Annotated in this window: 48 protein-coding genes and 3 pseudogenes (1 of these 51 running past the window's edge); 24 read left to right on the plus strand and 27 right to left on the minus strand. The window is 70.1% G+C overall.

What is annotated here, in order from left to right; translation table 11 throughout:
• Window positions 1-33: the 5' end (the start) of an ABC transporter ATP-binding protein gene (locus tag J7E91_RS13160; RefSeq protein WP_214902605.1), read on the minus strand. The gene continues 1,875 nt to the left of window position 1, outside the view; only the first 33 of its 1,908 coding nucleotides appear in the window; it begins with the start codon at window positions 31-33; the stop codon falls past the left edge of the window.
• A gap of 199 nt (window positions 34-232) precedes the next feature.
• On the opposite strand from J7E91_RS13160, the gene J7E91_RS13165 reads away from it, so the two are divergent.
• Window positions 233-1,600: a S1 family peptidase gene (locus tag J7E91_RS13165; RefSeq protein WP_251015599.1), complete on the plus strand. Its 1,368-nt coding sequence runs from the start codon at window positions 233-235 to the stop codon at window positions 1,598-1,600.
• A 240-nt stretch (window positions 1,601-1,840) separates the two neighbouring features.
• Here the strand turns inward: J7E91_RS13165 and J7E91_RS13170 are convergent, their stop codons facing one another.
• Window positions 1,841-3,604: a S8 family serine peptidase gene (locus J7E91_RS13170; RefSeq protein ID WP_214902611.1), complete on the minus strand. Its 1,764-nt coding sequence runs from the start codon at window positions 3,602-3,604 to the stop codon at window positions 1,841-1,843.
• Between the two features lie 726 nt (window positions 3,605-4,330).
• Between J7E91_RS13170 and J7E91_RS13175 the strand changes: the two genes are divergently transcribed.
• The 3 genes from J7E91_RS13175 (at window position 4,331) to J7E91_RS13185 (ending at window position 7,152) form a co-directional block, all read left to right on the plus strand.
• The gene (locus tag J7E91_RS13175) at window positions 4,331-4,963 is read left to right on the plus strand and encodes an SDR family oxidoreductase (protein ID WP_214902613.1); all 633 of its coding nucleotides are present in this window, start codon (window positions 4,331-4,333) and stop codon (window positions 4,961-4,963) included.
• Between the two features lie 66 nt (window positions 4,964-5,029).
• A complete protein-coding gene (locus J7E91_RS13180) occupies window positions 5,030-6,358 on the plus strand; it encodes an enolase C-terminal domain-like protein (RefSeq protein ID WP_214903400.1) in 1,329 nt (442 codons plus the stop codon).
• A gap of 194 nt (window positions 6,359-6,552) precedes the next feature.
• Window positions 6,553-7,152 (plus strand): hypothetical protein, encoded by a 600-nt coding sequence (locus tag J7E91_RS13185; protein ID WP_214902616.1) that lies wholly within the window; start codon window positions 6,553-6,555, stop codon window positions 7,150-7,152.
• A 271-nt stretch (window positions 7,153-7,423) separates the two neighbouring features.
• Here J7E91_RS13185 and J7E91_RS37300 read toward each other — a convergent pair whose 3' ends face one another.
• Together J7E91_RS37300 and J7E91_RS37305 are read right to left on the minus strand one after the other, a co-directional pair.
• Entirely contained in the window at window positions 7,424-7,672 is a 249-nt protein-coding gene (locus J7E91_RS37300) for a methyltransferase (protein ID WP_374224699.1), read from the minus strand.
• Window positions 7,567-8,232, minus strand: coding sequence for a methyltransferase (locus J7E91_RS37305; protein ID WP_374224689.1), 666 nt, complete (start codon window positions 8,230-8,232; stop codon window positions 7,567-7,569). Before J7E91_RS37305 ends, J7E91_RS37300 begins: the two co-directional genes overlap by 106 nt.
• A gap of 531 nt (window positions 8,233-8,763) precedes the next feature.
• On the opposite strand from J7E91_RS37305, the gene J7E91_RS13195 reads away from it, so the two are divergent.
• Entirely contained in the window at window positions 8,764-10,347 is a 1,584-nt protein-coding gene (locus tag J7E91_RS13195) for a carbohydrate-binding protein (RefSeq protein ID WP_214902619.1), read from the plus strand.
• Between the two features lie 155 nt (window positions 10,348-10,502).
• On the opposite strand, the gene J7E91_RS13200 is transcribed toward J7E91_RS13195, so the two are convergent.
• A complete protein-coding gene (locus tag J7E91_RS13200) occupies window positions 10,503-11,834 on the minus strand; it encodes a YncE family protein (protein WP_214902622.1) in 1,332 nt (443 codons plus the stop codon).
• A gap of 220 nt (window positions 11,835-12,054) precedes the next feature.
• On the opposite strand from J7E91_RS13200, the gene J7E91_RS13205 reads away from it, so the two are divergent.
• Window positions 12,055-12,699 carry a TetR/AcrR family transcriptional regulator gene (locus J7E91_RS13205; RefSeq protein WP_214902625.1) on the plus strand — a complete coding sequence of 215 codons (645 nt, stop codon included), beginning with the start codon at window positions 12,055-12,057 and terminating at the stop codon, window positions 12,697-12,699.
• Window positions 12,700-13,003: 304 nt separating this feature from the next.
• On the opposite strand, the gene J7E91_RS13210 is transcribed toward J7E91_RS13205, so the two are convergent.
• The 6 genes from J7E91_RS13210 to J7E91_RS13235 form a co-directional block, all read right to left on the minus strand.
• The gene (locus tag J7E91_RS13210; protein WP_214902628.1) at window positions 13,004-14,209 is read right to left on the minus strand and encodes an MFS transporter; all 1,206 of its coding nucleotides are present in this window, start codon (window positions 14,207-14,209) and stop codon (window positions 13,004-13,006) included.
• Window positions 14,206-15,078: an inositol monophosphatase gene (locus J7E91_RS13215; RefSeq protein WP_214902631.1), complete on the minus strand. Its 873-nt coding sequence runs from the start codon at window positions 15,076-15,078 to the stop codon at window positions 14,206-14,208. Before J7E91_RS13215 ends, J7E91_RS13210 begins: the two co-directional genes overlap by 4 nt.
• Window positions 15,075-15,509, minus strand: a complete 435-nt coding sequence (locus J7E91_RS13220; protein WP_251015601.1) for an NUDIX domain-containing protein — start codon at window positions 15,507-15,509, stop codon at window positions 15,075-15,077. Before J7E91_RS13220 ends, J7E91_RS13215 begins: the two co-directional genes overlap by 4 nt.
• A 4-nt stretch (window positions 15,510-15,513) precedes the next feature.
• Window positions 15,514-17,730 (minus strand): aminotransferase class I/II-fold pyridoxal phosphate-dependent enzyme, encoded by a 2,217-nt coding sequence (locus tag J7E91_RS13225; protein ID WP_214902657.1) that lies wholly within the window; start codon window positions 17,728-17,730, stop codon window positions 15,514-15,516.
• A 70-nt stretch (window positions 17,731-17,800) separates the two neighbouring features.
• Complete coding sequence (locus J7E91_RS13230; RefSeq protein WP_214902659.1) at window positions 17,801-18,793, minus strand: Gfo/Idh/MocA family protein; 993 nt, start codon at window positions 18,791-18,793, stop codon at window positions 17,801-17,803.
• Window positions 18,794-18,896: 103 nt separating this feature from the next.
• On the minus strand, window positions 18,897-20,003 hold the full coding sequence (locus tag J7E91_RS13235; protein WP_214902661.1) for a glycosyltransferase family 4 protein: 1,107 nt from the start codon (window positions 20,001-20,003) through the stop codon (window positions 18,897-18,899).
• A gap of 340 nt (window positions 20,004-20,343) precedes the next feature.
• On the opposite strand from J7E91_RS13235, the pseudogene J7E91_RS13240 reads away from it, so the two are divergent.
• A pseudogene (locus tag J7E91_RS13240) lies at window positions 20,344-21,412 on the plus strand (PP2C family protein-serine/threonine phosphatase).
• A 38-nt stretch (window positions 21,413-21,450) separates the two neighbouring features.
• Here the strand turns inward: J7E91_RS13240 and J7E91_RS13245 are convergent.
• Complete coding sequence (locus tag J7E91_RS13245) at window positions 21,451-21,882, minus strand: VOC family protein (RefSeq protein ID WP_214902663.1); 432 nt, start codon at window positions 21,880-21,882, stop codon at window positions 21,451-21,453.
• Between the two features lie 270 nt (window positions 21,883-22,152).
• Between J7E91_RS13245 and J7E91_RS13250 the strand changes: the two genes are divergently transcribed.
• The gene (locus J7E91_RS13250) at window positions 22,153-22,566 is read left to right on the plus strand and encodes an ATP-binding protein (RefSeq protein ID WP_214903405.1); all 414 of its coding nucleotides are present in this window, start codon (window positions 22,153-22,155) and stop codon (window positions 22,564-22,566) included.
• A 71-nt stretch (window positions 22,567-22,637) separates the two neighbouring features.
• Here J7E91_RS13250 and J7E91_RS13255 read toward each other — a convergent pair whose 3' ends face one another.
• Both J7E91_RS13255 and J7E91_RS13260 read right to left on the minus strand, forming a co-directional pair.
• A complete protein-coding gene (locus tag J7E91_RS13255; protein WP_214902678.1) occupies window positions 22,638-24,083 on the minus strand; it encodes an FG-GAP-like repeat-containing protein in 1,446 nt (481 codons plus the stop codon).
• 307 nt (window positions 24,084-24,390) lie between these two features.
• A complete protein-coding gene (locus tag J7E91_RS13260; protein WP_251015602.1) occupies window positions 24,391-27,144 on the minus strand; it encodes a hypothetical protein in 2,754 nt (917 codons plus the stop codon).
• A gap of 320 nt (window positions 27,145-27,464) precedes the next feature.
• On the opposite strand from J7E91_RS13260, the gene J7E91_RS13265 reads away from it, so the two are divergent.
• Together J7E91_RS13265 and J7E91_RS13270 are read left to right on the plus strand one after the other, a co-directional pair.
• Window positions 27,465-28,424 (plus strand): EamA family transporter, encoded by a 960-nt coding sequence (locus J7E91_RS13265; protein WP_214902684.1) that lies wholly within the window; start codon window positions 27,465-27,467, stop codon window positions 28,422-28,424.
• 145 nt (window positions 28,425-28,569) lie between these two features.
• Window positions 28,570-29,511 carry a GNAT family N-acetyltransferase gene (locus J7E91_RS13270; protein ID WP_214902687.1) on the plus strand — a complete coding sequence of 314 codons (942 nt, stop codon included), beginning with the start codon at window positions 28,570-28,572 and terminating at the stop codon, window positions 29,509-29,511.
• Here J7E91_RS13270 and J7E91_RS13275 read toward each other — a convergent pair.
• From J7E91_RS13275 to J7E91_RS13285, 3 genes are all read right to left on the minus strand, one after another.
• A complete protein-coding gene (locus J7E91_RS13275; protein WP_214903408.1) occupies window positions 29,506-29,706 on the minus strand; it encodes a helix-turn-helix transcriptional regulator in 201 nt (66 codons plus the stop codon). The two genes, J7E91_RS13270 and J7E91_RS13275, sit on opposite strands and share 6 nt — an antisense overlap.
• Window positions 29,707-29,791: 85 nt before the next feature.
• The gene (locus J7E91_RS13280) at window positions 29,792-31,408 is read right to left on the minus strand and encodes a phospholipase D family protein (protein ID WP_214902690.1); all 1,617 of its coding nucleotides are present in this window, start codon (window positions 31,406-31,408) and stop codon (window positions 29,792-29,794) included.
• A 358-nt stretch (window positions 31,409-31,766) separates the two neighbouring features.
• A complete protein-coding gene (locus tag J7E91_RS13285) occupies window positions 31,767-32,213 on the minus strand; it encodes a hypothetical protein (RefSeq protein WP_214902693.1) in 447 nt (148 codons plus the stop codon).
• Between the two features lie 149 nt (window positions 32,214-32,362).
• Between J7E91_RS13285 and J7E91_RS13290 the strand changes: the two genes are divergently transcribed.
• Window positions 32,363-33,916: an alpha/beta hydrolase gene (locus tag J7E91_RS13290; RefSeq protein WP_214902696.1), complete on the plus strand. Its 1,554-nt coding sequence runs from the start codon at window positions 32,363-32,365 to the stop codon at window positions 33,914-33,916.
• A 589-nt stretch (window positions 33,917-34,505) separates the two neighbouring features.
• Here J7E91_RS13290 and J7E91_RS13295 read toward each other — a convergent pair.
• The 3 genes and pseudogenes from J7E91_RS13295 to J7E91_RS13305 all read right to left on the minus strand — a co-directional run.
• Window positions 34,506-34,829 (minus strand): annotated as a pseudogene (locus J7E91_RS13295) (plasmid stabilization protein); the annotation flags it as partial.
• Window positions 34,830-34,937: 108 nt separating this feature from the next.
• Entirely contained in the window at window positions 34,938-35,543 is a 606-nt protein-coding gene (locus tag J7E91_RS13300) for a flavodoxin family protein (protein WP_214902699.1), read from the minus strand.
• A 109-nt stretch (window positions 35,544-35,652) separates the two neighbouring features.
• Entirely contained in the window at window positions 35,653-36,594 is a 942-nt protein-coding gene (locus tag J7E91_RS13305; protein ID WP_374224700.1) for a hypothetical protein, read from the minus strand.
• Between the two features lie 1,038 nt (window positions 36,595-37,632).
• Here J7E91_RS13305 and J7E91_RS37310 point away from each other — a divergent pair.
• From J7E91_RS37310 to J7E91_RS13325, 4 genes are all read left to right on the plus strand, one after another.
• Window positions 37,633-37,842 (plus strand): hypothetical protein, encoded by a 210-nt coding sequence (locus J7E91_RS37310; RefSeq protein ID WP_374224701.1) that lies wholly within the window; start codon window positions 37,633-37,635, stop codon window positions 37,840-37,842.
• Window positions 37,843-37,890: 48 nt separating this feature from the next.
• Complete coding sequence (locus tag J7E91_RS13315) at window positions 37,891-38,979, plus strand: DNA glycosylase AlkZ-like family protein (protein ID WP_214902705.1); 1,089 nt, start codon at window positions 37,891-37,893, stop codon at window positions 38,977-38,979.
• A 191-nt stretch (window positions 38,980-39,170) separates the two neighbouring features.
• Window positions 39,171-39,836 (plus strand): lipoprotein, encoded by a 666-nt coding sequence (locus J7E91_RS13320; protein ID WP_214902708.1) that lies wholly within the window; start codon window positions 39,171-39,173, stop codon window positions 39,834-39,836.
• Window positions 39,837-39,906: 70 nt separating this feature from the next.
• Entirely contained in the window at window positions 39,907-40,527 is a 621-nt protein-coding gene (locus J7E91_RS13325; RefSeq protein ID WP_028812748.1) for an L-threonylcarbamoyladenylate synthase, read from the plus strand.
• 64 nt (window positions 40,528-40,591) lie between these two features.
• Here J7E91_RS13325 and J7E91_RS13330 read toward each other — a convergent pair whose 3' ends face one another.
• Together J7E91_RS13330 and J7E91_RS13335 are read right to left on the minus strand one after the other, a co-directional pair.
• Complete coding sequence (locus tag J7E91_RS13330; RefSeq protein WP_028812747.1) at window positions 40,592-40,795, minus strand: cold-shock protein; 204 nt, start codon at window positions 40,793-40,795, stop codon at window positions 40,592-40,594.
• A 286-nt stretch (window positions 40,796-41,081) separates the two neighbouring features.
• Complete coding sequence (locus J7E91_RS13335) at window positions 41,082-41,393, minus strand: hypothetical protein (protein ID WP_214902711.1); 312 nt, start codon at window positions 41,391-41,393, stop codon at window positions 41,082-41,084.
• Window positions 41,394-41,635: 242 nt separating this feature from the next.
• On the opposite strand from J7E91_RS13335, the gene J7E91_RS13340 reads away from it, so the two are divergent.
• Window positions 41,636-42,505, plus strand: coding sequence for a GNAT family N-acetyltransferase (locus J7E91_RS13340; protein ID WP_214902713.1), 870 nt, complete (start codon window positions 41,636-41,638; stop codon window positions 42,503-42,505).
• Here J7E91_RS13340 and J7E91_RS13345 read toward each other — a convergent pair whose 3' ends face one another.
• Entirely contained in the window at window positions 42,506-43,351 is an 846-nt protein-coding gene (locus J7E91_RS13345) for a class I SAM-dependent methyltransferase (protein WP_214902716.1), read from the minus strand.
• A 227-nt stretch (window positions 43,352-43,578) separates the two neighbouring features.
• Here J7E91_RS13345 and J7E91_RS13350 point away from each other — a divergent pair, with 227 nt between their 5' ends.
• The 3 genes from J7E91_RS13350 (at window position 43,579) to J7E91_RS13360 (ending at window position 46,610) form a co-directional block, all read left to right on the plus strand.
• The gene (locus tag J7E91_RS13350) at window positions 43,579-45,129 is read left to right on the plus strand and encodes a hypothetical protein (RefSeq protein WP_214902719.1); all 1,551 of its coding nucleotides are present in this window, start codon (window positions 43,579-43,581) and stop codon (window positions 45,127-45,129) included.
• 118 nt (window positions 45,130-45,247) lie between these two features.
• Window positions 45,248-46,138, plus strand: coding sequence for a D-alanyl-D-alanine carboxypeptidase family protein (locus tag J7E91_RS13355; RefSeq protein WP_214902722.1), 891 nt, complete (start codon window positions 45,248-45,250; stop codon window positions 46,136-46,138).
• A 118-nt stretch (window positions 46,139-46,256) separates the two neighbouring features.
• Entirely contained in the window at window positions 46,257-46,610 is a 354-nt protein-coding gene (locus J7E91_RS13360; protein ID WP_214902725.1) for a hypothetical protein, read from the plus strand.
• Between the two features lie 13 nt (window positions 46,611-46,623).
• Here the strand turns inward: J7E91_RS13360 and J7E91_RS13365 are convergent.
• Both J7E91_RS13365 and J7E91_RS13370 read right to left on the minus strand, forming a co-directional pair.
• Window positions 46,624-46,794, minus strand: a pseudogene (locus J7E91_RS13365) (DUF664 domain-containing protein); the annotation flags it as partial.
• A 106-nt stretch (window positions 46,795-46,900) separates the two neighbouring features.
• Window positions 46,901-47,788 carry a LysR family transcriptional regulator gene (locus J7E91_RS13370; protein ID WP_214902728.1) on the minus strand — a complete coding sequence of 296 codons (888 nt, stop codon included), beginning with the start codon at window positions 47,786-47,788 and terminating at the stop codon, window positions 46,901-46,903.
• A 140-nt stretch (window positions 47,789-47,928) separates the two neighbouring features.
• Here J7E91_RS13370 and J7E91_RS13375 point away from each other — a divergent pair, with 140 nt between their 5' ends.
• Window positions 47,929-48,921, plus strand: coding sequence for an aldo/keto reductase (locus J7E91_RS13375; RefSeq protein WP_308376488.1), 993 nt, complete (start codon window positions 47,929-47,931; stop codon window positions 48,919-48,921).
• A gap of 151 nt (window positions 48,922-49,072) precedes the next feature.
• Complete coding sequence (locus J7E91_RS13380) at window positions 49,073-49,372, plus strand: hypothetical protein (protein ID WP_214902731.1); 300 nt, start codon at window positions 49,073-49,075, stop codon at window positions 49,370-49,372.
• Here J7E91_RS13380 and J7E91_RS13385 read toward each other — a convergent pair.
• Window positions 49,351-50,529: an MFS transporter gene (locus J7E91_RS13385; RefSeq protein ID WP_214902734.1), complete on the minus strand. Its 1,179-nt coding sequence runs from the start codon at window positions 50,527-50,529 to the stop codon at window positions 49,351-49,353. The two genes, J7E91_RS13380 and J7E91_RS13385, sit on opposite strands and share 22 nt — an antisense overlap.
• Before the next feature lie 59 nt (window positions 50,530-50,588).
• On the opposite strand from J7E91_RS13385, the gene J7E91_RS13390 reads away from it, so the two are divergent.
• The 3 genes from J7E91_RS13390 to J7E91_RS13400 all read left to right on the plus strand — a co-directional run bounded on the left by J7E91_RS13390 (window position 50,589) and on the right by J7E91_RS13400 (window position 54,499).
• Window positions 50,589-51,557, plus strand: a complete 969-nt coding sequence (locus J7E91_RS13390) for a winged helix-turn-helix domain-containing protein (protein WP_214902741.1) — start codon at window positions 50,589-50,591, stop codon at window positions 51,555-51,557.
• 144 nt (window positions 51,558-51,701) lie between these two features.
• Window positions 51,702-52,409 (plus strand): carbonic anhydrase, encoded by a 708-nt coding sequence (locus J7E91_RS13395; protein WP_214902745.1) that lies wholly within the window; start codon window positions 51,702-51,704, stop codon window positions 52,407-52,409.
• Between the two features lie 356 nt (window positions 52,410-52,765).
• Window positions 52,766-54,499: a lysyl oxidase family protein gene (locus J7E91_RS13400; RefSeq protein WP_214902750.1), complete on the plus strand. Its 1,734-nt coding sequence runs from the start codon at window positions 52,766-52,768 to the stop codon at window positions 54,497-54,499.
• Between the two features lie 79 nt (window positions 54,500-54,578).
• Here the strand turns inward: J7E91_RS13400 and J7E91_RS13405 are convergent, their stop codons facing one another.
• Window positions 54,579-56,786, minus strand: coding sequence for a SpoIIE family protein phosphatase (locus J7E91_RS13405; protein WP_214902755.1), 2,208 nt, complete (start codon window positions 56,784-56,786; stop codon window positions 54,579-54,581).
• Between the last annotated feature and the right edge of the window lie 66 nt (window positions 56,787-56,852).

A 56,852-nucleotide genomic window follows, 5' to 3' on the forward strand; every position in this document is an offset into this window, starting at 1 on the left:
CAGCGATGTCCAAGCGGTGACTTCTATGTCCATGGGCGTGACGCTAAGACCTCGATCGAACTTGAGGTCAACCCGTCCCGCCGGTCGGTCCCGTCCGCGGTCTGACGGCCCGTCCGCGCAGATATTCACCAGCGCGATGAGAACAACACGCGCCTCATGCGTATCAAGAGGCGGACGCGTCCCCCGGCTGCCCATCGGCAACCGGCTCCGTACCCCTACAGGAGGCGGCGAGTTGAGTCACAGGCGAATAACCAAGCGAAAGGCCGTTCTGGCGGGAGCGGGGGCGGTCGGCATTGCCGCGGCCGCCGTCCTGCTTCCGCAGGCCTACGCCGGGCAGGACGGGGCCCGATCCGACGCGTCGGCCCCCCGGCAGATGAGCGCGGCCTCCGCGGCGGAGCTGCTCCAGCAGCTCGGCAAGCAGCTCGGTGAGTCGTACGGCGGCGCGTATTACGACGCCGGCAAGCAGCAGCTCGTCGTGAACGTCGTGGGCGACAACAACGAGATCGACGTGCGAGTCAAGAAGGCCGGCGCGGTGCCGAGGAGCGTCGACAACAGCGCGAGCGAGCTGAGCGCGGCCAAGAGCGTACTGTCCCGCAAGGCCACCGTTCCGGGCACGTCGTGGGCCATCGACCCGAGAAACAACCAGGTCCTCGTCACGGCCGACCGAACCGTCACCGGTGAGCGCTGGGACAGGCTCGAAGCGGCGGTGAAGAACCTCGGTCCGGGCATGGCCCGGATCCAGAAGTCCGGGGGCGAGTTCAAGACGTTCCTCGAAGGCGGCGACGCCATCTTCGGCGGCGGCGCGCGCTGCTCACTCGGCTTCAACGTGACCGCCCAGGACGGCAGTCCGGGCTTCCTGACCGCCGGACACTGCGGTGTGGCGGCCGAGCAGTGGTCGGAGGAAGCCGGCGGCGGGCCGATAGGCACCGTCCAGGAAGCGGTGTTCCCCGGCGCTGGCGACTTCGCACTCGTGACGTACGACGACCCCGCCACCCAGGCTCCGAGCGAAGTCGACACCGGCGACGGGCGGACGGTGGCGATCGCCCGGGCCGCCGACGCCGCGGTGGGCCACGACGTCATCCGGATGGGCAGTACGACGGGCCTCAGCGACGGCCAGGTCACCGGCCTCGACGCCACGGTGAACTACCCGGAGGGCACGGTGACGGGCCTCATCCAGACCAACGTGTGCGCCGAGCCCGGCGACAGCGGCGGCGCCCTGTTCACAGCCGACGGCAGCGCGATCGGCCTCACGTCGGGCGGCAGCGGGGACTGCACGGCGGGAGGCGAGACGTTCTTCCAGCCGGTCACCACGGCGCTCGAAGCGGTCGGCGCCCGGATCGGTGACGGCGCGGGCGGCGATGCCGGCGACGACGGTGCGGACGGGGCGCAGGAGAACGGCGGAGCCGGGGACAACGCGGGTGCCGATGCCGGGGCCGGTGCCGAGGACAGCGGCGGCGTCGCGAACAACGGCGGCGCGGAGGCGAACGCCGGTGCGGACGGCGGTGCGGACGGCACCGGCGTCGGCGGACCCGACGAGGTCGGCGGCGACGACGCACAGGGCGATGCGGTCGGGGCCGACGACGGCGCGCTGCACAACTGAGGCGATCCGCCCTCTTCGTCAGGACCTCGACCGCGTACGCCCGCGCGGCGAGGGACGAGTAAGCCGCGATTGAGCACTGTCCGGCGCGAGGGCCGGGGACGCCGCGGCGGACAGCCCGGCGCCCCCGGCTGCGGCGTCATTCGGGGGCCGCGATCATCTCGCTGACGTTCACCCGTGGAAGCACCGTTGCGCGCCCCGGGCGTGGGGAGCGCGCAACGGTGCGGTGTGTGGGTGGTGGACTCAGAAGGTCAGGTTCCAGGCGTCGATCCTGCCCGTGTCCTGGGACGCGATGTCGCGGACACGGAGCTTCCACGTGCCGTTGGCGGCTTCGGACGAGGCGTTGACCGTGTACGTCTTGGCCACGTTGTCCGTGCCGTCGCTGTTGGCGAAGTCCTCCAGGAGGTACACCGTCCCGTCCGGCGCGACGAGGGAGACGACGAGATCACCGCGGTAGGTGTGCTTGATGTCCACGCCCACCTTGAGGGTGGCCGGCGCGTTGCCGGTCACGCCCGAGACGGTGAGGGGGCTGTCGACGGTCGCGTTGTCCGCGATCGTGACGTCCGCGGTGTTCTCGAAGTACGGTCCCGGGGTGGGGGGCGTGCTGCCGACGGCCTGGAGCGCGTCGGTCTGTCCCTCGCCGAAGAAGCCGTTCTTGGTGGCCGTACCCGTGCAGCGGCTGTCCGACGGGCAGGCGGTGTCGGTCGCCTGGACACCCAGCTTGGAGCGGAGGTCGGCCGGGGTGGCGGCCGGGTTGACGCTCGCCAGCAGCGCGGCGACACCCGCGACGTGCGGGGAGGCCATCGACGTACCGTTCATGTTGCCGTACTTGCCGCCCGGCAGGGTGGAGTAGACACCTGACGTACCGTCACCGCCCGGAGCGGCGATGTCGATGACACCGTTGCCGAAGTTGGAGTACGACGCCTTCACATTGCCCTTGCCCATCGCGGCGACGGTCACGACGCCCGGCAGCTCGGTCGGGATGTCGAGGCAGGCGTTGGTGATCGTCCGAGTGACGGGAGTGGAGTCGTTCGGGCTCTCGGTGTCGACCGTCTTGTTCGCCAGGTCGAGGTTGGAGTTGCCCGCCGCGGCGACCTGGAGCGAACCCTTCCGCTCCGCGTACTCCTGGGCGCGCTTGACGCCCTCGATGATGGCCGCCTGGTCGGCGTTGTCCGGGCAGTTGAACTGCCAGGGGTCGGTGTAGTAGCTGTTGTTGGTGACCTTGAAGCCGTGGTCACCGGCCCACATGAAGCCGCAGATCGTGTTCTCGGCGAAGAAGAGGCTGCTGCCGGGCTCGGCGATGCGGACCGAGGAGACCTTGACCCCCGGCGCCACCCCGACGACGCCCTTGCTGTTCTTGGCGGCCGCGATCGTGCCGGCGACGTGCGTGCCGTGCGTACCGACGTCACGCCAGGCTCCGGCGCGGGTGTCCGCCTTGCCGTAGGCGCACGAGACGGAGTCGGCGGCGTTGAAGTTGGGGGCGATGTCCTGGTGCTGGTCGTCCACGCCCGTGTCGAGTACACCGACCTTGACCGATGCCGAGCCGGTCGTCACGGCCCAGGCCTGGTCCGCCTTGATCTGGGTCATGTCCCAGCGGGTCAGGCTCTCCGCGAGTGTGGTGGACGACTGGGTCGGGTTCGCCGGCAGCGCGGGGTTGTACGCGTCGGCCGGAACGTCCGAGGTGCGCGTCGCGCCGACCTGCTGCACTCCGGCGACTCCCCGCATGGCCGAGGCGAAGCCGGCCGAGGCCGAGTGCGCGACGATCACGCCGATCGCGTCGTACGAGGCGAAGACCGAGCCGCCGTTGCCGGCGACGGCCGTCCGTACGGCGCTGGTGTCCCCGGGGGCCGTGATCACGAGATGGGCGCGTATACCGGCGGCCCAAGCGGCAGCGGCCTGCGGCTCCGCGGCGACGGCCGCGGCGGGAGCCGCGAGGGCCAGAGTGGCTCCCAGGGCGACGGCGGCGACCGCGGGGGCCTGGAGCCGGCTGAATATGTGACGTCTCAATGCGTCCTCCGAGTCCCGGCACGCCGATGGGGCCGCCGGGGACGAAACGTGTAGGGGGTTGACGCAAGATGTCAGACAGCCCGGCCGCGGAGTAAGAGGGGAATCCCTTGCAGTACGCGGGACGCGAGGCGAGGGTCCCGGCGGGTGGGCCTCAAGTGTCCGCAGCCCGCGGCCAGTCGGTTCCTCGGAGAAGCCGCCTCGCGCCGCACCCTACCGGCGCAGAAGGGAGAGTTCCCGGTTCACCGCGGCGAGGAAGCGGACGACCACCCTCAGCTCGTCGGCGGTGAAACGGCCGCGCGCGGCGTCGGCGCCGGGAGCCAGGGGGGAGGGAGTAATCCCGGGCCACCTTCTTGGCCACCTCGGCGTCGCTGCTTGCGCAGTCTGCCGGGCGTCATGTGCCCGTCGTCGTCGCGATCTCCGTCGAGGACCGCGATCCTACGTGCCTTGAAGCGCCACCCAGGCGTGGCTGCGCCGGCAGGGCCATACACCGCGCTGTCACTTCACCGACCAAGACGACGCACCGGTCGGCTCCGTGGTGGAGATCCGCTCGGCACCTGGATCATCCCGGCATTACGCGCCCGGCGCCTCTCACCGGCGCCGAGCACGCACTCGTCGAGCGCCAGCGCTCCACAGCGCTCCGTTTGATTTTTTGGCTGTGGCGACGGTTTTTCCTCCCGGGGCTGGTCTTGATTGCGACCGAACCCGACCACCACAACGGAGTCTTCGATGTCCGATCCCATCCAGACCGCCGTCGTCACCGGTGCCGGCCGCGGCTTCGGGCGTGCGATCGCCGCCGCGCTCGTCGGCGCGGGCATCAACGTCGTCGGCATCGCCCGCGGCGAGCGGGAGCTGAGCGCCGTACGCGAGGAACTCGGCGAGGGCTTCACGCCCGTCGCCGCCGATGCCACCGACGAAGAGCTCGCCCAGGAGATGATCCGCGAACACCGCCCTGGCCTGCTCGTCCTGAACGCCGGGGCCACGCCGCACATGGCGCCCGTGCACGAGCAGACCTGGGAAACCTTCAGCCGGAACTGGCTCACCGACACCCGCCACGTCTTCACCTGGACCAGGGCAGCCTTGCGGGAGCCGCTGGCGCCCGGCAGCGCGGCCTCGGGTGTGGTGCTGCCTCTGCTCGTCGGCAGCGGTGTCCATCCCGAGATGCTGGTACTCGCCGTCTCCTGCGGCTCCATCGCCTTCTCACACGTCAACGACCCTGGATTCTGGCTGTTCAAGGAGTACTTCAACCTCTCGGTCATCCAAGCCATCAAGGTCCGAACCACCTATACGACGGTGCTGTCGATCCTTGGCCTGGGCGGTGGCCTGGCGGCGGAGGGGGTCCTTGACGTCCTCAGCCTGTGACCACTGGCCCCATCCCCCCTACGCAAGGAACTTGAAGAGAGCATGAACCTGAACCTGAGCATGAGCATGAGCCAGCCGACCATCACCGCGTTCTCCGTCTACCCCGTAGCGGGTCGCGACTGCATGGAGCTGAACCTTTCCGGCGCCCACGGCCCCTACTTCACGCGCAACATCGTCGTCCTGACGGACTCCGAGGGACGCACGGGCCTCGGCGAGGTGCCCGGCGGGGAGAAGATCACGCAGACCCTGCGGGACGCCGAATCCCTCGTGACCGGCGCGAAGGTCGGCGACTGCAAGCGTGTCCTGCGTGAGATCGGATCGGGCTTCGCCGACCGCGACTCCGGCGGACGCGGTGCACAGACCTTCGACCTGCGTACCACCGTCCACGCTGTCACCGCCGTCGAGTCGGCTCTCCTGGACCTCCTGGGCCAGCACCTCGACGTACCGGTCGCGGCGCTCCTCGGAGACGGTCAACAACGCGACTCCGTGCGGGTACTGGGCTACCTCTTCTACGTCGGCGACCCCGGCCGCACCGACCTGGAGTACGTCCGCGAGCCCGATGCGGACATCGACTGGTACCGGATCCGGCACGAGGAGGCCCTGACGCCCGAGGCGATCGTCCGCCAGGCCGAGGCCACCTACGACCTCTACGGTTTCCGCGACTTCAAGCTGAAGGGCGGTGTCCTGGACGGCGCCGAGGAGGTCAAGGCCGTACACGCCCTCAAAGACCGCTTCCCCGAGGCCCGGATCACCCTCGATCCCAACGGCGCCTGGTCGCTGCGTGAGGCCGTCGAGCTCTGCGAACCGCTGGTCGGAACGCTCGCCTACGCCGAAGACCCCTGCGGAGCCGAAGGCGGCTACTCCGGGCGGGAGGTGCTCGCCGAGTTCCGCCGCGCGACCGGTCTGCCCACCGCGACCAACATGATCGCCACCGACTGGCGGCAGCTGACCCATGCTCTGGCCCTGCGGTCGGTCTCCATCCCGCTGGCCGATCCACACTTCTGGACCATGCAGGGCTCCGTGCGCGTAGCACAGTTGTGCAACGCGATGGGACTGACCTGGGGCTGCCACTCCAACAACCACTTCGACATCTCGCTCGCGATGGTCACACACTGCGGAGCCGCGGCGCCCGGCGCGTACAACGCCCTGGACACGCACTGGATATGGCAGGAGGGCCTGGAGCGGCTCACCACCGCCCCGCCCCGTATCGTCGACGGCGAGATCGCCGTCCCCGACGCCCCCGGCCTCGGCGTCCAACTCGACATGGACCGTCTACTTGCCGCCCATGACCTCTACCGGACGAAGGCTCTGGGGGCCCGGGACGACGCCATCGGGATGCAGTACCTCGTCCCCGGCTGGGAGTTCGACGCCAAGCGTCCCTGCCTGGTGCGGTAGGCGTCGGCCGGTGGCCACGGGCCCGCCACCGAGGACGGAAGTCTCTTCAATCCGGCAAAGGTAGGCACGACCAGATACCGATACCGGGGAACAGTGATCCCAACCGCACCGTGCCACGACGTTGCGCTGCGGATCGACGCCGCGCGCCGAGGCGATAACCACCCCGCGTCGTCAGGCTCACCTCGGGGTCGCCGGTGCACGCACGGGAGACGGCCAACTGGGCGCAGCAGCACGGCGCCGAGTACCTCGACGGCGTGATCATGACTACTCCCTCCGGCATCGGCAAGCCGGACTACCTGCTGCTCTACAGCGGCTCGCAAGCCGCCTTCGACGGCAACCGCGGGACACTCTGCGCCCTGGGCGAACCGATGAACCTGGGCACCGACGCCGCGATGGCCTCCGTTTACGACACCGCGCTGCTGGGGCTGATGTGGGGCACGCTGACCGGCTGGCTGCACGGAGTGGCACTCATGGGCGCCGACGGGCCCGGCGGCAACGTAACGGCGACGGCATTCACGGAAGTGGCCAACCGGTGGATGAAGACGGTCGGCGTCTTCATGAATACCTACGCCCCACACGTGGACGCTGGGCACTACCCGGGTGACGAGTTCACTCTTCACCTGCACCACAGGACGATGAACATCCTTGCCCACGCGAGCGAACTGCGTGGGGTGATGTCCGGCCTCCCGGAACTTCTCACGGAACTGACCGGACGGGCGATCACGGCCGGACACGGCAACGACAGCTACGCACGCCTGGTCGAGTTCATCCGCAAGGACGGCAGCCCCACCTGAGTACCGCCGACCAGGATGTGTGGGACGTCGGGGTCGTCGGCAGGGGCGTCGGCGAGGGAAAAACGGGCTTGGTACTGGCGATCGCTGTGCGACGGAACGGCTCCAGGGCCCATGCATGCCCGGCCTCCGGACCTAAGCCGGGCATGAGTCGATCGGCTTGCTGAGGCTTACTGAGCCGAACTCGACGCCCTCGCCCCCGCTGACCACATGAGGAAGAACGCGGGAGAGGACCGGGCCGGGAGTCCCGGCTCAGGCCACCGGCAACAGGCCGTCACTTCCTGGCGATCACCATCGACTCCGGCCCCGCCAGGTACTGCACCCGGCTCTCGCGGAAACCGGCGTCCGCCAGCCACTCGCGGCAGTCCGCGCCGGTGTACTCGAAGCCGCTGGGCGTCTCCAGGAGCATGGTGAGGCTCATGAGCAGTCCGGGAACGTTCTCCCGGCGCTCATCATCGATGAGGGTCTCGTAGATGACCACGATGCCGCCCTCCGGCAGCGCCTCGTGTGCCTTGCGCAGCAGCGTCTTCGCCTTGGGCAGGGCCCAGTTTTGCTCAGGATGTGCCCGAAGACCAGCACATCGGCCTGCGGTAGCGGCTCGGCGAAGAAGTCGCCGGGGCGGAACGCGAGCCGGTCGCCGAGGCCGGACTCCTCGTGTCGACGCTGGAAGCTGGGACGGACGGCGGCCAGGTCGAAGCCGGTGCCGCGCAGATGGGGATGGCGCTCGAGCAGGTGTGTCAGCACGGTGCCCTCGGCGCAGCCGATATCGGCGACGGTGCGGTAGGCAGACCAGTCGATCGCCTCGGCCAGGGCATGTGCGGAGCGCATGGACAGGCCGGTCATGGCCTGCTGGAAGGCGTCGAGGCGGTCGGGGTCGTCGTAGAGGGTCGCATAGTGGACGGCTGGAGGGCGCGTGTCACCGATTCGCTTACGCTCGGCACCGCCCCGGTGGCTGCCGAGGACGACCGGGCGCGGCACGAGCCCGTCGCGCCACGGCTGACGCAGCTGACTGCCGGCGTACGCGTGAACGTGGCTCTGGCAAGATTTTCGTAGCGGGAGATCATTCATCGAGTTCCGGCGCATGTTCGGTCGACCCGACTACTTCGTCCGCGTCGCCGTCCCGACCACACCGACCACGCCGCCTTGAAGCCTTTCTCACCGGCGAGCTCAGCGGCATGCCGTGCGTCCTGCGCCTCGTATCGCACATGACCATGAAGAAGATCAAGGCCGGCCCATGACCGCAGCCCAGGGGGCACCTCGCCGGCGTAAGTCGGCGCGGAGTGGCGGTACTGCTGTACGGCCCAGCCCGAGCCCGGCAGTCCGGCCGCGGCCGTGTGGGTGTCGAGCGAGGCACGGCCTTGCCCGTACGACAGACGCGCGAGCCCGGCGTACGGGCGGCGTCGCGTGGGCTGACGGCCTTGCCGTTCCGTTCCTTGTGCCGACCGCGCGCGAAAGCCTCCGTGGCGGCCATGGGCACGGCTGAGCCTGACGAGCGCTGATGGTAAGCGCCTTCTGGATTACTTCCCGACACGCGTCTATTGACGTGCGCATGGCGCACTCCTAGCGTAGCAAGCGCTTTCCATCTCGTGCGTCCACGGAGAAGAACGGACCCCCATGAAACCGAGATCCCCACTGTCCTTACTGGCATGCGCCGCCCTGGCGGCCGGCACGGTCGTGGCTCTGCCCGGCGGCACGGCCGCCGCTGCCTCGACCCGCTACGAGGCCGAGAGTTCCCCAGCAGTCTGTACCGGCACCATCGACTCCGACTGGGCGGGATACTCCGGCAGCGGATTCTGCAACGGCAACAACGCGGTCGGCGCATACGCGCAGTTCACCGTGAACGCTGCCACCTCGGGCACGGCGACGCTGAAGGTCCGCTTCGCCAGTGGAACCACCACCGCACGACCTGCCGATGTCACGGTGAACGGCTCGGCGGCCCCGTCGGCGTCGTTCGAGAGCACCGGCACGTGGGCGACGTGGGCGACGAAGACGCTCACGGTGCCGGTGAGCTCCGGCAGCAACACCATCCGGCTCAGCCCCACGACCTCCGCCGGCCTGCCCAACGTCGACTACCTCGATGTCGAGGTGGGCGGCACCGCCCCGCCTCCGTCGGGCACCGCGCTGTACGTGGCGCCGAACGGCAGCGACAGCGCGGCCGGTACGCAGTCGGCCCCGACGACACTCACCTCGGCGATCAGCCGTATCACTCCCGGCGGGACGATCTACCTGCGCGGCGGAACGTACCGTTACGCGCAGACGGTCACGATCCCGCAGGGCAACAACGGCACATCGAGTGCCCGCACGAAGCTGTACTCCTACCCGGGTGAGACCCCGGTACTGAACTTCTCCAGCATGACCGAGGACCCGGCGAACCGCGGGCTTGCCGTGAACGGGTCGCTCTGGCACGTCAGGGGCATCGTCGTCGAGCGTGCCGGTGACAACGGCATCTTCGTCGGCGGCAGCAACAACATCTTCGAGCGCACGGTCACGCGCTTCAACCGCGATACGGGGCTTCAGCTCTCGCGGATGGCCTCCAGCACGCCCCGCGACCAGTGGCCCGCCAACAACCTCGTCCTGAGCGCGGAGTCGCACGACAACGCCGACTCCGACGGCGAGGACGCAGACGGCTTCGCCGCCAAGCTCACCGTCGGCTCCGGCAACGTCTTCCGCTACGCCGTGGCCCACAACAACATCGACGACGGCTGGGACCTCTACACCAAGACGGACACCGGACCCATCGGCCCGGTGACCATCGAGGACTCCCTCGCCTACGACAACGGCACCCTCTCCGACGGCACCGTGAACTCCAACGGTGACCGCAACGGCTACAAGCTCGGCGGCGAGGACATCGCGGTCAACCACGTCATCCGGCGCAGCATCGCCTACGACAACGGCAAGCACGGGTTCACGTACAACAGGAACCCCGGCACGATGTCGATGCCGGACAACATCAGCATCGACAACGCCCAGCGCAACTACTCGTTCGACGCCGGGACGTCGGTGTTCCGGAACAACACCTCGTGCCGCAGCGGCAGCGGGACGAATGACAAGGTCGTCGGGAACACCGACAGCTCGAACCAGTTCTGGTCCGGCTCGAACGGCTCCCGGTGCTCCTCCTACACCGGCGCCCTGAACTGGTCCTTCGCCACGGACGGCCGCCTCGCCGTGACCTTCGGCGGCAAGCCCGTAACGACGTAACCAGCCCTGTCGCCCAGCGTGTCACCGCGGCCCTTGTGCCCAGACCGCCGGGGACGCCGGCTCATCCGGTTCGTCCGGGTGGGCCGGATGAGCCGGCCAGGGGTCACAGCCGCGGCCACCCGGCGCGTACGTCGCCCTACTGGCCCCCGCGTTGTTCAGGACGCGGGGAGCGGGCTGGTCCAGCCGGCCGGTACGTGGGCGAGGCGGACGCGCTGTGGGTGGTCGCCGACGGGCACCGAGACGGTTTTCCGGCCCGTCGCGAAGTCGATGGCGGTGACCCGGTCGGCGCCGCTTTCGGAGATCACACAGGACTTGCCGTCGCCGCTGACAGTGGCCCAGTAGGGCTTGGACGCGGTGACCAGAGGGCCTTCCCGCAGGGTGGTGCGGTCGACGATGGTGGCGTAGTCGTCCATGGTTCCGGCGACGCAGAGTTTGTCGCCCTTCGGACTCATCGACATGCCGTGGTGGCGGGAGTCGTTGACCCAGGTGGTGCGGTCCTCGCTGGTGTCCGGGTTCTTGGGCAGTTCCCTGAGCCGGGTGATCTTGTCCCTGGCGACGTCGTACTCGAGGAAGCCGTTGAAGAAGGAGACCTGGAAGTAGAGCCTGGATTCGTCGGGGGTGAAGGCGACGGGCCGTACCGCGTCAGAGAGGTCCTTGCGGCCGAAAGCGTCGAGGCGTTCCCTCATGTCGATGATTTTGACCTGCTTGAAGGTGGCCGCGTCGACGATGGTGATCTTCCGGTCTCCCTTGGTCCAGTCCATGGAGGGGTCGTCGGTGTCCGTGGTGACGTCACCGATGGACATGTTCCACAAGTACTTCCCGCCGTCGGTGTAGACGTTCTCGTGCGGCTTGTCGCCGGTCTTGAACGAGCCCGCTTCCTCGCCCGTGTTGATGTCGAGGACATGCACGGTGTTCGTGAGGGAGGCGGAGACGGCCACCCGTTTCCCGTCGGGGGACACGGCCATGTGGTCGGAACGGAAGCCCGAGACGGGGAACCGCCAGTTGATTTTTCCGGTGGTCACGTCGATGGAGACGACATCGGAGAAGCTGGGACGGGAGGCGACCAGAGCCGTCCCGTCGGGGGTGGAGTACATGTCGTCGACGAGCTGGTCGTGCCCCTCCCCCGGGCCGTTCCTGATCGCGAGGTAGGCGATCAGCTTGACCGGATTGAGGTAGATCTCGCGCAGCCGCTCCTGCTTGTCCGGCACCACGTTGATCCTGCCGAGCTTCGCGAACGTGCCACTGCTCTTGATCACGTCAGCGGTGCCGTCCCAGTTGTTGCCTGCGAACATCACCTCCTGCAGCTCTGTCTGCTCGCCTCCGGCATCGCGCGGCGGTGAGGCGACCGCTGAGGCGCCCGTGACTCCGGCGCCGGCGAGCACGCCCACAGCAATCGCGACCGGCAGCCAGCGCCTGCGGCGTCGGCGCTGCGCCGCGGTGGGTACGTCAACGGCGGCTAATGTCGGGTTCTTTCTGCGTACGGCCATGGATTCCTCCGCGTTGCGGCTCTGCGACGAGGGCGGGTGAGGATGGGGGAACGAGCGGTATACGTCGTCCGAGCAGGCGTATTGGTGCGAGGCGTCCCAGCCGCGCGGTGTGAAAACGCTTCGCTTCACATCTGGCTACTTGAAAGTAACGAGGGGCACACCGTTCTTCAACCCCGCGGACGGGAGAAGATGTCCGGCACACGAGCGAAGGGGGGAAATCGTGGACGGGCGGCTCCGGCAGTCAACCGGCCGTTACGCAGGCAAGTCGGCGGCCGAACGGCACGCCGAGCGGCGTGAGAGGTTTCTTGAGGCGGCGCTGGACCTTTTCGGGGGCGGGCCGGGCTACCGGTCGACGACCGTTGCCGCGCTGTGCGAAGCGGCCGGGCTTTCCACGCGGCAGTTCTACGAAGAGTTCCGCACTCTTGAGGACGTGCTCGCCGCTCTGCACCTGTACGTCAACGACGTGGCGGAGGCCGCGGTCATCAACGCCCTTGCCCAGACGGAGGACTTGTCGTTCGCCGACCGCTACGGGGCTGTCTTTCGTGCGTACGCGGCCAGTGTCACTACGGACCCGCGGCGCATACGGATCGCCTTCACCGAGATCGTGGGGGTCAGCCCGCGCATGGACGAGCAGCGGCTGGCCCGCCGCGCGCAGTGGGTCGACCTGCTGTGTGCCGAAGCGGCAGCCGCCGTCGTGCGCGGCGAGGCCGCCGATCGTGACTACCGCATCGCTGCGGTCGCCTTCATCGGCAGCGTGAACGGTCTTCTGCACGACTGGGCCATGGGCTGGGTGGACGCCTCTTCGGACGAGGTGGTCGAGGAACTCGTCCGGTTGTTGCTGGCTTTGCTGCGCCCCGCATGCTGAGCGTCTGTGCGGCGTGGGACCGGCCGGGGCCACACGTGGATGACGCGGCCATCGGCATCACAGACGAGGGCATGCGGGTTGTCCCCCTCTTGGACGGGAGAGCGCGCACCGGGTCCGGGGTTCGTCAGGTGTGCAGCACGACGGCCGCACGTGAGTCGTCGGCGATGGTTGGTGAATGGAGTTGTACGCAATGTCCAGTCATCGCTGCGGTGCGGCGGGGGACTTGTTTCCAACCGGGTTGGGGAGAAGGACGCGCGCGTGGCCGGTGCCCTTGTCGAGAAGGTGCCAGTGGAACGCTGATTGCTCAATCCGCTTGTCCCGAGGCGTCGCCCGCCGGGGCCTGGAGGCGGCTCAGGCGAGGAGCGAGGGCGGCGGCGCCCAGCCCCGCCACCACGACGACGGACAGGGCCACTTGGAAAGTGGTGACCCCGACCAGGCCTCCCACCAGTAACGGCGCCGCCAGGAAACCCAGGCGTGATACGAGGGACACCGTGGCGATCCCGGCGCCGGGGAGGACTCCGGGCAGCCGGCCGACCATGCTGAATGCCACCGGGAACATCGGGCTCGCGCCGAGGCCCGCCAGAGCGAATCCGGTGATCGTCGCGAGCGGCGAGGCCACGAGGAGACCGACCCCGAAGGCGAGCGCGACGAGCAGTCCTCCGCCCGTCACCACCGCTGACGGGCCGAGGCGTTCGACCAGCCGGTCACCGACGAGGCGGCCTGCGGTCATGAAGACCGAGAAGGCCACGAAGGCCAGGCCGGCCGTTCCGGGGCCCGCCCCGAGGTCGGAGAGATATACGGCGCTCCAGGACTGCGGTACGTCTTCGATCTGGGCGGCGAACACGACCATCAGGCCCAGTAACAGGAGTGCGGGCGCGGGCCGTCCGATCCCACCTCGGCGCTTCGTGCCCGTCGCGACAGTGCCGGCCCTCTCCTCGTCGTCGATCAGTCGCTGTCGTACGACGAGCACCACCGCTCCCAGGACCGCACCGGTCGCGAGGAAGTGCACGGCCGGGGGCACGCGCAGGGCCGCGGCCGCCGTACCCACCAGTCCGCCCGCCACCGCCCCGACGCTCCATGAGGCGTGGAAGCCGTTGAGCAGTGGCCGCCCGGACCGCTGCTCCACCAGGACGCCCTGGGCGTTCATCGAGACGTCCATCGCGGCGTCGGCAGCTCCCAGGACGACCAGCGCGAGGCACAGGGCCCACCATGTCGGGGCCAGGGCGGGCAGTACGAGCCCGGCGCACAGGGCGGCGGTGGAGGCCAGGAGTACGCGTCGGCTTCCGATCCGGTCGACCAGGGTCCCGGCGGTCAAGGTGAAGAGGAGGCCACCCACTCCCAGGCCGGTCAGGGCCACGCCCAGCATCGTGGCGTTGATCGCGAGGCCGTCCTGGACCGAGGGGATGCGGGGTGCCCAGTTGGCGAACAGTGCCCCGTTGGTGAAGAAGAGGGCGAGGACGGCGATGCGGGTACGGGTGAGGTGCGTCGTGGTTTTCGCCGGCGGGTTCACAGGACTTCCCCCGGTGGGCCGGCAGGGGCGCCGCGTTCGCCGCCCATCGCAGCGCGGGCCTGCGCGTGCAAGCTCCGCGATGCTGCCGCGACGACGTCGGCGGAGCGTGAGGTGACCGGCCTGCCCGCGTAATCGGTGAGTGTCCCGCCCGCCTCCTGGGCGATGAGCGCGCCTGCCGCGTAGTCCCACATCTCCCCGTCGACCTCGGCGAATACGTCCGCGGATCCTTCCGCCACCTGGCAAAGGGCGGCCGCGCCGCATCCGGTGATCCGGATGTCCAGGACCGATCCCCACAGCCCGTCGAGGATGCGGCGGGCTGTGTCCTTCCACGGCGGAGGGGAGGCCGAGCAGATGGCCAGGGACTGGGCGAGGTGCGGTGCGGGCCGCACCTGGAGGCGGTGCCCGTCGCGGTGTGCGCCGCCGCCGCGGGTCGCGGTGTACAGGGCGTCCGTGGTCGGGGCGTGGAACACTCCGGTCATCACCGTTCCACGGTAGGCGTAGGCGATACTGACGCCCCAGTCCGGGCGGCCGCGCAGGAAGTTGTGGGTGCCGTCGATTGGGTCGACGATCCACGTGTGGTCCGACTCGGGTCCGGTCGCCCCGGACTCCTCCGCGACGATCCGGTGTCCGGGCAGGGCTGTTCGGATAGTGTCGACGATGTACCGGTCCGCCTCGACGTCGGCCGCGCTGCTGCGTTGGCCGGGGCTCTTGGTGACGGGTCGGATGTCGCCGTCCGTGAAGAGGTGGAGCAGCCGGGCACCGGCCGTCCTGGCCAGGTCGACTGCGAGGGCGAGTGACTCGTCTGAGCAGATGGGGCCGGGTCCGGTACGGGGTGGGTGCCGTTGGGCGGCGGCGCGGGGCCTGTTCATGGCAGGCCTCCGGTGTCGAGGCCGCGGAAGAATTCGCGCAGTACCTCGTGGTCCTCGTACCCCAGTGTCAGTCCCCACAGAGAGGTTCGGGAGTGCAGTCGGACGGCTTTGCCTTCGGTGAGTCTGATCTGTCCGACATCCACGTCCCTGCGGATCCAGAAGGTGTGCTCGAAGCCGTACGTCCGCTGTCGTGAGAACAGGTGCTTCACGTCGCTCGGGGCCATGAACAGCTGCATCTCCTCCTGTAATTCGCGGATGACGCAGTCCCTCGGTTCCTCGCCGGGCTCCAGGTGTCCGCCGGGGATGCACCAGGTGCCGGGGAAGGCGATGAGCGGGTCGTTGTCGCGCAGTTGCAGGAGCACTTCCTCGGCAGGGGTGAGGATGATGATCTGCGCGCCGACGGTGCCGTGCGACCACTGCTGTCCCCCCATCGGATCAGGCCTCCGTCTTCCGCAGGGCGTCGAGGACGTCCTCGACATCGCGGTCGTTCATGGTGGGGAAGAGCGGGAGCGAGAGGATCCGCTGGGAGAGGGAGGTGGCCACGGGGAGGTCTCGGTACACGTGCGGGAGGGTGTCCCGGTAGAACGGCTGGAGGTGCATGCCGCGGAAGTGGACGCCGGTGCCGATGCCTTCGGAGCGAAGATGGGCCAGTAGCCGGTCCCGTTCGGTCTCGGGGGTGCCTTCCGCCAGGGCGACGATGAACAGGTGCCGTGCGTGCCGGTCGTCCGGCCGTATCGTCTCCAGTGGCGTGAGACGGTCAAGGCCGGACAGACCCGCGGAGTAGAGCGCGGAGAGGTGTTGGCGACGGTCGATGTAGCCGTCGAGTTTGGGCAGTTGGTGCAGTCCGAGGGCTGCTTGGACGTCCGTCATGTTGTATTTGAAGCCCGGCATGTGTAACTGCCAGTGCGGTGAGCCCGTTGCGCTGTTCCTCTTCCACGCGTCGCTGGAGATGCCGTGGAGGGTCAGCATCCGTGCGGTGCGGGCGAGTTCGTCGTCGTCCAGTACGAGCATGCCTCCCTCGGCGGTCGTCATGTTCTTCGTCGGGTAGAAGCTGAACGCCGTCGGGTTGCCGCGCGAGCCGATGCGGGTGCCCCGGTGGGTGGCGCCGATCGCATGGGCGGCGTCCTCGACGACGGCCAGGCCGTGCCGGGCCGCGATGCTCTCGATGGCCTCCATGTCGCAGGCCTGCCCCGCCATGTGCACCGGCATGATCGCCTTGGTACGTGGCGTGATGGCCCCCTCGATCAGTGCCGCGTCGATGTTCAGGGTTCCGGGTTCGACGTCGACGAACACCGGGCGTGCGCCCAGGTGCCAGATCACGTTGGCTGTGGAGGGCCAGGAGATCGGGGTGGTGATGACCTCGTCTCCCGTGGTGACGCCGATCGCGGCGAGTGCGACGTGAAGGGCGCCGGTGCAGCTGTTGGTGGCGATGGCGTGCCGGCTTCCGACGTACTCGGCCACCATCGACTCGAACCTGGCTGTTTTCGGGCCGGTGGTGAGCCAGCCCGACCGCAGGGTGTCGAGCACCTCCGCTTCCTCCGCGGGGCCGATGTCGGCCTTCGCCAGAGGCAGGAAGTCGCGACGGACCGGTTCGCCCCCGTGCGCGGCCGGCCTCTTGGCCTGTTCCAGCAGTGTCCGCACGGTGCTGGCGCTTTCGACTTCGTCGGGGGTGAGCCGGCCGGCGACAGCCGAGTCCCGGACCTCGCGTATGCCGTCCGCCGGTTTGCGGTGCGGGGTGATCCCGGTGTCGCGGCCGAGCGCCGAGGGGTCGGCCGCGTAGTCGCGCGCGTCGAGGCCTTTCGCGGTCGTGGCCAGGTCCGCTTCGGGTACAGCGGCCACGACCTCCTCGGCGACGTCGCGGACCGACGCGTTGATGCTGACGAGGTTGTAGACGGCCGACGTCTTCGGCAATCGCTCCGCGTCCGTCACCAGGCGGACGTACGCGTCCGCCGCGTCCGCGACGTGCAGGAGCGGCCGGCGCTGTTGTCCGTCGCCGTCGACGCCGACCTTCTTGTGCAGCACGGCGGAGGCGGTCATGGCATTGACCATCAGGTCGTACCGCATGCGAGGCGAGATGCCGAAGAGTGTGCCCATGCGTAACGACACCGTAGTGAAGCCGGGACCGGACTCGGCGGCCACGGCCCGTTCGGCGGCGACCTTCGAGCGTGCGTAGGCGGTGAGGGGGCGGACCTCGGCGTCCTCCCGCAGTGACTGTTCGTCGCTGGTGCCGTAGACGCTGCAGGACGAGGCGAAGAGGAATGTCCTGGCTCCGGCCTCCTTCGCGATCCGGGCGAAGTGGACCGTGGCGTCCACGTTGATGGACTCGGTCCACGACTCGTCGATGTCCCCCGCCGGGTCGTTGCTCAGCGCCGCGAGGCAGATCGCCGTGTCGATTCCCCGCGCCACGTCGGGCGACAAGCCCCGTACGTCCTGCACCACCACCCGCAGACGGGGATGGTCTTCACTCTCCTTCAGGGTCTGCCTGCCGAAGTAGAAGGTGTCCACGGCGGTGACGTAGTGCCCTGCCGCGAGCAGTTTCGGTACGAGTACGGAGCCGAGGTAGCCGCCGGCTCCGGTCACCACCACACGCCGGTGAAGGCTGTGCGCGTGTGCTGTGGTCATGTCTGGGGCCGAGCCCCACGATGCGGCCATGGAGTGCTCCTGACGGTTGGGTTGCCGGTGCCGGACGCGCGGGGCCTGGACGGTCCGCTCTCGCGGGGCACTACGGACGGGCCCTGAGGGGAGTGCCCCCGCGGGCGGCCGAGTCGGCGATGAGTTCGCACAGGTGCAGGTCGAGAATCGCGTCCTCGGGAGGGTTCGATACGGTTTCCTGCCCCCTGACGGCGCCCACGAAGGCTCGGGCCTGCTCGTGGAACGCGGTGTTGTTCTCGAAGGTGTGGGGTCGCGGGGCGCCCTGCCGGGGAAAGTGCAGCAGATGCCCCGGGTCGTCATCGCCCGGCATCATGTCGAGGCTCCCCGCCGAGCCGAGGATGCGTACACTCCAGGCCGAAAGGGCGGCGGGTTTGACGTAGCCGGCCGTCGCGGTGCAGAGCACGTCACCGGCGAAGGTGAGGGTGGCGACGCAGGTCTCGTGCTCCACGGCGCCGGGGTGGGTGTGCACCTTGCGGTTGCTCACGGCGGCCACCGTCAACGGCATGCCGAACAGCCAGCGCAGAGGGTTGAGGAAGGCATAGCTCAGGTGGGTGACGAACATTCCTCCGCTGCCGGCCTGGTCGTAGTACCAGGAAGCCGGATCCTGATCGACCAGAGCGGTGCTCTGGATGCAGAGCACCTCGCCGACGGCGCCCTCCCCCACCAGCGCGGCGGCCCTGCGCCACACCTCCTTGTACCGTGCCTCGTACCCGGCCTCCACGACCAGTCGGCGCTCGGCGGCAAGGCGTCGTACCTCCCGGGCGGCGGGGAGGTCAGCGGCGAGGCAACCGCCCACCAGTACGTGCAGCCCGTTCTCCAGGGCCCACCGCACCACGTCGTCCTGGACCCGGTGGGGTGCCTCTACGAGTACGGCGTCAGGAGCGGTCGCCATCAGCTCCTGGTAACGGCCGGAACTGAACCCGACGTCGAATCGCGCGGCGAACCTCCTCGCGCGCTCCGGGCGGCGCGAGGCGACGCCGCAGATCTCGACCCCCTCGACGTCGGCGAGGGCCTGCGTACGGACGGCGGCCATCCGTCCGGCGCCCACGACAGCCACCCGCATACTCACCCTCCCGCCACGGGCGAAGCCGGCCACCGTGCCTCTGGCCGGCCGCATCGGCTCGCAGCCGCCGAGGCGGTCGCCCGGGCGTGGGTCCGCCGGGCCGTCACGTCGACGGCCCGTCACCGGCCAGTCGTTTGTAGAGATCACGGGATCTGTCGTAGTTGAGGCTCTGGTCGAAGTCCCGCACGACCGCGGCGCGCGCGGCTGCGGAGATTCGAGCAGCCAGCCTCGGCTCCGCGAGGAGCCTGAGGACACACTCCGCCGCCGCGGCGGCGTCTCCAGGGGTGGCCAGCAGCCCCGTCTCCCCATCCCGGACGATCTCGCCCAGCCCCCCGGTGTCCGCCGCGACGAGGGGCGCTCCGCACGCCATCGCCTCGATGGCGACCAGCCCGAAGGGTTCGAGGCGCGAGGGCATGAGGACCACCGAGGCTCTCCGGTACAGGGCGCGTACCGTGTCCAAGGCCGAGAACGGGTGCCAGGTGACACGGTCATGGAGGTCCAGCTCCCGCAGCCGCCGGCGAACGGGGGCCTCCAGCTCGCCCACGCCCATGATTTCGAAACGGACCCCGGGCCGGACCGCCCGTACGGCGGCGAAGATCTCGGGCAGCAGGTCGAAACCCTTCTGCTCGTAGAAGCGGCCGATGTACGCGACGGTCTCGGGCTCGCGCACCGAGGGGTCGGCCGGCGGGCGGAAGAAGTCGGCATCCGTACCGTGGTGAATCACGTGCGTTTTCCCGGCGGTGAAGGGAAAACGCGTGGTGAGGTCCCCGGCCACTGAGGCGCTCACCGCGACCACCGCGTCGGCGTGCGCCAGGGCGGAGAACTCCATCTCCCGCGAGAACGCGCACGAGACATCGTCGAATTCGCCGATGTCCCACGTCAGGGGCAGGTGGCAGGTATAAACCAACGGCACCCCCTTCTTCCACAGCTCCTGCGAGACGACGATCCCGGGCCAGTCATGGCACACGACGACGTCGTAGCGACGCCCACCCGACCGGCGCGCCAGTTCCCCGGAGGCATAGGTCCGCAGTTGGTCCCCGTCGAAGGCAGGCAGGTGCACGGATCTCGTCCTCAGCGGTGACGGGCCGAGGTAGAAGAGGTCGACATCGTCCCCCTGGTCCCGCTGATGGGTGATCAGGGCCTCCATATACGTCCCGAGACCACCTGTGGTCTCGGGCGGGTATTCGTTGGAGAAGTGCGCGACGAGCATGTGTACCTACCCCGCGGTGGTCACGGTGTCCGGTGCGTACAGCAGCCTCCCGGAGGCGGGCCGCCGCACCAGGCAAACGCTTGTTCGCCTCACCGTCAACGCCTCCCCGGTGGGAGATGGCCGGAACGCAACGGGTCGGCGTACGAGCGAACGGGGCGGACTGCTTCGGCGAGGAGGGACCGCGCGGTGCGGGATGCTCGTACAGGGTCCGGTCCGACTGGCGAGATTCCACCGCCAGGATCAACTGTCGGCGGAAGGGAACACGGGCGGCATTGCATCATGCGCGTGCTGCTTGCTGAAGGCGAAGGCCGCGCGGCCGTCCTGCCCCTGGGGGGCGGCCATGGCGGACGGTGAGCGGCGGGCGGGCCGGGGCATGGTGGACCGGTCCGAGGGGTTCGGTGAGCGGCTGCTGGGTGTGCTGCTGGACCGGGCGCACGAGATGCCGCCGCAGTTGATCGCTCCGCTGATCGCGGAAGAGGTGGCCGGGATCGGCGGCCGCGACGTTTCGATCCTTCTGCAGGACTACGCGCAGGAGCTTCTGGTGCCGCTGCCGGGCAGGAGGCTCCTGGTGGGCGAACCCGAGGTGATCGGTGATTCTCCGGCCGGCGCGGCCTTTCTGCACGCCTACACCGACCGGTTCTTCCAGGCCCGGCGCCGCGAACCGATGAGCGTCGCCGCGGAGAGGCAGTGGTCCCTGCTGCCCCCGCTGACGATGTCCGTACCGCAGCTCGCCGTGTCGGGAGCCGTCGAGCCCGCCCACAGCATCGCCGGCGACAGCTTCGACTACGCCCTCAACGACAACATCCTCCACGCGGCCGTCATCGACGCGATGGGCCACGGCCTGGACGCGGCCACCATGGCGACCGTGGCGGTGGGCGCGTACCGGCATGCCAGACGCTCGGACCTCGACCTGTCCGACATTTATACGTTCATGGACCGGGCCATCGCCGAGCAGTTCGGGCTCGACCACTTCGTCACCGCGCAGATGATGGACCTGGACATCACGACCGGCGTTCTGCAGTGGGTCAACGCCGGCCATCCGCCACCGCTGCTGATCCGCAACCGGCGGGTCGACCGGGATGCTGGAAAGCCCGACCACCCTGCCCGTCGGCTTCGGCGGGCAACGCCCTCCGATCAGCGCGTACCAGCTCCAGCGCGGTGACCGGGTGCTGTGCTGCACCGACGGCGTCATCGAGGAGCGCGACGCCGACGGAGAACCGTTCGGCGAGGAACGGCTCATCCGTTGCGTCAACAGGGTCGAGCACACGAACCACGGAGTACGGTCCAGGTCGCTGTGGCTGTCCCGCGCGCTGAAGCAGGAACGCGGCGGCCACACCAGCGACGACGCGACCCTCTTCCTCATCGAGCGGCACGGGAACACCGCCGACCACCTCGCCGTCCTGGAATGACCGGAAGCAGCAGGGGGTGCGCCCGTGCCCGTTACCGATCAGCGTTCCGACAGCTCCGACGGGGCCTCCTGGACAACCCAGCCGTTGCCGTCCGGGTCTTCGAAGGACATGAACGAGTTCCAGGTGTCACCCTTGCCGTCCTCCCAGCCCGTCGCGCCGACATGGCGGACCGGGGACACGTCCACGCCTCGGTCCAGCAGCTCCCGGCGGGCCGCCCCGATGTCCGTGACACAGATCTGAAGGCCCTGCAGAGTGCCCGGCGCCATCGTCTTCATACCGGGAGCCTCGGGCATCCCTTGCAGCATCGCGATCGAACACCGCGAGCCGGGCGGGGTCATCTGGATGATGCGCATTCCGGGAGCGACCTCGTCGTCGAGATCGACCTTGAAGCCGACCTTGTCGGCGTAGAACTCCTTGGCCCGGTCCAGGTCGGTGACCGGGACCGGGACGACTTCGAGTGTCCAGTTCATGGAGAGTCTCCTCAGAAACATCAGCGGTTCTGGCCGAACCGATCGCCTTGGGTGAAGCCGCCACCGACCGTACGGGTCCGATCGCGCACACCAGGGCGGGTCCACCGTATTTGCCGGGCCCCGGGAACAGGAGGAGGACGGCACGGTTGCCGCGGAGCTCTCCGGGAGCGGTACGACCGTGCCGTCAGGTGCACGGAGCTGTAGTGGCCTTGGCCGAGGAGGGTAGACGCTCTGGAGCCACTGGTGGACGAGAACTTCAGGGAGCGTGCCATGAATGTCAAGGCGACCGGCTGGGCCCGCACCTTTCCGGCGGGGCAGGGCGTGCGCACGGGCCGGGAGTGGACGCGTCGTCAGCTCAGTTCCCTCCCCTGGGCCGCTGAGGCGCCCGAGACCGTGGACGAGATCGTCCTGGCGGTCTCCGAGCTCCTCACCAACGCGCACTTGCACGCGCACAGCGACGCCCAGCTCGTGCTGACCTGGGACAACAACTGCCTTCACGTGAGCGTCCACGACGAGGCCGCCGCCATGCCCGCGCCCAGGGAGGCGGACGCGGGCGCCGTTTCGGGGCGAGGTGTCAGCATCGTGCGGTCTCTCGCCGACAGTTGGCACACCCATGCGCAGCAGCACGGGAAAACCGTCACCGCCTGCTTCAAGCCCCACTTCCAGCCACAACCGGGGCAATGAGCCCGCCGCCCCGACGAACAGCCCGTCCCTCGTGGGGGGAAGCGCGCTGTTCGTCGGGGCGGCGTGGCGGTTCAGTTGGCGAAGCGGTCTGCGAAGTACGTCAGGCCGGAGGGTCCGCCCAGGGACGTCGAGCCGAAGGTCGTCGAGCCGGTGGCAGTGATTCCGCTCGTACCGGCCTTGAAGAGCCAGACCGAACCCGCGCCGTCGTTCTCGGCGAAGGCGCCGGCGATCAGTTCGGCGCGGCCGTCGGCGTTGCTGTCCGTGAGGTGTACGGAGCCGCCGAACTGGTCGTGCGATTCGGCGGTCCCGGGAACGCCGTCCGTGTCCTGGGAGAAGCTCTTGGAGCCGGTGCCGGTCAGGCCCGTGGCGGAACCCCGCAGGACGGTGACCGTGCCGGCCGCCGTCTTGCTGCCGAGCGCCTCCGACGAAGCGCCGACGGCGACATCGGCGTATCCGTCGCCATTGGTGTCACCGGCGGACAGGCTCCAGCCGAAACGGTCGCCCTTCTCGGCCGCACCGGGGACGCCGGACGTGTCCTGGGTGATACGGACCGGAGTGCGGGTGGACAGGCCGGTGGCGCTGCCGTACGTCACGGTGATCGCGCCGCCGAGGCCGCCGTTCGGCTCGTCGGTGGCCTTCTCCATGAAGTTACCGGTGACGATGTCGCCGAAACCGTCCTTGTTGACGTCGCCGATGGCCGCCGCGTAGCCGCCGGCGAGCTTGCCGGATGCCTTGAGGCCGGTGGCCCCGCCCTTGTAGAGGACGCTGCGGGTGATGTATCCGTCGCCGCTCGCCTGCTGGCCCATCACCACGAGGTCGGTGGCGCCATCACCGGTGACGTTCCCCGCGACGAGTCGGTCCGCGTTGATGCCGGTCTGATCCTGCGTGTCGATGCCGGTCAGGGCCGCCGCCTTGCCGGTGCGGGAGATGGGTCCCTTGAATACGTTCAGCCCTGGCCCGGCCATGTTGGCGGCGGCGAGGTCGGTCATGCCGTCGCCGTCGAAGTCACCGGCGGCCACGTCCCAGCCGAACTCGTGACGGTTCTCGGGCAGCGGCGACGCGATGTCGGTGCCGGAGGTGAGACCGGTCGCGCTACCCCAGATGACGGTGAGGGCACCGGAGTCGCCGGTGCTGCCGATCTGCTCGGCGTGCACGCCGACCACGAGGTCGGTGTAGCCGTCGCCGTCGAGGTCACCCGCGGTGATGCGGTCGCCGAAGGTGTCGCCCGTCTCGGGGACGCCGGGGATCCCGGGGGTGGCCTGGCTGATCAGGGTTCGCTTCGACTTGTCGAGGCCACTGCTGGTGCCGTAGACAACCGCGACGTACCCGGCATTGGTCTTGCCGTCGACCTTGGCGAGGGGCGCGGCTATCGCGAGGTCGCGGTAGCCGTCGCCGTTGAAGTCGCCCCGCAGTCCGGAGGGTGCGGCTGCGGCGCTGCCGGCTCCGGCGACGATCAGGCTGCCGGTGAGGGCGGCCGCGGCGGCGGTGACGAGGGTGGTGCGGAGGTGCTTGCGCATGCGGGTCTTCTTCTCCTGCGGCATGCCGGATGCCGGGCGGCATCCGAGGTTGACGGATCGGACCGACCGTGTCCGGAGGCGGGCGTGGGCCCTGAGGAAACGTGTCGGCCGGTGCAGAGACGACCGCTGGAGGGGCGCGAAGGTTGTACGGGCCCGGGGGTCGGTTCCTGGATTCCGCCCCCCCCGTGCCGGGATGCGACGTCACGCTGGGTCCTGGGGCACGGTTCCTGCCGGATGCGGCGGTCCCGGACACCGGTCCCCTGTCGGAGACCGGTGTCGCGTGTTCGGTCGGTGTGGGGCGTCCGCGTTACGGCGCGTTGCGTACCGTGCCGGTGAACACCGGGCCCGGCTGCGGTTCCCAGGCCTGGTCGTAGGTGATCAGTCGCGCCCTCAACAGTTCCTTCGGCTCGCTCAGGCGGTCTGTGACGGTGGGCACGCTCACTTCGGTACTCAGCTTGCCGGCGGGGACGGTGACCGGCAGGTACGGGCCCTCCACGGCTTCGGACAGTGGCCGGGCCGGAGCCTGCGACGCCCCGAGGCTGTCCTCCAGCCAGCGCCGGCCGACGTCCATGGTGGACAGCTCCGCGCCGTCGCCGACCGGCAGGAAGGTGAACTCGCCCATGACTTCCGCGTCGGCGACCTCGGAGAGCGAAACCCGCCAGGTCAGCCTCCGGCCCTCGGTGACATCGTCCGCGACGGGCGTGACGCGGACCGTCGGCACCGCGTCGTCGTTCTGTGTGGTCACCCCGCCGTGGTGGGAGCCGACGGCCGCGCCGCGGACCGCCTTGACGAATACGTCGTGTGCGACGTCGTAGCCGTAGCGGGTGTTGCCGTGCACCACGACCGGCACGTCGATATCACGGCTTCCCGGCCGTACCGTCACCGTCCGGTGCGTGACCTCGTCCGTGCCCGGCTTGGCCACGAACACCCTGACCCGGCCGCTGCCGTGCCCGGAGACTCGCACGGGGACACGGTAGGTCCGTACGCCGGAATTGCCTTCCTTGACCGTCAACCGGCCTATGTCGACGCGCGGCAGCGCGGCCGGGCGCACCGCCGGTGTGCCGGGGCTCCAGCCCCACGCGTCCATCAGCCACGCCCGGCCGGACCGGTTGCGCGGGGTCAGTTCCAGTGCCTTCACGTGCTTCAGGTCGAGTCCGGCCCGGACGGCGGCGGACAGTGGTACGCGTATCTCGCGCCCCCAGTAGGAGGCGGTCCGCTCGCTTCCCGGCAGCCCTTCGACGCGTGCCCGGCCAAGGGTCGCGCGGCGGCCGGAGGTGTCGACGAGGGCGACGTCGAGCTGGGTTCCGGTGGTGTTGGGCGGGACGATCAGTCGCAGGGCCAGTGCGCCCGCGCCCGCCAGGGAGACCGGATCCGCGGGGCGCACGGCGACCGTGGAACCCGGGCTGGACCACCGCATCGCGACGGCGTCCCGGCCGGGTTCCGGTGACGTCTCCCAGGAGGCGAAGTGCGGTGACTGCCCGCGCGCGTCGGCCGGCAGGCAGGCGCGGGCCGGTTCCGGATCGACCTGGGCGCACAGCCGGCCGCCGGACACGGTCACCGAGGGCCCCGGCAGGAAGGCCGGCTTACGGTTCGCGCCGACGGCGTGCGTGAGGACCCGCGCGGGGTCGGCCGAGGGCGCACGCCGGCCAGTGCCGTCCAGCAGGGGGCGCACTCTGTCGTCACCCGCGACGAACAGCCGGGCCGCCGCTGCGATGTACGTCGCGCCCGCAGCCTGCTGCTGAGTGGCCGTCAGGCGGGTCTTCGTGCCGGGCGTGCACACCGGGTCGGGCGTTTCGTCGGACCAGAAGTCGTCGTCGGCCGGTGCCTGTGCCTGCCCCGGAGTCCACTCGCTGTTGAAGAAGTTGTGGTTGGCACCGACCATGTACACAGCGCTGTGCAGTGCGGCGCCGCGGCTGACGCCGCGCGTGCCGTCGACGTAGATCTCGCCCTGCAGGTCGGACACGTCGCCGTCACAGCCCGGCAGGATCGTCGTGGAGGGCACGTCCGGGGCGGGGTTCTGCCCGAAAATGGTGGGGCCTATCAGGACGGTGCCGCGGATGTTCCACCGCACGGTGCCCCGGTGTCCGTCCTGATCGGCGGGCGGCCGGTGGAGGCTGTCGAGCGCGGCCCGGTTGACGCCCTCTCCGCCCCGGGAGTGGCCGACCAGCAGCACGCGGGACAGGTCCGCCGACGAGGCCGCGCGCACGGCGGCCGGTGCGCCGGCCCGGTTCGCGGCCCAGTCCGCCCAGCGGGCCAGGTGCAGCCGTACGAGGGACGAACGGGCCTGCGCGCCGCCGTCTTCCGCGAGGTGGTCCTGCCCGTTGATGCCGTTGGCCGAGACGGACAGCGTTACGTAACCCTGCGAGGCCAGGAGCTTTTGGGCCTTCAAGTAGCCCCGGTGGCTCGGCACCGGTCGCGTGCCCGCTTTGCAGGGCCAGTCGCCGCCCTGTTCGTCGCTCCCCGCTTTGAAGCACGTGTAGTGACGGCCGTGCAGGAACAGCGCCAGCGGCCGTCTCCCGGGCGCGTCGGCCGGTCCGACCACCGTGGCGCGCATCTCCACCGGGGCGGGGAAGCCGGGCAACCGCACCGCCCTCAGGGCGTATTCGCCGCTGACGGTGCGGTAACGGCCGGGCACTCCTGGATCGACCGGGTTCGCGGGGAGGCGGGCCTCCTGCCGCGCCGACGGCGGGGCGGAACCTGTCCCGCGGGCCGGGGCGGACCCGGCTGTGTCCAGCCGGCGGCCGCCGGCCATCACCCGCAGCTCGTCCACCGGCCCGATCCGGGCGCCGTCGGCGTCCAGCCGGAACGAACGCCCGTCCCGCGCGGCCGGCGGCCGGCCGAGCAGCCGGTTCCCCGCGTAGAACTCGACCCGTGCGTCGCCCATGGGCACGCGGTCGGGCGATGTCCAGACCAGCTTCTTCCCCGCGCCCGTCCCGGTGAACTCCCAGCCCGGTGGGAGGCGCTCGCCTGCCCTTCCCGGTGGCGCGTCCGACAGGGAAGCGGCGGACGGCTGCGCGTGCGCCGACCCCGGTGACGCCGCTGCCAGCACGAGTAACGCCATCGCAGCGGTCACCACACGTGTAACACGTAGCAAAGTGATCCTCCTGAGCCATCAGTCTCGTCGGAGCACCTCGTGGGTCCCTGGTGCCTCCCTCGCCTCCGGAGGACGGCAACTGAGGGCGCTGGGTTGCCTCATGGTGTGCACTGCGTGGCAAGCGTGCGGTCAGGGCTGCGAGTTGCGCGATGGCGACCGTGATCGTCGACTCGGTGTGGAGGTGTGGTCGGCCTGCGCCTCAACACACGTACCTAGTACGGCAATCTCTGCCCGACTTCGGGCAGGATTGTTGGCTTTGCCGTACGGGCTCCTTAAGATCACGCCTCATGTCCCCGCGAAAAGCACCCACGGATACCACAGCCCCCGTTGTCGGCATACCGCCGCAAGCGCGCACGGCCCCCCGTGTCTCCGGCGCGGTGTGGGTGGCCCTAGCCATCGTCTACGTGCTCTGGGGTTCCACGTACCTGGGCATCCGGATCGTCGTGGAGTCGATGCCTCCGTTCCTTTCGGCGGGCGCCAGGTTCATCGTGGCCGGTCTGCTTCTGACCGCGCTGGTGGCCTGGCGCCAGGGCCTGGTGGCCCTGCGTGTCACCCGCCGGCAACTGGCTTCCGCAGCGACGGTCGGTCTCCTCCTGCTCGTCGGGGGCAACGGTCTGGTCGTCCTCGCGGAGACCTCGGTGCCGTCCGGCCTCGCCGCACTCCTGGTGGCGGCGGTGCCCATGTGGGTGGTCCTGCTCCGCGCGGGTTCGGGCGACCGGCCGCCGCTGTGGACGTTCGCGGGCGTACTGCTGGGCCTGGCCGGCCTGGTCGTGCTGACGGTGCCCGGACTGAGCGGCGAGGTGAAGCTCGCCGGTGTTCTGACGGTCATTGCCGGGACCGTGCTGTGGTCACTCGGCTCGTTCGCCTCCTCGAAGATCCCGATGCCGGCCAACCCGTTCGCCACCAGCGCGTACGAAATGCTCGCGGGCGGCCTGGGCTGCCTCGTGCCGGCTCTGGTCCGCGGCGAGCACCACGGCTTCGACATGGCCGAGATCTCCACCCGGTCATGGATTGCCCTTGCCTACCTCATCGTCTTCGGCTCTCTGGTCGCCTTCACCGCGTACGCCTGGCTGCTGCACACGGCCCCGCTGTCGCTGGTGTCGACCTACGCGTACGTGAACCCGGTGGTGGCGGTGGTGCTCGGCGCCCTGATTCTCAACGAGCGCCTGACCTGGCCGATCACCTTGGGAGGCGCGATCGTGGTGGCCGGGGTCTGTGTCATCGTCAGCACGGAACGCAGGGACTGAACCGGCGCGCGCAGCACGAGCCGTGAGAGCGAGGTGCCCTGCCCGTGCCCGGTACGGCCCGGCCGGTCATGTTAAGTCGGGTCGACCGATGCCGGTCTCGTGCGGTCGCCTACCGTCGATGACGTTCGAGAACCAGGGAGAGCACATGCTGTTTCGTTCCACGACCGAGTCCGACCTCGACCGCGTCGTGTCCGTGAAGACCGACGAACCCATCAGCTGGATTCCAGCCGACCGCTATCTCGTCGAACTCGGCCAGGGGATGTACCGGCCGGAATGGACCTGGATCGCCGAGGACGGCGACCGGGTCGTGGCCCGTGCCCTGTGGTGGGGACAGTCGGGCAGTGAGCACCCGATCGCCCTGGACTGCCTGCACGTCGACGCCTCGGTCGCCGATCGTGCGGCGGTCGCGGCCGAGTTGCTCACCGCGGGTCTGAACGCCTTCGCCGGTCAGGGCGCGCGCAAACTGCCGCTGTACAACCTGACCCTGCCGTACGGCTGGCGCGAGGACCCGGCCGTCGCGGCCGCCCTGGCCTGGCGGCGTAATGCCGCGCTGGCAGCCGGGCTCACCGACGAGGTGGAACGGCTGCGCCTGGAGTGGACACCCGACGTCGGCGTCCCGGCCTCCCGCGGCCGGCTCACCTTCGCCGAAGCCTCGGACGAGGAGTTCCTGCACGTGTTCCAGCGCATCGCAGTAGGCAGCCTGGACGGCGAGACCCGCAGGACCCTGGCCGCCAAGGGGGCCGAGGCGACCGCCCGGGACGAGATGGACTTCTACCTGGGCTGCCCGGGCAAGCGCGAGTGGTGGCGCCTGGCCCGTACGCCCGAAGGGGAGGCCGTGGGCCTCGCGATCCCGTCGGCGACACCGTACAACCCCAACGTCGGCTACCTCGGCGTCGTTCCCGAACTGCGCGGGCGGGGTTACGTCGACGACCTGCTCGCCGAGATCACCCGTGTGCATGCGGAGGCGGGCGCCGAGCTGATCACCGCCACCACGGACACGGGCAACGCGCCGATGGCCGCGGCCTTCGCCCGAGCCGGCTACCGGACCGCTCAGATCCGGATGATCTACTCGGCGCCGGAGTCATGAGACCGGGAGGGTGGCGAGTTCGGTGCGGGAACTGACGCCGAGTTTGGGGAAGGCACGGTAAAGGTGGTGCCCGACCGTGCGGGGGCTCAGAAAGAGCTGCGTGGCGATCTCGCGGTTGGTCGCCCCGGTGGCGGCCAGCCGTACGACCTCGCGCTCCTGCGCGCTCAGCCGGCTGAGCCGTCCGTCCGCGGGGATTCGCCCAAGTCGCCCATTATCACTGGCAGGAGCAGCACGGCGTCCGCACGACCGCGCTGTGCGAACGCGTCCCGTCGTCGCTGTTTCAGTACGAGTTGTGGCGGCGCAGCCGGAAGGGCCGGCCGTCGGGGTCGACGAAAAGGCGGTACAGAGGCATCGAGAGCGCCTTCGCCGGTTGCGAGAGGTCCGGTGGGCGGTAGGTGCGGAGGCGGCCGGGAGGCCGGGGCCCGACCCGGCCGCTGTCGTGCCAGGAGTCCAGCGCGGCGGCGCTCGCCGCGAAGGTGTCGAAGGCGCTCACCGGATCGCAGAGGACGTCCGGCGCGTCAGAAGCTTCGGGTTCCTCCCTGTCCAGGTGCTCGCGCGAAAGCTCCAGTCTCAGGTTCCTGGCGCAACTGCGCGCACCGTCCCCGAGCCCTCCGGGGTCACGCGGCTGACGGGGGTCGGTGCTCGCGTCCAGTACGGCGCAGTCGAGTTCCGAGTCGTGGGTCCAGGAGCGGAGGTTGATGTTGTCGGACCCCACCGACGCCCATACGTCGTCGATCACGCACACCTTGGCGTGCACGTAGACCGGTGTCCCGGCATGGTTCTCCAGCCCGTACACCGCCACGCGCCCCTCACCCGCGCGTCGCAGTTTCTCCAGGGCCGTGATCCGGCCGACCAGGTTCATCGGCAGCGTGATCCGGCCGTCCTGTTCGGGAAAGGAGGGGATGACCGCGACAAGGCGCAGGCCCGGGTTGGTGGCCAGCGCCTCGGCGAAGAACTTCACCACGTGCGGAGACCACAGGTACTGGTCCTCCAGGTAGATGAGCGCACGGGCCCGCCGCAGCGCCTTGAGGTAGCCGCGCGCGATGCTGCGCTCCCCGTCGGGCGCGAAGTCGTAACCACGCAGCAGACGGTTCGGGTAGGTGCGCAGGACTTGGACGGTGTGCGTGCCGCAGGGCCGGGGGTCGGGCAGTTGGGGCGGCAGGGGGTCCGCGTGGGTGTCCTCCCGGTGTGCGCGCTCTCGCAGTCGGGTGATGGGGCTGCGGCTGAGAGGGGCCGGGTCGTCCCAGCGTTCGCGGAAACAGGCTTCGATGTCGCCGACGGCGGGCCCGCGCAGGGCGAGCTGGATGTCGTGCCACGGTGGGTGCGGTCCGTACGCGGCGGAGATGGGCTGTGCCTGGGGGTCGCCGCGGTGGGCGGCGTCATCGTTCCGGTTGCGGCACAGGTCGGTGCCGCCGACGTACGCGACGTCGAGCTCGGGGCGGCCTGGATGCCGGAGCACCACCAGCTTCTGGTGGTGCGAACCTCCTGGGCGCACCCGCATGTCGAGCAGGCACTCGCCGCCCGCCGCTTCGATCTCCTCGCCGAGGTGGCGGTTCTCGGTCTCGCTGAACTGGAAGCGGTCCAGGTGGGAGCGCCAGACCAGTCCTTTGACGATCACACCGCGCTGCGCGGCGTCGGACAGGACGGTGCCGATTTCGGTGCCGTGACCCGCGAGCCGCTCGTCGGGATCACCGCGCCAGTCGGTGAACAGAAGCAGGTCACCGGCGCGCTGCGAGCGGATCGCGGCGAGGAGTTCGCCGAAGTACGTCGCACCGTGGACCAGGGGCCGCACGTGGTTGCCGTCCGACCAGGCCGCTCGGTCCGGGCGGCGCCTGTCCAGGCGGGTGGCGGGGTTACCGCGTTCGCCGGATGTCAGCAGCCAGTCGGTGAGTCCCACGGCATGGCCCTCCGCCCGTTTGATCCCGTCCCTACGGCTACCCGGTTCGCGCCCGCTCATCCGGAGCGGCCCGCGCCGGGCGGGTGTCGGCCGCTCCCGGGCGCCGTACCTGCGGTGAAGGCAGGCGTGTGTCACGCCCCGGTGAGGCGTGAATCGCGTGGGGGCGAACACACTGTGTAGCGGCCCGCCCCCCGAACGGGAGGGCGGGCCTTGACCTGGCAGGCCCGGCCGCGGCGGCCCCACCTGCCCTGATTCCGGATGAGCGTCTCTTCGGTGCGGGTGAGGGAGGCGCGGAGCTGCGACGAGGTGGATATCCGCCTGACGACGTCGCCTCCGCCTCCCGGTCACCCGCCGGACATCACTCCCCCGCCGCGGTTGCCGAGGGCCCGGAGCGCAGCGCGAGGGCGCACCATATGGCCGCCACTGTCAGTGCGGCCGCGGCCATCGCACCGAGCACCGGCGCCTCCGGCCGCCAGCCCAGCGAGAGCCGCGTCCCCAGGGCGGTCACCAGGGCCGCGGTCCGCCCCGGTGCGTAGACCGGCACCCTTGCGGCCACGGCCCGCAGTGTGGCCGCCACCGCCAGGCCGGTCGCGGTCCAGGCGACGAGATACGGCCAGGCCGCACCCGGCGCGGCGGACGGCAGCCCGTACTCCGCCGGGCCGATACGGAACAGGGCACTGGCCCAGCCCACGCCCACCGCGCAGGCGGTGATGCCCGCCACCCACGCTGCGTGGCGCCACAGCGGACCGGGCCGCACCGTCTCTTGGGATTCGTCAGGGCTGGAGGAGTCGAGAAGTTCGTTCACTTCCCCAAGGACGCGGCGCGACGGCCACACGTTGCCCGGACGTTCCGGGGGGCTGGCCGCAGGACGGATCCGCCAGGTGGCCTGATGTTGTGGCGCCGCTCGGCCTCCTAGCGTCGTCTTCGAACGTCCGCCTGATCCAAAGGAGCAACATGCGCGTCGTATCCGCCGTCACGATCAGTCTGGGTCTGGCCGGCTTACTCGCCGGGACCGTGCCCGCGGCGGCTGCCCCCTCCCCCTCCCGCTCTCCCTTCCACCCGCACCAACGCCTTGCGTGGGGGCCTTGCTCGGCGGCTCAGAAGGAGCTGAACGAGGCGGGCGCGCAGTGCGCGAAGGTGACCGTACCCCTCGACTATTCCCGCCCCCAGGGCCGTACGGTCCAGATCGCGGTCTCCCGTATCAAGGCGAAATCCAAGAACCACCGGCTCGGCATACTGCTGTCCAACCCCGGCGGCCCCGGCGGGGCCGGCCTCGCCAACACCCTCGCCCTGCGCCCGGCGTTGAAGGACGTCGCGGACCGCTACGACCTGATCGGCTTCGACCCGCGGTTCCTCGGCGAGAGCACTCCCCTCACCTGTGCCCCAGCCCGGCCTCCCGCCCCGTCCGGGCCGTCGACGTCCGCCCGTGAGGACTTCGAGGCCTCGGTACGGTCCGCGCGCGACACAGCACGACGCTGCCAGGAGCCCGGCGACAACGCCAAGTTGCTCCCGCATGCCTCCACCCGCAACGTCGCCCGGGACATGGACGTGATCCGGGCAGCGCTCGGCGAACGCAAGCTGTCCTACTACGGCGTCTCCTACGGCGCGGACCTGGGCGCCGTCTACACCCAGATGTTCCCGCGCCGCACCGCCCGCATGGTCATCGACTCCTCCACGGATCCGGCGGCCACGCAGTACGAACTGTTCCAGCGCTCGGGCAAGCCCGCCGAGGAGGCACTGGACGAGTGGGCCCGGTGGGCCGCCCGGCACCACGGCGAGTACCGGCTCGGCCGTACCGCCACCGGGGTACGGGCCAGTGTGCAGCGGCTGCTCGACCAGGCCGAGCGGCGGCCGGTCAACGTCGCCGGACACCGGCTGGGCGCCCCTGTCCTGCGGATGCTGCTGAAGCAGCCCATCCAGCACGAGGAGAAAAACCCCGCGCTGGCCGCCATCGTCCGGGACCTGGCCGACGCCGCTGCCGACAAGCCGGGCGAGCCCGGCCCCGAACTCGCCTCCATGCTTCAGCTACTGGCCTCGCCCGACCTGGCGGACAGCATGGTGGGCGGCGCGATCTTCATGTGCGGTGACGGCGGCCGGCCCGCAGGCGGCTGGCCGAAGAACCCGGAAACGTACTGGAACAACAGCCGGCTCAGCCGTCCCACCCAGCCCGTCTTCGGCCCCTACGTCAACGGCATGATCGCCCCGTGCGCCTTCTGGAACAGCCGGCCCCGCGAGCCGGGCACCGCCATCAGCAACGACGTACCCGTCCTGATGCTGCAGGCCCGCCGTGACAACAACGTCCCCTACGACGGAGCCCTCGCCCTGCACGCCCGCCTCACCGCCTCACGCCTGGTGACGGCGGACATCCGCTCGCACGGCGTGTACGGGCGGGGCAACGACGGCCTCCGGCCCGTGCCCTGCGCCGACCGGGCCGTCAACACCTACCTGCGCGACGGAATCCTCCCCGCCACCGACCTCACCTGCCCTCCTTCCGAAGCCACCCGATGAGCGCGACCGGCCCCCCGCAGGCCGTCAGGGCACTGCGGGAGGCGTGGCCGGGTCTTCCTCAACGGGGGGCAGGCCCGCATGCACCCTGGCCGCCTGGCGGCGCAATGAAGTGACGGTGGCGGACACGGCGTCCGCCACGTCCTCCGCGGTCTGGTCACCGACAGGCTGTTCAGCCTGCGGATTCTCGTTGCCAAGCTCTTGGTCGCCGTTCACATCTGGGCACTTGCCCCGTCCGGCCACCAGTATTCGCGGCGGGAAAAATCTTTTGAGTACCCACCATGTCCACCAGTAGTCATTCGAATTTCCGTCGCGGGCCCCGCTTCTGGCGCTGCCCCAGGCGACAGCACGGCACGAAACCGGCAATTTAGACCAAAAGGTACGCGGGAATGATCAGGGACCAGCCGACGTGACGCCGGTCCACCAGATGCTGCCCCTACGGCGCTATACCGATCGGCGCGGGCTCGGCGCCGACCAGGTGTGGGATCCCGGCCACCCGCCCGTGGCGGCACCAGGGGCCCCAGCGGCTGCGCCGCTCCGTACCGGCCCCTGGTACACCGCCCCCGTTGCCGCTCTTGGAATGGCCGGTGCAGCGGCCCAGGGCTTTGCGCAGCTCCTGTTTGTTCATCGAGGAGCGGCCCTCGATGTTCCGCTTCTTCGCTTCCTCGTACAGCTGGTCCCTCGTCGGCCCTTGGGCCCCGCTGTGGGAGCGCTCGCCGCCGCGCTGCGGCGCGGACTTCATGTCCTGAGTGCTGGGCTTGCTGGACGTCTTCGCCTCCCCGGACCGTGCCCGTTCCTTGTTGACCGTGCGCGAGGCGATCTCCTTCGCGCGGCCTTCCGAGGTGCCGCGCTTCTGAGCGCCTTCCTTGATGTGCTCGTACTGACGCTCCCGCTTGGGGCTGGAACCTGCTGGCATGACATCTCTCCTCTCAAGTCGGGCGACCTCTACAGGCAGGCGAGGCTTTCTCGTCGTCACTGGTCGCCTGCCCGCGGCTGCGGCCCGCACACCGGCCGCCCGTCGCCTTCAGGCCGGCGGTGCCTGCAAGGGGTGAGCAGCGAGGGCTTCGGCGGTGGTGTGCAGGTTGGCGGCCATGGCACGGCCGGTCTTGTGGGCCCAGTCGTGGCCGCGCTCATCGTCGAGGTAGTCCGGGCCGGCACCTGGGCCCAGGTGCCAGTACGTCCAGGCCTGGCCCGGGATCGTGTAGCCGATGTCACCGAGCGCTCCGCCGATTTCACTGATGACGTGGTGGGCGCCGTCCTCGTTTCCGGTCACCACGACGCCGGCGACCCGGTTGTACGCCACCGGCCGGTCCTGGTCGTCCGTCTCCGAGAGCATGGCGTCCATTCGCTCCAGCACCCGCTGCGCGACCGACGAGGGCCGGCCGAGCCAGGTCGGGGAGGCGATGATGAGGATCTCGGAGTTCAACAGCTGCGCATGTACCTGTGGCCAGTCGTCACCAGTGCCCATGTCCGACTTCACACCAGGCAGCAGATTGAGGTCCACGGCCCGCACCGACTCCACGCTCACCCCCCGGGACACCAGTTCCGCGGTGACCACCTCGGCCAGCGCCTCGGTGTTCGACGGCTGCGGAGAGGGCTTGAGGGTGCAGTTGATGACTAGAGCTCGCATGCACGGTCAACTGCCCGGCGCCCCCGCTGATACACCGGCGGACGACACACAATCCACCCAGCGGCCGAGGCCTTCCGCAGCACGGTCACCGTTGCCGCCAGGAACGGTTCTAGAACGGGGGAGCATACGGATGGTCCTTCACGTCGTCGTAGATCCTGCGCAGCCACGGCTGTCGAACGGCGGGCAGCCGTGCCAGCGTGTGGAGGAAAACTCTCCAGTCGGGCCGGAACGGCCCTCGTGGATGCAGCGGCAGCGGATTGTCACGGAGGACACCGTCGGGCAGTCCGCCCGTCACGGGGACCGGCAACCGTTCGTGGTAGCCGGCCAGATACATCCACATGTCGGCGGCCAACGGCACGGTCATGCCGGTGCCGGACGGCTGCCATGCCTTCCCTGTCTGCGGATGCTGCGGAACCAGGCTGATGTCGGGGGCGGGGTCGAGGTCAGCCAGGACCGGTCCGGCCAAGGCCACCGTCTTCGGCAGCGGCCCGGACGGGAGCAGCGCGTCGAGCGCGCGGCCGAACGTGTCTGCGACGAGGCCGTCGGGGACGGCCACGGGCGTGCCCGCCGAGGCCGCCAGCAGGTGGGCCAGCGCCGCCCCGGCCGCCGCCGCACACCGCGCGCTCCAGTACTCGGACTCCTCGACCGGCGGCGTGCCCTGCAGCTCCCGCGCCAGCGCCTTCCAGGAGACCGTCTCGGGAGCGGGGCCGACGGCGGGGAGGCGGCGCACGGCGTGCGGGTCGAGCCACACCGCTTGCCAGAGGGAGCAGTCGTCGATGCGGGTCGCCAGCGCCCGCCCGCATTGCTCGCATGCCAAGTTCGGGCCGTCGCTGCCGTCCAGCCCACAGCAGTAGCCACCACATCGCTCCGGGATCAGGACGGTGCCGCGGATCTCGCCCGGCGCAACGACGATCGCTCGCCGCCCGAAGGACAGGGCGTAGACCGGCGCGAACACGCCGCGGGCTTCCGCCTCGTCCACTCCGACCTCGCTCCACAGCCGCCATGGCGGCCCGGAAGGCTCCGGGTCGACGGCGTACGTCCCCGGTTCCATAAGCACGGGGAGCAGTACCCCGTTTCCCCACTTTTGATGGGCATGGACGGGAAGCGCTACTTGCGACACCGGACCAGTCAGCACAGCACCGCACCCCGCACACCCGAACACCGCCATGCACCCTCCCCCGTGTCTGGAACACTCGGATTATCCCGGCTCGGTGATCACCGCCCAACATCTTTAATCCAGTCGTACAGTGCGAGCGTGACCGTGCCCTGGGACGGCGCATCCGGGTGAGACACCGCCGGTGGGTGGGAGTCCTGCGACGGTGGAGCGTCGTATCCGAGGAAGCTTCGACTGTGAGCGATGAGAATGCGACACACCCCTCTGGGCCCGGTCGTCGAAGTGTGCTCGTCGGTATGGGCGCGGCCGCAGTTCCGGTCATGGCTATTTCCTCCGCGCCTGCGGCTCATGCCGGCGGCGGGGCGGTTCATACGCCGCCCCGTGATGCCGGGCGGCATCGGGCACGTCCGAGGGTGGTGTTCGGCCACGTGCTGCATTTCTTCAAAGACCCGGGTGATCCGCCCGACCCCACGGCATGGGAACTGTTCGAGGACGGAGCGCTCGCCATCGGCGAGGACGGCAAGGTCACCTACGCCGGCCCGGCCGGCGACCTGCCCGAACATCCACGCGGCGCAGGTCGATGTGATCGCGTCCTACGGCAAGCAGCTGCTGGAGTGGCTGGAGACGTACGTCTTCCCGGCGGAGGCGAAGTTCGACCGGGCGGCGCACGCCCGGGCGCTGGCGGGATTCTTCCTCGACCGGCTGCTGGCCGCCGGCACTACGACGGCGACCGTGTTCCCCCACCATCCATCCCGCCTCGGTGGACGCGTTCTTCGAGCAGTCCAGGCAACGAGGGCTGCGCATGCTGTGCGGCAAGGTGCTGATGGACCGGGAGCCGTACGCACCGCCCTACCTTCGCGACCGCAGCGTCGCCGAAGCCGAGCAGCAGACCCGTGAGCTGATCGGCCGCTGGCACGGCGCGGCTTCTACCTGGCCACACTCGGCGGCGCTCAGGCACTCGACCTCGACGACGTCATCGGCAACTTCCGGCCCGGCAAAGAAGCCGACTTCACCGTCCTGGACTTCACTGCCACTGAAACCCTCGCCCGCCGCACAGAGGTCGCCAAGGACTTCACGGAACGGCTCTTCGCCCTGATGATTCTTGGCGACGAACGCTCCGTCGCCGCGACCTATGCCCAAGGGCTCCTCGTCCACGACCGCGACAACGGCCCCGCGTTGACGTGAGTTCCTGTGCGGACGGCGCGGGCGGAGGGTGCGGGCGGAGGTGCGGTGGTGAGTAGCACACACCGGAACGAAGTAAGCCGGGAACAGGTACTGGCCTACCGGGTGGCGGCCCACGGGTTCGACCGCTCCTCCCCCGCACCCGGCGTACTCGTCATGGGGGTGCAGGACACTCCGACCGGATCGGCCCGGCAGGCGCTGGCCGCGCGGGGCGCGTCCCCTGACGCCCTTGAACTCGTCTGGTCGTTCCGCGGCGCACCGCACCTTCACCGGCGTGCGGACCTGCCGGCGCTCGCCGCCGCACTCTGGCCGGTGGACGACGCCGACGCGACGGCGCGGATCAGCACCGCGGTGATCAAGGAGGGAGCGCGACTCGGTGTCGAGGCCTTTCGGGTGACCGCCGAAGCGTTCCGGGAGGTGGTGACCGCGCCGATGGCCAAGGGTGAGGTCAGTACCGCGGTCAGTGCGTCCGTACCGGAGTCGCTGACGTACTGGTGTGTGCCGTGCGATGCGCAGCACATCTCCGGGCTGCTCTTCCAGCAGGCCGGGATCTTCGGGGGAATCGGCATCCGTTCGGAAGGGGGCAAGACCGTCCTGGCTCCGCTGCGCGAGAGGTTTCCCGTGCCGGTCGCGGCGTCCGGGACCACCGAGCTGGTCCGCGCCTATCTGCGCTTCCTCGGCCCTGCTACGCCCGTCGAGGTGGCGAAGTACCTCGGCACCAAGCCGACCGTGGTCAAGAGTGTGTGGCCGGACGACCTGGCCGAGGTGCGGCTGGAAGGCAAGAAGGCCTGGCTGCCCGCCTCCGATCTGGACGCACTGCTGTCGGCGAAGAGCCAGGGACTCGTGCGGCTGCTTCCGCCGGGCGATCCGTTCCTGCAGGCACGCGACCGGGGACTGGTCGTGCCGGACAGGAGCAGAGAGAAGGAGATCTGGCGCGCGATCGGCGGTCCGGGCGCGCTGCTGGCCGGCTCGGAGATCGCCGGTACCTGGCGCGCCAAGGCCGCCGGTCGCAAGCTCGACGTGACGGTCACGCCCTTCGCACCACTGCCCTCCGCGGTGCGCAGGAAAATGGACGCCGAGGCCGCCGCCGTGGCCTCGGCGCGCGGCGCGTCCGAGGCCCGGCTGCACATCGCCCAGTAACACTTCGTCAGTTCTGACGAGCCTGGGTTCGCGCATTCCGGAGCCAGAATGTGTCGTCATCGGCCTTTCGGTGGGCCGGGGCGTCGGGGCATTCCCTGAGCAGGTACAACTGCCAGTGCAGGGGACAGGACTCGGCATCGGTGGCTGCGTGCACGCTGCGGCGATCGATCACACTCAGGGGTGGGGACTTCATGGCGCAGGACTTGGGACGGGGTATCGTTCCGGCGGCGGCACTGGCGGTACTGGCGGTACTGATGCTGGCCGGCTGCTCGTCGGCCCCGGACGGCGGAACGGGCGTACGGGACAAGCCGGCCAAGGGTCCGAACGAGAGCGCGCAAGCCCGGGCGAAGGTCAAGACCGCCGCCAAGGGTGCGACCGTCGGCGGCGCCGGTACGCCGTGCGCCCTGCCCGTCTCGTTCAGCACCGCGGCCGACTGGACAGCGGAGAAGGTGACCGTCGGCGACGACCCCGTGTTCGGCTCGCTCGCCAAGCAGGGCACCGTCGAGCTCGTCTGCGAAATCGACGCCAAGCCCGCCGGGAACATCGGCTACCTGCGTGTCTGGACCGGCGAGGACACGGGCACGCCGCGCGAGGTGCTCGAAGGTTTCATGGCGGACGAGAAGAAGGCGGGGACGGTCCGCTACCGCGAAACCAAGGCCGGTGAACTCCCCGCCACAGAGGTCACGTACACCATCACCAGCGAGCTCCTGGACGGGCCGAAGAAGGAGCGGGCACTCGCCGTAAACACCTCGCGCGGCGCGGTGGTGCTGCACCTGGGCGGGATGGATACGCAGGAGCACGAGCAGATGCTCCCGGCTTACGAGCTGGCGAAGAAGACCATGGCAGCCAGAGGCTGACGACCATCCAGGCTCGGCGGGCCGTCCTGATCACATCGGCGCCGGTGTCCTGATCGCGTAGGCTCGGCGGATGGCGAAGTATTTCGACGTGCACCCCGAGAATCCTCAGCGGCGCACCATCAGCAATGTGGCTGACAGCATCCGCTCCGGCGCACTCGTTGCGTACCCGACGGACTCCTGTTACGCACTGGGATGCCAGCTCGGCAATCGTGACGGCCTCAGCCGCATCCGTTCGATCCGGAACCTCGACGATCGCCACCACTTCACCCTCGTGTGCCAGGACTTCGCACAGCTGGGTCAGTTCGTGCACGTCGACAATGACGTGTTCCGCGCGATCAAGGCAGCGACGCCCGGCAGCTACACCTTCATCCTCCCCGCGACGAAGGAGGTGCCCCGCCAGTTGCTCCACCCGAAGAAGAAGACCGTCGGAGTACGGATTCCCGATCACGTCGTCGCTCAGGCCTTGCTCGCCGACCTCGGTGAGCCGCTGCTCTCCAGCACTCTTCTCCTGCCCGACGAGGACGAGCCGCTGACGCAGGGCTGGGAAATCAAGGAACGGCTCGACCACGCGGTCGACGCCGTGGTCGACTCGGGTGACTGCGGCACCGAGCCGACCACAGTCATCGACTTCTCCAGCGGCGAAGCCGAGGTCGTGCGCCGGGGGGCAGGCGACACTGCGCGGTTCGAGTAGTCAGAATGTACGAAGCCCCCCGCAGCGCGTGTGCTCCGGGGGGCCTGGCGTGCCCGGCGTCAAATCAGGCGACCGTGATGTTCTCCGCCTGCGGGCCCTTCTGGCCCTGCGTGACGTCGAAGGTGACGGTCTGGCCTTCCTGGAGCTCACGGAAGCCGGAGGAGTTGATGTTGGAGTAGTGCGCGAAGACGTCCGGGCCGCCGCCGTCCTGGGAGATGAAGCCGAAGCCCTTTTCGGAGTTGAACCACTTGACGGTTCCGCTGGCCATGCTGGTGCCTTTCAGTCGATATCGGATCCGCACCGCGCGGACCCGGAGGTGATCGCCCTGGTCCTTTGGCACTGCACAGCAAAGCGCCCACGCCATAGCGCGGGCAGGGACTGCGAACCACGACATCTACCCGCGACGCTACACGGCGAAGCCGTCCGCCACCAGAGAGCAACGCCAATGAGAGAGATGGCAACGCCGAGGCGCGGGCAGGAGCGCAGCCGTTGCGCTCGAACGAGTGACGCCTCAGGCCCGGGGGCGCGGCTCGTCCATTCGAGTCGGCGCAAAGCTACGTGTCGATGCCGGTGACCGCTGTCGGGCCCAGCGGTGCCTCGTCCTCGGTGAGGCCCGCCTCCCGCAGGGCCGTGGCGGCCGCCTGCTTCGCGTGCAGCTCCGCGCTGTGACTGTCGTCAGCGTCCACCTCCAGGCGGATGCTGAACGTGCCGTTGTCATTGACGGTGAGAATGTCCAGGTCTTCGGACTGGCCCAGTTGTGTGTGCTGCGGGTCGGCCGGGCGCAGATGCTTCACCACAGCGGCTCGTGCGGTCTCGGGCACTTCGCGCAGGAACGTGCCCGGAATGGAGATGACGTAGGTGGTCATGCGGACTCCTCAGCCTGGACGTGTACGGCGTCGCCCACGGGTACTTCCTGACCCACACCTCGCGGCGACCTGCGGGATGGATCTGTCAACCTTCGTTACGAGTACCCCAAGCCGGGCTGGAATCCTCCGGATTCGGCCAGCGGCTGCTTCAGCCGCGTCGGCGAGGTCGCTCGCAGCCGTACCGGCAGCTCGGGCGTCTCCCGCTCCGCCATGCCGGCGCGCCCCGTGATGGGATGTGCCGCATGAGTGAGCCATCCCTGCGTGACCGCATCGAGCAGTACTACGCCGCCGTGCCGCTGGTGTTCGCGGACGCGGAGGAGTTCGGCTCCATGCGCCTGTTCGTACGAAAGGAGGCGGGCACCCCGTACTACGGCGGTCCCTACCATGCCCGCCCCGCCTCGGCAGGCCCCGTGACCGTCACCGCCGCCGACATCGCCAGGGTTCGCGCCCGGCAGCGCGAGCTCGGCGTGCCGCAGGCCTTCGAGTGGCTCGCCGAGGTGACACCGTCGCTGCGCGCCCGTATCGAGGCAGCCGGCCTCCCGGTGGCGGAACGCCCACTCATGGCCCTTGACGCCCACCGTCCGTTGCCCCGGCCGTCCCTGCCCGAGGGCGTCACGCTGCGGGCCATGGACGCCGACGACCCCGCCCTGCCCGCCGTACTCGCCATCCCTCACCTGACCTTCGCCGCAGAGGGCGCGGCAGTGGGCACGGCGGGCGGCACGGAGCTGGCGGCGGTGGCCGAGAAGCTCGGTGCGGACGGCACGGTGGCGACGACCCGCTCCTCCCTGTTCGCCGGACACAAGACGCTCGTCGCTGCCTTCGCCCAAGACGGCACTCCGCTCGCCTCGGGCCACTACCACCCGGCGAACGGCACCACTGAGATAGGCGGCATCGGCACCCTTCCCACCGCCCGTCGCCAGGGCCTCGGCGCTGCCGTCATGGTGGCGTTGGCCGCCCACGCCCGCGAGAACGGGGTGCACACGGTCTTCCTCGCCTACGCGGAGGAGGCCGTCGCCCGTATCTACGCCCGCCTGGGCTTCCGTCCGGCCGGCACCACCCTGCTGATCGCCAACCAGCCGGCCCGTGGTCAGCGGGTGCGGTCGGAGGCTTGATCACTGCTCGACCGTGGGCATTTCGGCCTCCACGGCCGGGCCGGGCGACCGGTCGGGCACGGGGTGGGTGACCCGGAGCTTGGACTGGCCGTGCGGCAGTCGCTCCCAGTCGTCCATGAAGCGGGCGACGAGGCCGTGCTTCGCGGCCAGCCGGATCAGGGTCTCCGTGCGGTAGTAGAAGTCTTCGCCGAGCACCTGGTGTTCGGCTCCCTCCGTACGGTCGAAGGTGAAGTCGAAGAACCCGCCGGGCGCCAGCACCCGTCCGACGTGCGCGAGACATTCGTCGATGACCTCCACCGGGGAGTGCGAGAAGACGCTGTGGGCGTGCACCACCGTGAACCAGGCGTCGGGCAGGAAGTCCAGCTTCAGGTCCTCGACGGGGGTGAGGTACGGGAGTCTGTCCTGCAGTCCGTACCCGACCAGGGTCTTCTTGGCCTCGATGAGGATGTCGGGCGAGATGTCGATCCCGTAGTAGTGGCCGGGCTCCAGGTGCTGGATGAACCGCCATCCGGCGCGCAGATTGCCGCAGCCGATCTCCAGCATCCGGTCCTGCGGCGTCAGCCCGTGCCCCACCAGATAGTCGTACTGCATCTGCCCGATGGCCAGCCAGCGGTCGCGCGAGGGTCCGCCGCCGACCGCCGCTTCCGGGCTCCGCGCCGTGTCGGACGCCATCACCGCCCGGTAGTACGCGACATGGTTCCCGCGGTGCCGCAGGCGCAGCCAGCTGTCCCGCCCCGCCCGGCGCAGGTAGGGCAGTACGCGCCCCGGATGCCGCAGCGCGTATCGCACCTTGTGGCCGAGTCGTGAACGGTTCGCCGACAGGCGCGAAGCGGGTGACTGGTGCATGACGGCCTCCGTGCCATCGGTGGGCTTGCCCCTTTTGTCGGATGCTAACCACGGGAGCCCGGATACACCGCGCGGATACGCCGCCTCACTCCTTCGGGAGAACCGTTCCGCTGAGTGCCTCCGCCCGCGTGGTGGGCCGCCGCGACCGCCTCCAGCGTGGAGGGGACAGGCAGGCGGGGGAGCCGTCATCCCCAGCTGTATCCCCGAGCGAGGCAGGGCAGGCCGGCATGCAGGAAACCCGCTTCGTCGCCGGCATGCCGGACCGTGTGCCGCGCGAGGCGCGCGAGCGCCGCTCCCCTGCCGCGGCGGCCGCGCGTCCGCTGCCCCTCCTGGCGGCAGTAGCCACCGCGTTCGCACTCGCCCACCTCGCCGTGGTCGCGCCCGGTCTCGGACTCGGCTGGGACGAGACCGTGTACGTCAGTCAGGTGAGCCCGCAGGCGCCGGCGGCCTTCTTCAGCGCACCCCGGGCGCGGGGCATCACGTACCTCGTCGCTCCAATCACGTCGCTGACCACCTCGGTTCCGGCGCTGCGCGTGTACATGGCTGTGCTGGCCGGCTGTGGCCTGTTCCTCGCGCTGTGGGTGTGGCGCCGGCTGCTGCCCGCTCCCGTGCTCGCGGTCGCCGGGGCCCTGTTCGCGAGCCTGTGGGTCACGATGTTCTACGCCTCGCAGGCGATGCCCAACCTCTGGGTCGCGTACGGCGCCCTCGCCGCGGTGGGGTGCTTTCTGCGGGCCGCCCGGGACCCCGGCGACCACCGGGCGCTGATCGGCATGGGCGCCGGGGTGGCGTTCGCCGCGCTGATGCGTCCGTCCGACGCGGTGTGGCTGGCCCTGCCGCTCATCGCGGCGGCCCTGTTTGTCCCGCGTACGCGTCGCAGGGGCCTGCTGGTCGTCGTGACGGCCGCGGGCGTTGCCCTCGGCTGCGCCGAGTGGGTGGTGGAGGCGTACCTCCACTACGGCGGTCTCGCCGCCCGGCTTCGGCGGGCCAGCGAGATCCAGGGCCACTTGGGCTGGTACTTCGCCGTCGACGACCACGTGCGGGCCCTGGGCGGCCGTGCGCTGTGCCGGCCCTGCGACGTGCCCTGGCGGTACCCGGCGTCCGCTCTCTGGTTCTTCGCGCTGCCGCTGCTGGTGGCGGGCGGCGTGCGGGCCGCCGTCCGGGCCCGGTACCGCGCGCCGATCGTGCCGGCCACGGTGGTGGGGGTGGCGCTGGCGGCGCCGTATCTGTTCACCGTCGGGTACGCGGCGCCGCGTTTCCTGCTGCCGGCGTACGCCCTGCTGGCCCTGCCCGTGGCGCAGTGCCTGGTACGGGCGTGCGCGCCCCGGGCGCGGTGGCGGCGTACCACGACGGGGCTCGTCGCCGTGGCCGTTGTGGTCCACCTGGCGATCCAGTACGTCCTGGTCGACGGGGTGGCGAACCGGGTGCGGCGTGACACCGCGGACCTCACCCGGATCGCCGCCGAACTGCGGGCCCTGGGCGTACGTCCGCCGTGTGTGATCAGCGGTGACGAGGCGGTCCGGGTCGCGTTCCGGACCGGTTGCGCCTCCCGCCAGCCCAGCGGCCACGACGGAAGCATCACGCCACAGGCCCTCGCCGCCACGGCGCGCCACCGGCCCGTCGCGGTCCTGGTCTCGTACGGGGGTCGCCCCCCTGCGTACGCCCGCCAGTGGCGCATGCACCCGCTTCCCGATCTGGGCCGCCGGACAGGTTTCCGCGCCTACGTGGCGGGGGCCGGTCCGTTGGCGCTGCCGACCGGGAGCCTCGCGACACCCGGGTAAGTGTGCCCCCGGGGGCGGCTGCCGGCGTGCGGGACACATCCATTGCCCGGTTCCGGGCGTTGTACGAGCGACCGGCATTCTCACTTGGCCGCCCCAAGGGGCGTTTGGAGTACCCGAATTGAAAACTGACATCGAGGCCGTCCTGCGTGTGACCGGAGTCGCCGTCACCGCAGGAGCCGTCCTGACGGCCGGGCCGCTCTCCGCCCCGGCGCAGGCCGACACGCTCAAGGCGCCCACGATCGTCGCCAAGGGCGGCTTCATGATGAACAACGGCACGGGGAAGACCCTCTTCGCCAAGGCCGCGGACAGGCGTCTTCCCACGGGCTCCACCACCAAGATCATGACGGCGCGGGTGGTGCTGACGGAGAAGAACCTCAACCTGGATGCCAAGGTCACGATTCAGAAGGCGTACAGCGACTACATCGTCTCGAAGACCGCGTCGTCGGCCCGTCTGATCGTCGGCGACAAGGTCACCGTCCGCCAGCTGCTGTACGGGCTCATGCTCCCCTCCGGCTGCGACGCGGCGTACGCACTGGCCGACAAGTTCGGCAGCGGTTCCACGCGAGCCAAGCGCGTGAAGTCGTTCATCGGGAAGATGAACGCGACCGCCAGGAGCCTCGGTTTGACGAACACACACTTCGATTCGTTCGACGGCATCGGAATCACCTCGAACTATTCGACACCGCGCGACCTGACGAAGCTCGCCAGTAACGCGATGAAGTACCCCACCTTCCGTACGGTCGTGAAGACGAAGTCGACCAAGCAGAAGGTCACGACGAGGAACAACGGCTACCGCTACATGTCCTGGACCAACACCAACACCCTGCTCGGCAGTTACTCCGGTGCCATCGGAGTGAAGACCGGCTCGGGCCCGGAAGCCAAGTACTGCTTGGTCTATGCCGCGACCCGGGGCGGCAGGACAGTCATCGGTACGGTCCTCGCCTCCTCCTCGCAGGCCCAGCGCGCGACGGACGCGAAGAAACTGATGGACTACGGTTTCAAGAAGTAACCGGGCGTTCAGCGAAGACCGCGGTCAGTGACCGTGGGTGAGCGCGGGTGGCGGCAGGTTCGGGAGAGGCTGCGTACCCTTGGAGCAGGACGTCCTGCACCGCCCGGGGAGGTTCGTCATGGCCCGCGGTCACCGCTTTCACCTCGATCAGGACGGGCACTCGATCAGCGTCCAGGTCGGGCGGCCTTCCGACGGCATCGAGGTCCTGGTGGACGGCAAGGTCGTCGCCTACCGGCGGGGCCGTCCCAAAGGCGTGACGGTCCTGACCGCTGAGCTGCCCGAGGAGCCGCCCCGGCCGTTCCGCATCGTCGTCGAAGACATGGGTGGCGAGCTTTTCTGCGCGATGGAGGCTTCCGGTTCCCGCTTCCTCATGCCGCAGGTGCCCTTGTGGCATCCGGCGCAGGAGCCGCCGCCGCGCGCCGGGCGGGCACGCCCCCTGAGGCGCCTGCGGAGGTTGCTGCGGCGACTGTGAACGCCGGCCGGCGCTATTCTCCGGTGGCCCCGTCGATCCGCTCGCGGAGCAGGTCGGCGTGGCCGTTGTGCCGGGCGTACTCCTCGATCATGTGGGTGAGGATGTAGCGGAGGGTGTACACCTCGTCGCGCCGGCGCACGGTGGCGTCGAGGGACTCGGCGGCTTCCACGATCGCGCGGGATCGCGTGATGCCAGTGGGCGGTTACGGCCGTTCAGCCGCAGCGGGCGGCGCTGCCGGCTGCGGCTGACGCCTCTCGTGCCGGTGCCGGCCGAGGAATGGAGCCGGTCCGTCAGCACGTAGCTGTTTCCAGCAGGCCGAGGAGGCCGCGGGCCGACGGGCTCGTGGACTCCTCCAGGGGCAGCGCGGTCACACTGTTGTACGTCAGGCGCCCGGCGCCGGCCAGCGGGACCGCGCGCAGGCCTTCCGCCTCCGGTTTGCGCGCGAAATGCTGGGGAACGAGCGCGACGCCCAGCGACTCACGGACCAGCTCCAGCAGGCTGTGGACGTCACTGACCTCCAGTGCGACCTGCCGGCCGATCCCGGCGGCGGCGAACGCCGCGTCGCCGACCCTGCGCGGCCCCCAGTCGGAGTGGAAGTCGATGAACGGCTCGTCGCGCAGGTCGCGCAGGGAGACCTCGTCCGCCCCGCCCAGCGCGTGTTCCGGGTGGCACAGCAGCAGCATCGGCTCGTCCGTGAGCGGCAGCATCCGTACGGTCCGTGGCGTGTCCCCGCAGTCGATGGCGAACGCCAGGTCGAGCCGGCCGCTGCCGACCTCCTCGATGAGCTGCGCGGAAGCTGCCTGACGCAGCCGGATCTCCACCCGCGGGTGCCGCTGATGGAAGCGCGCGAGCAGTCCCGGAACGTGCACGCCCGCGATGCACTGCTCGGTGCCCACGGTGAGCGTGCCGCGCAGCAGCCCCTGGACCGCGGCAACGGCGTCCTTGGCGGCGCGGGCGGCCGCGAGCGTACGCCGCGCCTCGCCCAGCAGCGCGCGCCCCGCCTCGGTCAGTCCGACCGAGCGGGTGGTACGGGCGAACAGCGCCGTGCCCAGCTCCCGCTCCAGCTCGCGCACGGAGGCCGACAGCCCGGACTGCGACACCATCAGTCGCTGCGCGGCCCGGGTGAAGTGGCACTCCTCAGCCACGGCGACGAAGTACTCAAGGTGTCTCAGCTCCATGATTCAGAAGCATAGCTTCTCAAATCATTCGGATTCTTCTGTTGGACGGGATGACGGCGGCCCGGCAGTCTGGGTACGCGGCGGCTGCTCCGCGCAGCGCCCCGCTTCCCGCCGACCGCACTTCCCCAGAGGAGAGCCACGTGTACTCCGCCCACCCCGGCCGGTACGACACCATGCCGTACCGCCGTGTCGGCCGCAGCGGTCTGAAGCTGCCCGCGCTGTCGCTCGGCCTGTGGCACAACTTCGGCAGCGACCGCGGTCTCGACACCCAGCGCGAAATCCTGAGGTGCGCCTTCGACCTGGGGGTCACCCACTTCGACCTCGCCAACAACTACGGCCCGCCCCCGGGGGAGGCCGAGACGGTCTTCGGGCGCGTCTTCGCGGAGGACTTCGCGCCGTACCGGGACGAGATCGTCGTCTCCACGAAGGCCGGGTACCTGATGTGGCCGGGCCCGTACGGGGAGTGGGGTTCGCGGAAGTACCTGCTCGCGTCCCTCGACCAGAGCCTGCGCCGGATGAGGCTGGGCCATGTCGACATCTTCTACTCGCACCGCTACGACCCCGGCACCCCGCTCGAAGAGACCATGGGAGCGCTGCACACCGCCGTCCAGCAGGGCAAGGCGCTGTACGCGGGCATCTCCAACTACCCCGCCGAGGAGACGCGCAGGGCCGCGACGATCCTGCGCGAACTCGGCACACCCTTGCTGATCCACCAGCCCCGGTACTCGATGCTGGACCGCGCTGCGGAGGACGGGCTGCTGGACACCCTGCGGGAGGTGGGAAGCGGCGCCGTCGCCTACTCGCCGCTCGCGCAGGGGCTGCTCACGGACCGCTACCTGGACGGTGTTCCCGAAGGCTCCCGCGCCGCCGGTACGAGCCCGTTCCTGACCGCGGACGCGGTGACGGACGCGCTGGTGTCGCGCCTGCGGTCGTTGAACGAACTGGCGGTCGAACGAGGCCAGTCACTGGCTCAGCTCGCGCTGGCCTGGGTGCTGCGCGACGACACGGTGGCGTCGGCGGTCGTCGGAGCGAGCAGCGTCCGCCAGCTCCGCGGCAGCGTCGAGGCCATTGCCCGGCTGGAGTTCAGCGACGCCGAGCTCCGGCGCGTCGAGGCGATCCTCGGCAAGGACTGAGGGATGAGGGTGTGGGTCAACGTCACGCCGGGCCGTTCGGCCGGGTGTCGTCCCCCTTGATTTCACTGGGGTCCGGCGGTCGCGGGCCGGGGCGTCGGACAGTGGACAGGGCTATCCTGGGTACAGGGACCCTTCGCCGTTGGAGCAGTCGATGCGCGACCACAGTCCCGACCGGGACAAGCGGCGGCGCCCCGTGGCCGGCCCTCCTCCGCCGCAGGCCCGACGCCGTGCGCTGAGGCTGAGACGCCTGCTGGCGGCGGTCCAAATGCCGCTGTATCTGGCCCTTGCCGTGCTGTTCGGCGTATGGGCATGGCGGTCACACGGGGGCTCCGCTCCCAGTCCCTGGGCGCTGGGGGTCATCTCGCTGCTCTTCGCCGTTCTGGCGTTGCTGGCACTTGTCGATGTCGCGGTCATCAGGGAGCACCACCGTCACCGGAGCTCGCGCCGCTGACCGGGTGAAGCGAGCCCCGGTGCGAGAGCGAGAGTGACCGCGAGGGAAGCCGCCGCCATCACGGCCATCCCTGTCGACGGCGAGGTGTACTGGGCGACAGCGCCGGCCAGGGTGGCGCCCACGCCCTGCATGGTGAGCATGCCGGAGGAATGCAATCCGAGGGCATGCCCGCTCAGTTCGTCCGGAGTCAGGACCAGCAGGCGCTCCTGGAGCAACAGGCTCGCCGCGTAGCCGGTGGTGGCGAGCACGACGGCCGCCATCGCGGGAATCAGTGCCGGACGCAGGGCGAAGATCAAGTAGGGGGCGGCGAGCAGGAGGCACAGCGGGACGCCGAGGCGTTGCCGCCACTGTCGGGGAGCGTATCTGCCGACGAGGATGTCGCCGGCCAGCATGCCCAGTGCGCCGCACGCGAAGAGGAGCCCGGCGTGCTGGGGAGCGTACGGGACGTACAGGGACTCGCATCCGACGATCAGCCCATTGGGCACCCAGAGAGCCAGGTACACGCGGCGTCGTGGCTTGGAAGACCACAACAGGGCGTTGTTCCGCCAGGTCAGGGCCATCGACGGCCGGCCGTCGCCGCGCGCAGGGCGGCGGCTCAGACCGAAGCGGGCCACTGCCGCGGCCGCCAGGTACAGGGCGGCGCCGGTGAGCAGCGTGCCGCGCAGCGACAGCGCGGCGATGAGTGCGCCGCCGACGGCGAACCCGCAGATCTGCGTCGCGCCGGTGGACATGTTGAGCGCGGAGCGGCCCAGCAGGTATCCGTCTTTCGCCAGGACCTCGTTGAGCAGCCCGTAGCGCACTCCGCCGCCGAGGGCGGAGACGGCCCCCAGGCCAAGGACGATGGCGAAGAGCGCCGGCACGGGCAGGCCGGGTGTCGCCTGGGCGGCGGTGCCGAGGCCGAAGAGCAGGGACAGGCCGGTCAGTGCGGCACGTGGCGGCAGCCGGTCGGCTGCCGCGAGCAGCGTTGCGGCCCCGGTCACCTGGGCGAGGGAGGGGCCGAACATGGCGAGGGCGGACAGAAGCGGTGAGCCGGTCGCCGTGTGGATCAGCGTGCCCAGGGCCAGCCCGCTCACGGTCTGGGCCGCCACCTGCGCGGCGGACGTCAGGAAGAGCGGCGTGAACTCCGGGACCCGGAAGAGGTCGCGATAGGTGCGCATGGCCGGAGTCTCCGAGGGGCCGCGGAAACGGCGTTAATGTTTCGCGGGGAGGCGAAATCATGGGCTGGTGGCACGTCAGCGCGGACACGCTCGCGGGAAGCCGCTTCGCCCTCTCGCCCCTGGCCGAGGTCACCGCGAGCCTGAAGGACCTGGAGCGGGGTACGGTCGCGCACCCGGGCGAGCGCGCCTGGATGGATGCCCACCTGCCCGCGTACCGAAAGCTGACGGCGGACGACCCGGTGGCCGCACTGCTCGTGCGAGCCGGTCTGGGGCGCTCCTGGAACGCCACCTTCCTCACCCCTACGCCGACCGGCACGGGCGAGCAGACCTTCGGCGACGAGCTGGAGCGGATACGCCGAACGCCGGCCGGGACGGCACGTACGGACCTGGAGGTGTCGCTGGACGGACCGCTTCCCGCGCAGTTGCGGCGCTCCGATCTTCCCGAGCGCGCGGCCGGTCTCCTGGAGTGGGTGTGGACGCGTACAGTGGCGCCGTACTGGCCGCGCCGCCGACGCGTCATCGAGGCGGACGTCGTCGCGCGTACGGCGCGGTTGAGCCGGGGCGGCTGGGCCTGCGCCCTGGACGACATGCGCGCGGGTATGCGCTGGCTCGGGCAGAGCCGCCTGCAGATCACCGCACACGATCATCCGCCGCGTGAGATGTCCGGGGCGCAGTTGATGTTCGTGCCCGTCACTCCCCGCCAGAGCTGGGTCTCATGGGAATCGGACCGCTGCGCCGTGGTCTACCCGTGCTCGGGTTCCCTGGCCGACGTGGGCCGGACTCAGGTACCCGAGCCGCTGCGCGCCCTGCTGGGGCAGGCGCGGGCGGCCGTCCTCGTCCTTCTCGACAGTCCGAAGAGCACGACTCAACTGGTGGCCCTGACCGGTCAGGGACTGGGGTCGGTGGGCCGGCACCTGAAAGTCCTGCTCGACGCTCACCTGGTCCAGCGGCGACGTGCCGGACGTTCGGTCCTCTACTACCGCACGGCCGCCGGTGAGGTTCTGGTGAAGGCCCAAGGGGACGTATGACGCCCGCGCGCCGAAGAGCGTGTCCTGCCATCTGCCATGAATTGCTCAAGAGCACGCCAACAGCACACCATCACGAATCTCAGGCCAGAACATCACCGCTACGTTCCCCTCGTGACATCGAATCGCATCGCATCGTCCATACCGATGAGCACGGGGCGCCGCGCATTTCTGCGGGCCACTGTTGCGGCAACTGCCACTGCTGGAGCGGGAATCGCGCTCGGCCCCTCATCGGCCACGGCCGCGTCGTCGGCCATGACGACGAGCACACCGCACGGCCCCGACGAGGCGCTGCGCGAGTTGGCCGCCGGCAACCACAGGTGGCGGACATTCCAGCAGCGACATCCTCACGAGACACCATTCGTGCGCCAGTCGCTCGTGTCGGGCCAGAGGCCGTTCGCCGTCGTCCTGGCATGCGTCGATTCCCGCGTGCCGCCGGAACTGGTCTTCGACCAGGGGCTCGGCGACCTCATGACGGTGCGGTCGGCGGGCACGGTCCTGGATGAGGCCGTACTGGGCAGCGTCGCCTACGGCGCCCTGGAACTGGGCATACCCCTGATCATGGTCCTCGGGCACCAGTCGTGCGGCGCGGTCTCCGCCGCCGTCCGCGCAGAAGGGACCGGGGAGCAACTCCCGGCGCACATACAGTACTTGGCCGATCAGATACGCCCGGCCATAGACCACGGCCAGCACGGCGACGCCCGCATCGACTCGACGATCAACCGCAACGTGGGCATGATCCGCACGCGGCTCGCAGCCGAGCGAGACCTGGCGGACCGGGTCGCTGCGGGAAAGCTCGCCATCGTCGGAGCGCGTTACGAACTCCACTCGCAACGCGTGCATGCCATCGCCTGACCCCGTACTCACTTCCGGGCATGGGGCGATCCGGCGGCCGCCTTCCTTGCCCGGTGCCGGCTGGTGGTGAGGCGCGTGCCGCCGCGGCGGCGGCCCTGTTCGCCGCGCTCTACCACAACGGACGACCCCGTGCGGCGAAAACAGCGTTACGACGGCTTGATCCGGAGTCCATGAACGGTTTTCGGACAACGATCCGTGACTCACGAGTGCACAGACAACCCATGCTGCCCTCCACCAACTCTCACAGGCCGGAGACAGTTTCGCGATCAGAGCCCTTCGCGCCTCGTCGGCCCGACCGGATCCTTGCGCCGGCTGTCCCTCCACGGTCCCAGCAGGCACTCGGAGAACGAGGAACGATGACCAGATTCCACCAAGCCCGTCCATGGCGTGCGGTGATCGCCGCCGCTGCGGCGATCACCGTGACCGCCGGTGTCGTCGCCGCCGCGCCCGACGCCGAGACGCAGGCCCAGCCCACGCCGAAGCTCAGCCTGATCGCCGCCTCGACAGCGGTGACGCTCGACTCGTGGAAGGAGGACCCCGGCGTCTACCTGGACCTCGGTACGTACGTCACCGCCGAGAACGGGCCTCTCGAACTCAAGGTGACCCGCAAGTCGTACAAGGACCCGGTCGTGGCCACCCAGGTCATACGTGAGGGGACGAGGACCCTAACCAGAACCCTTCCCCCCGGCTTGGTGAAGGACTTCGCGGGGCTGCCGGGCTTTGCCAAGGTCACCATCACCGACGCCAGTGGCAGGAAGGTGATGGACAAGCTGGAGGCCTTCTGCCCGAACAACGCCTCCGGACGGGTACGTCCCGACGCCCCGGCCAAGTCGAAGTACCCCGAGAGCTGCCCCATCAACCCGTTCACGCTCGGTTCGGTGTGGGGCGTCGAGAACGGCTGGGCGTCCAACACGTACGCGGGCTACTACTCCGCCCCGGTCGCCCTGCCCGCCGGGAAGTACACCGCCAAGGTGTCGGTGACCAAGCGCTACCGCGACCTGTTCGGCATGGAGAACAAGCCCCGTACGATCAAGGTGACCGTACGGGAGCGCAGTTACGACGACGAGCGACCGGGTGCGGGCTCGGCGGCCGCCATGCGCCACGGGGCGCAGGGGTCGCACGGGTCGCAGGGTTCGCACGCGGCCGGGGGGCATTCCGGTCACGGCGCGATGCGCGCGCCCGCCCCGGCCGCCGCGACGAGCGGGGCGGGTCCGTCGTACAACGTGGGCCACGGACCCCACACTCCCGCACCGCCGGCCCTCCCCTGGTCGCTCAAGAAGGCAGCGCTCAGGGCGGCGCCGGTGGGCGACGCGGCCGGGCAGACGGACGGCTCGCGGAAGGCTCCCGCGGTGAAGCCCGCCGCGAAGCGGCCGACCGGTACGCCGAGCGTGCCCGACGTGCCGAAGCCCGACCTCCGTTCGCTGCCGGCCTACGGCATCACCATCAGCAAGGGACAGGGCGACACGGCGCGCAAGGACTACCTGGCCTTCAGCGCCAACGTGTGGAACGCGGGTCCCGCGCAGCTGGTCGTCGACGGGTTCCGTACTCCCGGCAAGGAGCTGATGGACGCCTACCAGTACTTCTACGACGCCAACGGGAAGCAGGTCGGCTACACGCCGACCGGCACCATGGAGTGGGACCCGCGTCCGGGTCACGAGCACTGGCACTTCACCGACTTCGCCAGCTACCGGCTGCTCAAGGCCGACAAGAAGGAGTCGGTGCGCAGCGGCAAGGAGGCCTTCTGCCTGGCCAACACCGATGCCGTCGACTACACCGTCAAGAACGCCAACTGGCACCCGGGCAACACCGACCTGTCCACCGCGTGCGGGCAGGAGAACTCGATCTCTGTCCGTGAGGTGCTGGACGTCGGCTCCGGCGACACGTACACCCAGGACCTTCCCGGCCAGTCCTTCGACATCAGCAATCTGCCGAACGGCACCTACTACATCCAGGTGCTGGCCAACCCCGAGAAGCGGCTGAAGGAGACCAACCTGAACAACAACAGCGCTCTGCGCAAGGTCGTCCTGGGCGGCCGGGCGGGCGCTCGTACGGTGACCGTGCCCGCGCACGACCTGGTCAACGCCAACTGACATTCCCTTGTCGTGGCCGCCGTCGTACCGGCCTGGAAGGCGGGTACGACGGCGGCCACGAAGGTCCTTGGAAGCAGGGTTACGACGGTGCCAGGCGCAGCAGGAACAGCGCGGTGTCGTCCGTACGGTCGGCCGTCGGCAGTGCGCGCCGCATGAGTGCGTCGGCGAGAGCGTCGAGGTTGTGGTCGCCGTCGCCGAGCGCGTCGGCGAGGTCCGCGGTCGCGTCCTCGATGTCGGTGCCCGGCCGTTCCACCAGGCCGTCGGTGAACAGCGCGAGGACCGCGCCCGGCGGCAGGTCGATCTCGATCGCCTCGTACGTGGCCGAGGGGTCGATGCCGAGCAGCAGGCCGGGTGGCATGGCGACACTCTCCGCGCGTCCGCCGGGGTGCCGCAGGAGGGGCGGGAGGTGGCCCGCGGTCGCCAGGCATGCCCGGCGGCGGGCGAGGTCGATCTGGACGTACAGGCAGCTCGTGAACAGTCCTGGATTCAGGTCCGTCAGCAGGCGGTTGGTGCGGGCGAGGACATCGTCGGGGGCCGCTCCGGCGATGGCGTGGGCGCGGACGGCGGTACGGACCTGGCCCATCAGGGCGGCGGCGGTGACGCTGTGCCCCTGGACGTCTCCCATGACGGCGGCGGCCGTGGTGTCGTCGAGGCGTACCAGGTCGTAGAAGTCGCCGCCGATGTCCATGCCGCGGGTGGCCGGCAGATAGCGGGCCGTCGCCTGCAGGCCGGTCAGCGCCGGCAGTTCCTGGGGCAGCAGACTGGCCTGCAGGCTGCGGGCGAGTCCGCTCTTGGTGTCGTACAGATGTGCGCGGTCCAGCGCCTGCGCGGCAAGACCGCCGAACGCGGTCAGAAGCGCCCGTTGGTCGTGCCCGAATACGTGGGGCCGGTCGTAGGCCAGTACGCAGCAGCCGATGGGGCGGCCGGCGGCGACGAGGGGCAGGAACGCCCAGGCGTGGTTGCCGTCGTCGGCCAGGGCGCGGGGAAAGGCGTCGTGGAGTTCGCGGCGGGAGGCGAAGAAGGCCGGTTCGGCCGTGGTCACCGCGCGGCCGCTGGGGTGGTCGGGCGACAGGGGTGCGCCGTCGAAGCGCTCCATCTCCCGGGCCCCGTAGCCGTGATGGCCCCGCAGGCGCAGCTTGCCTGCCTGTACGGCGAACAGGGCGACCGCGTGCGCGCCGAAGCTGGGCGCGATCTGGTCGACCACCAGCTTGATCACGTCGGGCACGCTGAGCGCTTCGGTGAGCGCGGCTGCCAGATGCGCCAGTTGGTAGAGCACGCCCGCCCGGGTCGGCGCTGCTCCCGTGGCCGGGGCGACGGCGGAGTCCGGCAGTGGCCGGATCGCGGCTCCGGCGCCGGCTACCGCTTCAGCTCCGGCTCCAGCTCCGGTTTCGGCACCCGTACCCGCTCCGCCCGCCGCCCCGGCCTCGCCCAGGCGGGAACGGGCGATACGCACGCTGATCCCCCGGGCGTCGGGGTAGAACTCGAAGGACAGCCACAGGTCATCGGGGCGCCGGGCGGTGAACGACGTCGGGCGGCGGCTCATCACGGCCGACCGGTAGCGGTCTTCGAACACGGGGTCGTCGAGCCACGGCAGGACTTCCCACGGCCGTGTTCCCAGCAGCACGGGGACTGTGCTGCCGACCAGCTCCGCCCCGGTGGGGGTGATGAAGGTGATCCGGCCGTCGAGGTCGAGCGCACAGCAGCCCTCCGGAAGCCGCTCGGTGAAGTCCACCGCCGCCAGGGACTCGGCCTGCGTGACCATACGACGCCGCGGCACCGGGACGATTCTCGGCTCGGGCGTGGGCAGGATCGGATGGCCGCTCTCCTCCGCCCGGCGCAGAGCCGCGCCGACATATCCGGAGGCCTTCTCGATCACCAGCTGCCGCTCCCGCTCGATCACCAGCGGGTGGGAACCCGGCCACAACAACACCAGCCCGCCCCAGGTCCGCTGCGCACTGACCGCCGGCGCGGCCGCGAGGGCGAACGAGTACGGCAGCGCGAGGCCGATCCGCGGATAGCGGCGGGCGAGCTCCCCCTCGGCACCGACCCACACCAGGCGGCCTTCCCGGACCGCCTCCGCCAGTGGCCCCGAGGCGGAGATGCCCACCCTGGCCCAGGGCATCGCGAGGCTGGACGGCACTCCGGCGAGCACCGCGGCGGACAGTACTTGCCCGCTCGACGTCAGGACGTAGATCCCGCCGCCGTACGCGTCGGACTCGCGCAGCACCCGGGAAAGCAGCCGGTCCAGTACCTCCGGCTTTCCGGTCTCCTCCTCCGGCGCAACCATGGGCTACCGGCTTCTCGCACAACACGCCTCAAGAGACATCACCTCTGGACGTTACGCCCATAACGG

The organism is Streptomyces sp. ISL-99 (assembly GCF_018614005.1).
Lineage (GTDB): Bacteria > Actinomycetota > Actinomycetes > Streptomycetales > Streptomycetaceae > Streptomyces > Streptomyces flavidovirens.

Excerpts from the sequence above, each read along its gene's own strand:
- J7E91_RS13175 (WP_214902613.1), top strand. The coding sequence starts at position 4,331 with ATGTCCGATCCCATCCAGACCGCCGTCGTCACCGGTGCCGGCCGCGGC.
- J7E91_RS13180 (WP_214903400.1), top strand. The coding sequence starts at position 5,030 with ATGAGCCAGCCGACCATCACCGCGTTCTCCGTCTACCCCGTAGCGGGT.
- J7E91_RS37305 (WP_374224689.1), bottom strand. The coding sequence starts at position 8,232 with ATGCGCCGGAACTCGATGAATGATCTCCCGCTACGAAAATCTTGCCAG.
- J7E91_RS13195 (WP_214902619.1), top strand. The coding sequence starts at position 8,764 with ATGAAACCGAGATCCCCACTGTCCTTACTGGCATGCGCCGCCCTGGCG.
- J7E91_RS13200 (WP_214902622.1), bottom strand. The coding sequence starts at position 11,834 with ATGGCCGTACGCAGAAAGAACCCGACATTAGCCGCCGTTGACGTACCC.
- J7E91_RS13215 (WP_214902631.1), bottom strand. The coding sequence starts at position 15,078 with ATGAACAGGCCCCGCGCCGCCGCCCAACGGCACCCACCCCGTACCGGA.
- J7E91_RS13220 (WP_251015601.1), bottom strand. The coding sequence starts at position 15,509 with ATGGGGGGACAGCAGTGGTCGCACGGCACCGTCGGCGCGCAGATCATC.
- J7E91_RS13225 (WP_214902657.1), bottom strand. The coding sequence starts at position 17,730 with ATGGCCGCATCGTGGGGCTCGGCCCCAGACATGACCACAGCACACGCG.
- J7E91_RS13230 (WP_214902659.1), bottom strand. The coding sequence starts at position 18,793 with ATGCGGGTGGCTGTCGTGGGCGCCGGACGGATGGCCGCCGTCCGTACG.
- J7E91_RS13235 (WP_214902661.1), bottom strand. The coding sequence starts at position 20,003 with ATGCTCGTCGCGCACTTCTCCAACGAATACCCGCCCGAGACCACAGGT.
- J7E91_RS13245 (WP_214902663.1), bottom strand. The coding sequence starts at position 21,882 with ATGAACTGGACACTCGAAGTCGTCCCGGTCCCGGTCACCGACCTGGAC.
- J7E91_RS13250 (WP_214903405.1), top strand. The coding sequence starts at position 22,153 with ATGAATGTCAAGGCGACCGGCTGGGCCCGCACCTTTCCGGCGGGGCAG.
- J7E91_RS13255 (WP_214902678.1), bottom strand. The coding sequence starts at position 24,083 with ATGCGCAAGCACCTCCGCACCACCCTCGTCACCGCCGCCGCGGCCGCC.
- J7E91_RS13260 (WP_251015602.1), bottom strand. The coding sequence starts at position 27,144 with ATGGCGTTACTCGTGCTGGCAGCGGCGTCACCGGGGTCGGCGCACGCG.
- J7E91_RS13265 (WP_214902684.1), top strand. The coding sequence starts at position 27,465 with ATGTCCCCGCGAAAAGCACCCACGGATACCACAGCCCCCGTTGTCGGC.
- J7E91_RS13270 (WP_214902687.1), top strand. The coding sequence starts at position 28,570 with ATGCTGTTTCGTTCCACGACCGAGTCCGACCTCGACCGCGTCGTGTCC.
- J7E91_RS13290 (WP_214902696.1), top strand. The coding sequence starts at position 32,363 with ATGCGCGTCGTATCCGCCGTCACGATCAGTCTGGGTCTGGCCGGCTTA.
- J7E91_RS13300 (WP_214902699.1), bottom strand. The coding sequence starts at position 35,543 with ATGCGAGCTCTAGTCATCAACTGCACCCTCAAGCCCTCTCCGCAGCCG.
- J7E91_RS13305 (WP_374224700.1), bottom strand. The coding sequence starts at position 36,594 with ATGGAACCGGGGACGTACGCCGTCGACCCGGAGCCTTCCGGGCCGCCA.
- J7E91_RS13320 (WP_214902708.1), top strand. The coding sequence starts at position 39,171 with ATGGCGCAGGACTTGGGACGGGGTATCGTTCCGGCGGCGGCACTGGCG.
- J7E91_RS13325 (WP_028812748.1), top strand. The coding sequence starts at position 39,907 with ATGGCGAAGTATTTCGACGTGCACCCCGAGAATCCTCAGCGGCGCACC.
- J7E91_RS13330 (WP_028812747.1), bottom strand. The coding sequence starts at position 40,795 with ATGGCCAGCGGAACCGTCAAGTGGTTCAACTCCGAAAAGGGCTTCGGC.
- J7E91_RS13335 (WP_214902711.1), bottom strand. The coding sequence starts at position 41,393 with ATGACCACCTACGTCATCTCCATTCCGGGCACGTTCCTGCGCGAAGTG.
- J7E91_RS13340 (WP_214902713.1), top strand. The coding sequence starts at position 41,636 with ATGAGTGAGCCATCCCTGCGTGACCGCATCGAGCAGTACTACGCCGCC.
- J7E91_RS13345 (WP_214902716.1), bottom strand. The coding sequence starts at position 43,351 with ATGCACCAGTCACCCGCTTCGCGCCTGTCGGCGAACCGTTCACGACTC.
- J7E91_RS13350 (WP_214902719.1), top strand. The coding sequence starts at position 43,579 with ATGCAGGAAACCCGCTTCGTCGCCGGCATGCCGGACCGTGTGCCGCGC.
- J7E91_RS13360 (WP_214902725.1), top strand. The coding sequence starts at position 46,257 with ATGGCCCGCGGTCACCGCTTTCACCTCGATCAGGACGGGCACTCGATC.
- J7E91_RS13370 (WP_214902728.1), bottom strand. The coding sequence starts at position 47,788 with ATGGAGCTGAGACACCTTGAGTACTTCGTCGCCGTGGCTGAGGAGTGC.
- J7E91_RS13380 (WP_214902731.1), top strand. The coding sequence starts at position 49,073 with ATGCGCGACCACAGTCCCGACCGGGACAAGCGGCGGCGCCCCGTGGCC.
- J7E91_RS13385 (WP_214902734.1), bottom strand. The coding sequence starts at position 50,529 with ATGCGCACCTATCGCGACCTCTTCCGGGTCCCGGAGTTCACGCCGCTC.
- J7E91_RS13390 (WP_214902741.1), top strand. The coding sequence starts at position 50,589 with ATGGGCTGGTGGCACGTCAGCGCGGACACGCTCGCGGGAAGCCGCTTC.
- J7E91_RS13395 (WP_214902745.1), top strand. The coding sequence starts at position 51,702 with ATGAGCACGGGGCGCCGCGCATTTCTGCGGGCCACTGTTGCGGCAACT.
- J7E91_RS13400 (WP_214902750.1), top strand. The coding sequence starts at position 52,766 with ATGACCAGATTCCACCAAGCCCGTCCATGGCGTGCGGTGATCGCCGCC.
- J7E91_RS13405 (WP_214902755.1), bottom strand. The coding sequence starts at position 56,786 with ATGGTTGCGCCGGAGGAGGAGACCGGAAAGCCGGAGGTACTGGACCGG.